We start from the raw sequence: 57671 nt of genomic DNA, 5'->3' as shown, positions 1-57671 counted from the left end.
GCGCGTGCCGTGATCGTCACCGACGAACGCGGCGTCGCCGTCGACTTTCCGCAGCCGCCGCAACGCATCGTCGCGCTGCTGCCATCGCTCACCGAATCGGTCTGCGCACTTGGCGCCTGCAGCCGGCTCGTCGGTGTTGACCGCTATTCGAATTCACCCGAGCTGGTGCGCGCGTTGCCGCAAGTGGGCGGCGGCCTCGACCCGAACGTCGAAGCCATCGTCGCGCTGAGGCCCGACGTGGTGCTGCTCGCCAAGTCGTCGCGCGTCACGCAGCGGCTGGAGCAACTCGGGCTCAAGGTGCTGGTGCTGGAGCCGAAGAACCATGCCGACGTGCAACGTGTGCTCGATGCGCTCGGTCAGATGCTCGGCGCCGACGATGCGCAGCGCGTGTGGCGTGCGATCGATGCCAGCGTGTCGGCTGCGGCGCAGTCGCTACCGCCCGAAGCCCGGCGGACGCGCGTGTACTTCGAGATCAACAGCACGCCGTACGCGGCGGGTGAGAGCTCCTTCATCGGCGAGACGCTGACGCGGCTGGGCGTGAAGAACATCGTGCCAACCGCGCTCGGACCGTTTCCCAAGCTCAACCCGGAGTACGTCGTTCGCGCCAATCCGGACCTCATCATGGTGGGCGAGCGCAGTGCGCAAGGGCTTGAACAACGGCCCGGCTGGTCACTGATTCGTGCCGTGCGCGACGGGCACATTTGCCGCTTCACTGCGGCGCAGTCCGACGTGCTGGTGCGGCCCGGCCCGCGCATGGGCGAGGCAGCCCGTTTGATGGCGCAGTGCATCGTGGACCAGTCGAAATGACGCAACAACGATGAGCCTCGCTCAAGTCGATCAGCACCGCCGCGCCCTCACGCTGGGCGTTGTTCTGCTCGCGTTGGGTCTTGTGCTCGTGGTGGTCGGCATCGGTATCGGCAGCACCGGTTTCAAAAGTGTGGTGGCCGCCTGGCGGGATCCGGTCGCATTGCAGATCGTCCGCGAGATCCGACTGCCGCGCACCCTCGGCGCCTGGCTCGCCGGCGCGCTGCTCGGCCTGGCCGGTGCGGTGGCGCAGGGGCTCTTTCGCAATCCGTTGGCCGACCCTTATCTGCTTGGCAGCGCATCGGGCGCATCGCTCGGCGTGGCGGTCGCGCTGGTCGTCTTCGGGGCCTCGCCGGCCAGCACGCAGTGGGTGGTCCGGCTCGGCCTCACGGGTGCGGCCTTCGTCGGCGCTGTGCTGGCGGTGCTGCTCACGCTGCTGCTGGCGCGCGGTGTGCAGCAAACGCTGCGGCTGTTGCTGGCCGGCGTGATCGTCGGCGTCGTGCTCGGCGCGGCCAAGGATCTCATCACCATTGCCTCGGCCGACCTGCTTCAGGCGATCCAGGCGTTCATGCTGGGCAGCACCGGCCTCATCGGCTGGAGCGCTTGCGGGGTGATGGCCGCGTTGGCGGTGGTGTGCCTCGTGTGCGCATGGGCGTTGGCGCCGGTGCTCGATGGCCTTGCGCTCGGCGAGGCCACGGCTCGCAGCCTCGGCTTGCCGCTTGGCGCGATGCGCATGGCGCTGGTCGCGGTGCTGTCGATGGCGACGGGCGCCGCTGTCGCGCAGACCGGATTGATCGCGTTCGTGGGCCTCGCTGCGCCGCACTTGGTGCGCTCTGCCGTCAAGACCACGCACGCGCGGCTGATCGTGCTGTCGGCGTTGATGGGCGGGCTGCTGTTGATGGCGGCCGACCTGCTGGCACGCTGGCTCGTGGCGCCGCAGGAGTTGCCCGTCGGCGTGCTTACGGGAGTTCTCGGCGGCTCGTATCTGCTGTGGCTCATGCACCGGCGCAGTTCGAGGGGCGGCCTTTCATGACGCGCGCCGCCGTCGAGTGCAAGTCGTTGACCGCCGTTCTCGGCACCTCGGAGGTTCTGCACGGCATTGACCTCGCGATCGAGACCGGTCGCTGGACCAGCATCGTCGGTCCGAATGGCGCTGGCAAGTCGACCTTGTTGAAGGCGCTTGCAGGCCTGCTCCCGCACGACGGCGAGGTGCATCTCTTCGGCGAACCGATGGCAAAACTTTCGGGTCGCACGCGCGCCCAGCAGCTCTCCTGGCTGGGGCAAAGCGGAGCGGGCGAGGGCAGCGCCGACGATCTGATGGTCTACGACGTGGCGATGCTCGGCCGCTTGCCGCATCAGCGCTGGCTGACCGCACCGAGCGAAACCGATCGCGCCGCCGTCGAGCGCGCGCTGCGCAGCACGCAGGCGTGGGACTGGCGCATGCGGCCGCTCGGCCAGCTCTCCGGCGGCGAGCGGCAGCGCGTCTTGCTGGCGCGCGCGCTGGCGGTCGAAGCGCAACTGCTGCTCATGGACGAGCCGCTCGCCAATCTCGATCCACCGCACCAGGCCGACTGGATGAAGACCGCGCGTACGCTCGTCGTCGAAGGGCGCACGGTGGTGAGCGTGCTGCACGAACTCTCGATGGCGCTGGCGGCCGATGCGCTCGTGGTCATGGCGGGTGGCCGCGTGCTGCATCACGGCGCATGCAGCGACCCCGCGACCCATGAAGCGCTCGAAGAAGTGTTCGATCGTCGCATTCGCATCCACCGCGTGGCGGAGCAATGGATCGCCCTGCCTCGCTGAACTCGCCGCATTCAACCGCACAAGCGCACCACCGCAGGACCGACTCTCATGGAAATTGAAACACCACCTTCGGCCAAGCCGTATGAAAAGCCCGAAGGGGAGCGCCGCGGCATCGTCATCGTCAACACCGGCGATGGCAAGGGAAAAAGCACTGCGGCTTTCGGTCTGGCCTTGCGCGCGCATGGGCGCGGCAAGTCAGTGAAGGTCTGGCAATTCATGAAAGCGCCAAGCGCGCTCTTAGGTGAACACCGGATGTTCGAGCAACTCGGCATCCCGATCGAAGGCCTCGGCGACGGCTTCGGCTGGAAAGACCAGCACCTCGAACAGTCGGGCCAGCTTGCGCGCGATGGCTGGTTGAAGGCCAAGGCGTCGATCCTCTCGGGCGACTATTTCTTGGTGGTGCTCGACGAGATCACCTACCCGCTCATCTGCGGCTGGTTGCCACTCGACGACGTGCTGGTCACGTTGCGCGAAAGGCCCAAGGAGGTGCACGTCGTGCTCACTGGTCGGCGCTGCCCGCCGGAGTTGATCGAACTCGCCGATACGGTCACGGAGATGCAGATGGTCAAGCACGCGTTCACGGCCGGCATCCCGACGCAACGCGACAGCGAGGACTGACCATGTCGCAGCCGACGCCAGACGCCTTCGCAGCAGCCGATCAGCGCGCCGTGTACCGCGCCATCCATCAGCGTCGCGACATGCGGCACTTTGCCGGCGGCGAGGTGGCACCCGCGTTGCTGCGCCGGCTGCTCGACGCTGCGCACCATGCGCCCAGCGTCGGCTTCATGCAGCCGTGGCGATTCATCCGCATCCGCGATGCAGCGCTGCGCCAGCGACTTCACGGCCTGGTCGAGCAGGAGCGCGTTCAGACGGCGCAGGCGCTCGGCGAGCGCGAAGACGCGTTCATGCGGCTCAAGGTGGAGGGCTTGCTCGAAGCAGCCGAAGTGCTGGCCGTGACGCTCACCGACGGACGCGAGCGCCATGTGTTCGGCCGCCGCACCTTGCCGCAAATGGACCTTGCCTCTGCCGCTTGCGCCATCCAGAACCTGTGGCTCGCGGCGCGGGCCGAAGGGATGGGCATGGGGTGGGTTTCGCTGTTCGATCCTGTCGCGGTCGGCGCGTTGCTCGGTCTGCCGGAAGGCGCGGAGCCGATCGCCTTGCTGTGCCTGGGTCCGGTGCATGGCTTCTACGACGAGCCGATGCTGCAGCGCGAGCGTTGGGCGCAACGCTCTCCCTTGTCGTCGATGGTGTTCGACGATCGCTGGGGTCGGCCCTCGGCCTTGTTCGACGCGCCGCAGGTCGGTACCTGCAACTCGGACTGAGTGGCCGCGTGACGACTGCCTTCGACGCGTTGCCGTGGGTCGCCAGCGCGGGCGTTTTGAGCGGCGCGCTTTGGTTGGCCCTCGCGATCGATCACTGGTTCGGCGAGCCTCCGGTGCGCTGGCATCCGGTGGTGTGGATGGGCAACTACCTCGACCGGATCGGGCGGTGCATTCCGACGCCGTCGGCGCAAGCTTTTGCGGCGGGCGCTGTGGCGTGGTGCGGCGGTGCGGGCGTCGTGTTCATCGTCGCCATCGTGCTGCAGAGGTGGCTGCTCGAACTGCCCGCGTGGGCGACCATCGCGTCGTTGGCGTTGCTGCTCAAGCCGCTGCTCTCATGGCGCATGTTGCATCGCGAAGTCGTCGCGGTGGAGGTCGCCCTGGGTGCGTCGCTCGACGCGGGCCGCGCGCAACTCGCAAGGCTGGTCAGTCGCGACGTCGCCGCACTGACCGAAAGCGAAGTGCGCGAAAGCGCCATCGAATCGCTGGCAGAGAACCTCAATGATTCGGTGATTGCGCCGATCTTCTGGTTCATGTTGCTCGGTTTGCCCGGTGCCGCCGTCTATCGCTTTGCGAACACCGCCGATGCGATGTGGGGCTACCGCGGCACACGCGGCGGGCGCGACTGGACATGGGCCGGCAAGTGGGCGGCGCGGGCGGATGACGCGCTGTCCTGGGTGCCGGCCCGCATCACGGCTTTGCTGCTGATGGTGTCGGTGCGCCCGTCGCATGCAGCGCTTAGGGCCTGGTGCGAATTGCGCCGCGAGGCAGCCCGAACGCCGTCGCCGAACAGCGGCTGGCCCATGGCCGCCATGGCTTTGGCTCTCGGGGTGCGGCTCGGTAAGCCGGGTGTGTACGCGCTCAACGCGCCGGCGCGGCCACCGGTTGCGGCCGACACGGCGCGCGCCGTAGTACTCGGCCACCGGGTCTTGCTGGCGCTGGCGGCCATCGCCGCCGTGACCGCACTGGCATGGTGAACGACCTATCGGACGAGCACGGTGGCCCCGATGCTGCCGGTGCCGTACCGCACGACTTTTCCAGCAACGGCAATGGCTGCGGTCCCTGTCCGATAGCACTGAAGGCGCTGCAGTCGGTCGATGCGAGCCGCTATCCCGACCCGCGCTCGATCAGGTTGCGCGAGCGACTCGCTGCGTTTCACGGCGTCGATTCAGCGCGCATCGTGATCGCGGCGAGTGCGAGCGAATTCATTCACCGCATCACAGCTGCCGTGGCGCAGGGTGGTGGCCGATGCGTCGCGCTGCCGGCACAAAGTTACGGCGACTACGCCCGCGTCGCGCGGGGCTGGTCTTTCGATATCGTGCGCGAGGCATCGGACTGGAGCGTCGTCGACCTGGCGTGGTCTTGCGATCCGTCGAGTCCGCTCGGGCAAACCCCGACGGGACTCCCGGCACTGCTCGATGCGATGGAGGCGCGGCGCGCCCCTGTGGTTGTCGACTTCGCCTATGCGCCCCTCCGACTGACAGGCGATCCCGCGCTGACCGAAGCACAGCGTGACCGCGTATGGCAACTGTGGACGCCCAACAAGGCGCTCGGATGCACCGGCATCCGCGCGGCCTACGGCATCGCGCCCAAGGTCGGCGCCCAGCGCCTGCGTGAGCGCGTCGATGCACTCGCGCCGTCGTGGCCGCTCGGCGCCCACGGCGCCGCGCTGCTGGATTGCTGGACGCAAGAGGACGCCCAGGTGTGGCTTGCCGAGAGCCGGCATACCCTAAGAGCGTGGAAGACCGTGCAATGCGAATTGCTTAGGGACGCGACCGACTGGCGGCTCCTGTCCAGCGATGCCAATTTCTTCTGCGTCGAACCCCGTGTTCCGCTGACACCCTTGCTTACACGATTGCGCGCCGCCGGAGTCAAGTTGCGCGACTGCACCTCGTTCGGGTTGCCCGGTTACCTGCGGATGGCGGTGTTACCACCGGCGAGTTTGCAGGCGCTGTTGTCGGCTATATAAGTTCACCCCTGGATTTCATCGAAGCCACGGATGCGACCGTCCGGCATCGAACAATTCGAAATCCCCGCAATTGATTTGCCTTCGGCAATGAATTGATATCTTCGCGCGGTGAATCTCTTCTATTGATTGCCTTGCGGCCTCGGTCGAATGGGCCGCTGCACGCCAAAGTGCCCACTCGCCGGCAGACCTGCCTTGCTCGCTATCGCAGCGTCAGCAAATAACCACTGCCAACCCTTTTGGTACGTGCGAGCTGCTCTGCAGGGCGACGTTAAGACCGCCTTGCTCATCCGATTCCTTCGAGAGTTGTTGTTTGCGCACATCCATGCGTTTTTGCGGTGGGTTGGCACGTCTCAAACGTTACATAACCAATCAAAAAACACACTTTGGTACATAAATAGGTTTCATAAATATTGAATACAAAAGTTTTTTTGTAGTTGACAAAGGTGAACTAAATGTAATTAAGAAATTAATAAAGTAAATACTGTCGTGATCGTGCTAATTCGTGATTTTGTTCACCTTCGTTTTTGACGTTTACAAATAAAGTTCGCGGCATTCGGAGCCCATGAGCAAAAAGCTTTTGCCGAATTATCAATTCACGACGACTGTTAATGAATTGTCTTTATCCCTTTTAACTGACCTTTGAACTGGAGTTTTCATGTCAATTACCAATTTGTCTGCCGCCACTCGTCGACCTGCCGGAAAGATCCTTGCGCGTCTGGCCGCTCGAATCCATGCCGGCGTCGTGCTGGTGACTTTCCTGGCTGTGCCGGCATTCGCTCAGACTGTCGTTGCCAAAGACGCTGCAGCCGTTGCTGAGAAAAAAGTCGTCGCTGTGGTCCTGACACAGTCGAAGGTGGTCAAGGCCGCCGACGGCACCGAGCAGCTGCAGGACGCAGCTTCGGTCAAGCCGGGTGACATCGTCGAATACAAGGCGACGTACACCAACAACACCGGCAAGGCCGTGACCGGACTGGTCGCAAACCTGCCGATTCCAGAAGGCCTCGAGTACCTCCCGAAAAGCGCCAAACCCGGCGCTGCATTGGTCAAGGCTGCTGCCAAGGATGGCGTCTTCGCCGCCGAGCCTCTTACCCACATCGTGGCGGGCAAGACCGAACCGGTTGCATACGGTGACTACCGGTCGTTGCGCTGGACGCTTGGGCAGTTGCCTGCCAACGGCGTGACTGCCGTGTCGGCCCGCGCCAAGGTGCAGATCGTCGTGCCGCCTGCACCAAAGACATCCGCAGCCGCGCCGCAGGCGCCTCCGGTTGCCGTGCAGCCCGCTGCCAGCGGCACGCCGCGCTGATAACGACGCCCTCGTGGTTTCTCCTTCTTTCTTTGTTTGACGTGCACCCCGGTCATTGCTTTTCACCAACGAGAGCACTTGCCGGGTTTTTTTTGTTCCTTTTTTGATCACCTCCAGGAGAAATCAAGTGCTTTCCAATTCGCCAACCCGTCGCGCAGGCTTCCAGCCGCGCAAGACATGGGCTGGCGCCGCAATCCTGACGCTGGGCTTCCTTTTTGGAAGTTCCGGAGTCATGGCCGCAGCGCCGCCCGCCAACACCATCATCGGGAACCAGGCCTCGGCCACGTACCTCGATCCGAATGGAGCCAGTCAACTGGCGACCTCTAACCTGGTGCAGACCACGGTTCAGCAAGTCGGCTCCTTCACGCTGGACACCGTTTCATCGGTGACCACGACCGTCATCAACACCAAGACCGGCGCTGCAGGCGCTACGGTGTATGCGCCTCACGTCCTGACCAACACCGGCAACGGCACCGACACTTTCAGTCTGTCGATCGCCGCACCTGCCAGCCCGAACGGCTTCACGCAGGTCCAGGTGTTCGCGGATGTCAACGGCGACGGTTTGCCGGACAGCACGACACCGTTGTGTACCGCCGTGCCCACTGCCGCCTGTAACGTCACCGCACAGACAGTCGCCGGCAACAACGGCGTGTTTCAGTTCGTAGTCGCTTACTCGATCCCGGGTACCGCGACGACCTCGTCGTTCACCTCGCCTGTCTCGGCCACGATCACTGCCACACCGACGACCACGGCGCTTTACGCCGTTGGCAACACGTCGGCAGCCGACGTCGATCACGTGAACCTCACGACCGGTGCGGCTTTCAACTCGACGAAGGGCTTGAACGTTCCGGCGGTTCCATGGTCGGCCAATGGCGGCGTGTGGCCTACCGCTTCGGCCAGCGGCCCGCGCTCAGCGGCGAGCTGTTTAGCGACTGTCGCGGGTGCTACGACACCAAGCGCTGGTTGCGTGTACACCGTGTACACGTTGAATTTCAGCAACACCGGCGCTGCAGCCGGCATGTTCGCGATCAAGGACACCTTGCCCGCAGGCTTCACGTACGTTCCTGGCTCTGCCGTCTGGAGCAATGCTCCTGGCGTCGCCCTGACCGACGCAGCCCTGGGTGATTCGACCGGCATCGACTACCAGGCATCCGGCAACGTCGTGACCGCCGTGGTGAACTCGTTGGGCGCCAACGTTTCGCAAACGATCAGCTTTGTGGTGATGGTGAACAACACGGCCGTCATCGGCACGTCGACCACCACCAACACCGCGATGTACAACCCGATCGACGCGACAGGCTCCACCTCGAGCGCCCCGACCGGTGTGACTTCGCCGACCAATCCTGCGTCGTTCACCGTCACGGGCACCTTCGGCATCGTCCTGGGTTCTGCTGCCGGTAGCTCAACGACAGCGATCGACACCAGCGCTGGCGTGCCCAATGCAACCGCCAACGACACCACCACGATTGCCAGCGCCGCCGCCGGCAGCACGGTGAAGTTCACGCAGACGGTGTTCAACACCGGCAACTCGAGCGACATCGTCAATCTGACGGCCGCCTTGGGTAGCTTCCCTGCGGGCACGACCTTCAAGTTCTTTGCCGCCGATGGCCTGACGCCGTTGATCGACAACAACAGCGATGGCGTTGTGGACACGGGCCCGATCGCGGCCGGCTTGAGTGCGACGATCGTGGTTGCAGCCACGCTGCCTTCGCCAGCAGTCATTCCCACGGGTCCGTTCAGCGCGATCGTTACGGGTACATCGACTGGCGACAGCACGAAGTCTGAAACGACGCGCGACACCATCACCGCCCTTGTTGGCGTGCTGGTCGACCTGACCAATACCGCGAGCGGCAATGGCGTGAGCGGCACCACCGGCAACGGCGACGTCGGCACGGGCCCAAGCCCTAGCCCGACCACGACGAACTCCACGGCGGCCGGTACCGGCACGGTCTTCACGTTGTTCGTGAAGAACAACGACACGGTTGCCAATACCTACAGCCTTGCGGCGAGCCAGACGACGTCCTTCCCAGGCAGCCTGCCCGCTGGATGGACGGTCAAGTTCGTGGCTTCCGGTGGCACCTGTGCATCGGCTGCCATCACCACGGTGGCCGTGACGGCCAATGGCGGCCAGACGCAAGTTGAAGCCTGCGTGACGCCACCCGCCTCGCAAGTGGCAGTGACCGCGCAGTTCATCTACTTCCAGATTCGCTCGACCCTCGCAACGTCGACGGGTGCTACCGCCATCGACACCAAGACAGACGCCGTGACGGTGACTCTTGCCGCGACGTACAGCGCCACGCTGACGCCAAACAACAATGGTCAAGTCGCACCAGGCGGCTCTGTTGTGTATGCCCACACGCTGACCAACACCGGTGCCCAGAGCTGCGCAGGACCGTACACGGTTGCTGCAGCGCTGCCGCCTGCCGACGTCAGCGCCGGTTGGACAACCGCGCTGTATATCGACAACAACGGCGACGGCATGATCGATGCTGGTGACACGCTGATCTCGGGCTCCATTGCCGGCCCGCTGTTGGCAAGTGGCACGCAAAAGCTGCTGGTCAAGGTGTTCGCACCGGGCGGCGCCACAGCAGGCGCAACCGACACGGCTACTGTGACGGTGACATTCCCCGCTGGCGCAACCTCGTGCGGCACGCCATCGGCGACCGACCTGAGCACTGTCGTGACCGGCCAGATGCGCCTTGACAAGCTGCAAGCGCTCGACACGGCTTGCACCGGTTTGGTCACGCCAGTCGCAGCCACTGCACTGGTTGCCAAGCCAGGCGAATGCATCGTCTACAAGATCGTCGCGACCAACCAGGGCGCAGCCCCGGTCACGCAGATGTCGATCAACGACGCAGTGCCGGCCTACACCAGCCTCACGGGTGCCACGCAACCGGGCACGCGGTGCAGCTCCGTCAACACGACTCCGGTGCTTGCCAATGCGAACTACGCATCGACCGCCTCCACGGTGAGCTGCGGTACGGCCGCCACCGTCCAGCCCGGCGGCAGCGCCACGCTGATGTTCAACGTCAAGGTCAACTTCTGATCTGCGTTTGACTTCCGGCGGGTCTCCAGCCCGCCGGACTTTTTTGCGACGCACCACCTCGGCGGAGGTGCTTCGCCTTTTTCCTCTGCGGCTTGAACGGGCTCAACGCCACAAGCACGCCCAGGCCCCAGCGGAAAAAGTTTCCAAATATTGAATGCCCCTGCGCAACGGGGGGCAGCGGAAGGTTCATCGCGTGTATTCCCATTTAGAAAAGGCCAGCGCTGGCTTGTTGCGATGGCGCAAGGTCGGCAAGGCACTTATTGCTGGCGCCGTACTGTTGGTCGGCAGCGCGTTGGTGCAGGCCGCACCAGCGCCGGGCGGCGCAGTGATTCGCAACGTCGCTACAGGCACCTATGTGCCAGCTGGTTTTTCGCAAACCGAAACCACCAATTCGAACGCCGTGCTGGCCACCGTGCTACCGGTGGAGGCGCTGGTGCTCACCCAGGACCAGTCGGTCACGCGGCCGCCGGCGGCGGTCGTGACGCTGAGTCACCTGCTAACCAACACCGGCAACGTGGCGTCCAGCTACACCCTCAATTTCAGCAACAACGGCGTGGGTTGCTCGCCCGACACGCTCGACCTGTCGTCGCTGCGCATCGTGCGCGACACAAACAACAACGGCGTGGTCGACAGCAGTGATCCGGTCATCGTACTGAATAGCGGCGGCGCGCTCGTCTTGCAGCCGGGTGAAACCGCTTCGCTGCTGGTTCAAGGCACGATTCCCGCGGTCGGCGCTGGCAATGCCTGTATGGCGCTTGTGGCCACCACGGCGATGCAGAATCTGAGCGCCGTCAACCACGACGTCGTGACGGTCGGCAATGTGGCGGTCATTGCCATCAGCAAGAGCGCAACGTATCCCGGCTTGGTGATTCCAGGCACGACCCGAATCGACTTCACCGTATCAGGTGCGAACATCGGTTCGCAAGATGCCCAGCCTAGCAACGTCGTAGCGCCCACCAACACGCCTGTGCTGGTCAACGGTGCGCCCGCGGCCCTCGTGCTGGTGCGCGACCTGGTCCCCGTCGGCACGCAATACATCGTCGGTTCGTTACAAAGCGCCGCAGCCAATTCAATCAAGCTTTATCGTCTTCCCTCAGACGCACCTTTCAGCTACCGCACGGTGGAGGACGCCTCTGCCATCGAAGTTGCCATCGGCATTTCGACGCCGGTGGTACGCAACGGTTCCTTCGCGATGCAGTTCGGCGTCAAGGTCAACGCCAGCCAGACGGGTGACATACGCAACACGGCCCAGAGTGACTACAACGACTCGGTCAGCCCGACCGAAGCATCTTCCAACACGGTCGTCATTACGTCGACCCAAGCCCGCATCGGCGTAGCCAAGGGCGCTTCCTCGCCCAAGGTGAACCGCGGCGCGGACGGCCAGCTCGACGGCACCGCCACCGTGCATTTCAGTGTCAACGTCCGCAACTATGGCGCGGTGTGGCTCTACGACGTGCAGGCGCCCGACGTGCTCGAAGGCGCCGGTGCGACCCAGTTCGGAACCTACACCGCAGCCCCCGTCCCAGCGGCCAATCAGTACACCATCGTGCCCGGTACGGTGTCGATCGCAAGCAATCAGGGTAACGGTGTGAGCGGCACCGTCGCCATCGCTAACCCGGCTTTTGCCGGCACCGCGGCTGCGCCTAATTTGCTCGCTCCCGGGGCTGTATTGCCGGTCGGCGCGCAGTTCACGGTGCAGTTTGATGCACGCGTCAATTTCACCGGTCGCACCGGCACCCTCTACAACAGCGTCCGGGTAGCCAGCGCGCTTGCCGCCGGTGCGGCGCCAACGATATTTGACGACTCCGTCGACGGCACCGACCCCAACCCCACGGGCGATGGCAATCCGAACAACAACACCTCGCCCACGCCGGTATCGACGCAACTCCCATCGCTGTCACTGGTCAAGAGCGCATCGATGTCGCGCCGTGTTTCCGCCGGTGTCTACGACGTCGACTACACGCTGAAGGTGACGAACACCGGCGTCGCTCCGGCACCCAATGTGCGCGTGATTGACAACCTCAATTGCACGTTCAACATGGACAACCCGAACGGCTTGATTGCTTCGTGGGCACTTCTGAGCGCGCCCAAGATGCTCAGTGGGCTGTTGAACCCGGCGGCCAGCTTCACGGGCCAAGCCATTTGCAATCGGACCACACTCAACAGCGCGGACCCGTTCAGCCTGCCCACCGAAGCGGCACTGAGCATGACCGATGGCAGCCGCGCTCTGGCGCCCGGCCAGAGCGAGCAGATCACCTTCACCGTGCGCGTCACCGAGAAGGCTACTGCCATGGGCAACCGCGTGACGGTGATCAACAAGGCCTGGGCCGCAGCGTTCGATCAAAACACCATCAACGTCACACCGGCGATGCTGGTCGCCGCGACCGCCAGTTCGGTGCAGTCGCTGCTGGTCGATCCGCAGGGCACCGTCTACAACTCGGTGACGCGCCAGCCGGTGGCCGGGGCACTCGTCACCTACACGCGGCAGTCTTGCAGCAGCGGCCCGGTCACGCCCATCATCGCCGCTGAAATCAACGGCGCCAGTTCAGGCACCTACACGTTCAACGCCAACGGCAGCATCTCCATGACGACGGGGGCCGATGGCGCCTATCAGTTCTACCTGCAGTCGCCACCGATCACCGGCTTGTGCACGTACGGCATTTCCGTGACACCGCCCGCGGGCAGTGGCTATGTGTACCCGTCGCTGCTCATCCCGCCGACACCGGGCAGTTTTGCCAGTTGCGGCGCCATCGTGCCCAACATCACGTCGCCCCAACCCTCAGACCCGACAACCTATTATTTTGCAGTCGTGTCAGGCGTGAACCCGGACGGCACCGCGTGCGATGCGGTGCATGACCACATTCCGCTGGACCCGGGCAACGTGCTGGGCCTGCTGCTGCGCAAGGACGGCAGCAAACGCCAGGCCGAGTTCGGCGACTTCATCGACTACGCGCTGACCGTCACCAACAAGACGGGCTTTCCGATCACTGGTGTGAACTTCAGCGACAGCCTGCCACCCGGCTTCGCCTTCGTGGCGAACAGCGCGCGGCTGAACGGTGCCGTCGCTGCCAACCCGGCAGGCGGCGCAGGGCCGTTGCTGGGCTTCGGATTTCCGGCGCTGACCCTGGGACCGGATCAGTCTGCTGTGGTTCGGTATCGCCTGCGTATCGGCGTGGGTGCGCCGACGAATGGCGATGCCGTCAACCGTGCGCGCGCGTCCTCGGGTCCGATTCAATCCAACCTGGCCAGTTGGCGAGTGCGGGTCACGGGTGGCGTTTTCTCGGACGACGCATTCGCCTTTGGCAAGGTGTACCTGGATTGCAAGCGCGACGGCAAGCAAGAGGGCCTGGACGAGCTCGGCGTGCCCGGTGTGCGCCTGTACTTGGAAAACGGCACCAACGTCGTGACCGACGTCGAAGGCAAGTGGAGCCTGTACGGCTTGAAGCCCATCACGCATGTGCTGCGGCTGGACCAGACCACCTTGCCTCGCGGCGCGCGCCTGGAAGTGCTGGACAACCGCAACTCGGGCACGCCCGAAAGCCGTTTCGTCGACTTGAAGAAGGGCGAGTTCCACAAAGCCAACTTCATCATCACCAACTGCGACGACAAGGCAATGATCGATGAGGTGGCCGCCCGTCGCGCCGCCATTGCGGCGTTGCCCGACACCGAAGCCGAAGCGCAGGTCCGCCTGCGTCTGGACCCCGAGGGCAAGATCATTCCGGTCGGCGACACACGCTCGCTGCCGGCCAGCGGTCAGTCGCTGTCCAGCGGCAGCACCGGTGCGGTGCAACGCACGTCTGCGCCGCTGATTGCGCTGCCGGTGCCTGACGGCAAGACCAGCACCTTCGTGAGCGCGGCTGGCGGTACGGGCGGCGGCGGCACTTTGGGCAGCATGAGCGCCGCAGCACCCACCCCGGCCGGCAGCCTCTTTTCGTCACTCAGTGGTTTGCCGACCAATGGACTGCCTTCGTCGGCTGTGAGCGGTAGCGCGACCGGTGCAGGCGCCTTTGCGAGCCGCCCGATCGGCGCCAGCGGTGCCATGCTGGAGCCGCGCAGCCAGGCCCTGCTGATGCAAGCCACCCCGAGCGCCATCGACCTCGAAGTGCTCCTGCCGCAGATCGACAGCAACGCACTCGGCTTCATCGGCCTCAAAGATGGCGACACCGTTGCCAGCCAGTCTCTCAACGTGCGCGTCAAGGGCGAGGCGGCCTTGTCTCTGCGCCTGACCGTCAACGGCATCGCGATCGATGCGAGTCGGGTGGGCAAGAAGACGCAACTCGCCTCCAGGAAGATCGGTGCTTGGGAATACATCGGCGTGCTGCTCAAGCCGGGCCGCAACACATTGCAGCTCGATGCGGTCGACGATTTCGGCAACGCGCATGGCGCGCCGGTACAGATCAGCCTGACTGCTCCCGACAAGCTTGCCGCCATCCAGATCGATTTGCCCGAAGTGGCACGCGCTGACCTGCGGACACCCGTCATCGTCAAGGTGCGCCTGGTCGATGCCGCAGGCGTTCCGGTCACTGCCCGGACTCAGCTCACGCTTGAAAGCGACCGTGGCCGCTGGCTGGACGAAGACCTGAATCCGGCCGAGCCCGGCACGCAGGTGTTCATGGAGGGCGGCACGGCGGAGTTTCGTCTGCTGCCGCCCGGCGAGCCAGGCGATGCACGCATCCGTGTGACGGCCGGCGACCTCGGCAAGGAAGTGCGGCTGGCGCTGTTGCCGGAGATGCGGCCGATGATCGGCGTCGGCATTGTCGAAGGCGTGCTCGACTTCACCAAGCGCGGCAACCTGGCGCTGGGCACCATGCCTGCCGGCGCCGCCTTCGAGGCCGAGCTGACAGGACTGAAAGACCAGAGCGGCGACCGGCGCGCCTCCGGCCGTGCGGCGTTCTTCTTCAAGGGCACCGTCAAGGGCGACTATCTGCTGACCGCGTCTTTCGACTCCGACAAGACCGAAAAAGACCGCCTGTTCCGCGACATCCGTCCTGACGAGTTCTACCCGGTCTACGGCGACTCGTCGGTGAAAGGCTTCGATGCGCAAAGCACGCAGAAGCTCTATGTGCGCATCGACAAAAATCGCAGCTATCTGCTGTACGGCGACTTCACCACCGCCAGCAGCACCGAGGTGCGCAACCTGAGCCAGAGCAATCGGTCGCTCACCGGACTCAAGCACGTCTATGAAGACGACACGGTGCGCGCCACCAGCTACGTGAGCCGCACCGCGCAGGTCCAGCAAGTCGAAGAGTTTCGCGCCGTCGGTACCTCGGGTCCTTACTACCTGAGCGCCACGGGCGGTGATTTCGTCGACAACAGCGAGCAGATCGAAGTCATGGTTCGCGACCGCAACCAGCCGAACATCGTGCTGCTGCGCACGCCGGTGGCGCGCTTCGTCGACTACACGGTCGAGCCGTTGACGCGCCGCATTCTGTTCACGCATCCGATCTCCTCGGTCGATGCCAACCTGAACCCGCAGTCGATCCGCGTCACCTATGAGGTCGACAGCGGCGGGCCCAAGTTCACCGTGGCCGGCACCGATGTCCAGGTCAAGGTGGGTGAGCGCGTGCAGCTCGGCGTGGTCGCCAGCACCGACCAGAACCCGCAAAACAAACGCAAGCTCGAGGCCGTGACCGGCATTGCCCGTATCGGCGACAACACGACCGTGGCGGCCGAACTGGTCCATACCGAATCCGACGCAAAGGGCAAGGGGAACGCTGGCCGGGTCGAAGCGCGCTATCAGGACGAAAAACTCGCCGTCGTTGCGTTGGCCAGCAAGACCAGCGAAGGTTTCGACAACCCCGGCGCCTCCATCATGGCCGGACGCACCGAAGTCTCGGCCCGCGCTGAATACAGGGTCGATCCAACCACTGCTGTGCGCGCCGAAGCGCTCTACAGCAAGGACGCACTGCTGACCGGCGGCACCAAAGGTGCGACGGTGAGCGCACAGAAGAAACTGAGCGACACGCTCGTGGCCGAAGTCGGTCTGCGACAGGGACAAAGCACGACGGGCCTCGGCTCCAGCTCGGGCTTCGACTACGGGCAGATCTCCACCTACAACGGCCAGCTCGGCGGCAGCGTCGGTGCCGGCAACGTGACCGCGCTCGGCTCGGCAGCCACTTCCGCCAGCACCCAGAACGAGAGCCTCACCACGGTGCGCGCGCGCCTCTCATCGGCGGTGCCCGGTCTGCCACAGGCACAGGTGTTCGTCGAAGGCGAGCAAGACGTCAAAGACGGCAGTCGCCATACCGTTGCGGTCGGCGGCAATTACGCGATCACCGACAAGACGCGCGCTTACGCCCGCTATGAACTGGTCTCGTCGCTGAACGGGCCCTATGACGCGACCAGCACGCAGACCCACAACGTGGGCATCGTCGGCATCGAGAGCGCCTACATGGAGGGCGGCCGTGTGTACAACGAGTACCGCCTGGCAGACAGCATCGACGGCCGTTCGGCGCAAGCTGCTTTGGGTGTGCGCAACACCTTCAAGGTGACCGACCACCTGCGACTGACTGCCGGCATGGAACACACCCGCAGTCTGAGCGGTGCCAGCAACAGCGTGAACAGCGGCAACGGCTACGCGTCCACTGGCCTGGGCGAATCGACTGCCATCACGGGCGGCGCGGAATACAGCGATGGTGCCTTCAAGGCGAGCGGTGTGCTCGAAGCCCGCAATGGTGACGACGCCAACACGCGCCTGTTCAGCGCGGGCGCCGGCTACAAGCTCAACCCTGAAGTGAGCCTGCTGGCGCGCAGCGTGATCAGCGACAGCGAAGGGCAGGGCGCCAATGCGGGCAACGAGCGTCACTTGCAGCGCCACCAGATTGGCCTGGCCTACCGGCCGGTCGACACCGATACGTGGAACGCATTGGCACGCTACGAGCATCGCTCTGAAAAGATCGTCGGTGGTGGCAACTCGGCCGGCGCCCTCAGCGGCGGAAGCGCTTTTGGCAGCGACTCCGGCAACGCCACCCTGCCGGGCACCACCAGTGCCGACATCGTTTCAGCGCACCTCAACTTCAACCCTGAACGCGGCACCGTCATCACCGCGCGCTACGCCGCCAAGGTCAGCCGCGCCGACGACGGGGTGCTGCCCAGCACTTACTGGGCTCACCTGGTGCAAGCCCGCTGGACCAAGGACCTGAACGCCGATTGGGACGTCGGCGTGCAGGCGGGCGTGCTTTACGGCAAGGGCGGCGGACTGCAAAAGACCGCCGGCGTCGAGGTGGGCTACCAGGCCTACAAAAATACGTGGGTCTCGGCCGGCTACAACGTCGTCGGCCTGAAAGACCGCGACCTGACCGCCAACGAGTACACGAGCAAAGGTGCTTATGTACGACTGCGTTTCAAGTTCGACGAGACGGGGTTGGGCTTTGCGTCGGCGGGCGGAGAGCCTGCATCCGCCAAGCCTGTGGATGCCATTACCGCTGCCAACGAAGCAGCTCGCGCCATGCCGGTGATCGCGCCGGCGCCGTTGCCGCTCGCGTTGCCGGCCAAGACCACGCTGCAGGCAGAGACGCTGTTCGACTTCGGCAAGTCATCGGTCAAGCCCGAATCGCACGCCGCACTCGACGTGCTGGCGGCGCAAATCAAGGCCACCGACTACGACGTGGTGATCACCATCGGCCACACCGACTCGGTCGGTTCCGACAGCTTCAACCAGAGGCTTTCAGAACAGCGCGCCGACGCAGTGCGCACCTACCTGATCGCACAGGGCGTGGACGCCACTCGTATCCGCAGCGAAGGCAAGGGCGAAAAAGAGCCCGTTGCCTCCAATGCCACCGCACAAGGGAGGGCACAGAACCGCCGCGTCGAAATTGAAGTGAACCCCCATGCTCGCTAAGTCCATATGCCTGCTTGCCACCACGGCGGTCCTGTCCGTGCCCGCAGCGGCCTCCGCGCAGGGCCGCGTGATGACGGTCCCTACGGCCTCTGTGACTTTCTCGGTCGCCAAAGACGATATCGACCAGGCCAAGTTCGAAGCGGCTTTCGCCCGCACTCTCGATGCGCATCCCGAATGGGTACGCGCTGCGCTCGAGAAATCAGAAGTGCTGCGCCTGCAGGCTGCAGCCACCGCCACCGCCGCCGCCACCGCCACCACCGAGCGCGCGGTCTATGCGCGCTATTCGGCGCTGCACCCCGCCGCGCCCGTCCTCGGCCAGCCCGCTGCGCCGGTCACCCTGGTCGAGATGTTCGACTACAACTGCAGCTTCTGCCGCATGGCGCAGCCCCGCATCGCCGCACTGCTGAAGTCCAGCCCCGACCTGCGCGTGGTGATGGTCATGACGCCGATCCTCGGCGCCGACAGCACCGTGCTGGCCCGGTTCGCGCTCGCTGCCGATCTGCAGGGCCGCTTCGCCCAGGTGCATGACTCGCTCTTCACCGGCCCGACGCCCCAGCCAACCGACGAAGCGTCGCTCAGCCTGCTGGCCAGGGCCAACGGGGTGAATTGGCCGCGTGCCAAGACCGACATGGCCGGCGCCGCTGTCACCGCGCGCCTTGCGACGATGACGCAGGATTGGGAAGCGCTGGGGAGGGTGGGCACGCCTTCGTTCCTGACGCCGAAAGGCCGCATCGTCGGCGCGGTATCGATCGAAGCGCTGGCGGCCAGCCTGAATGCCGGGGAGGGCGCCAAGTGATGAGTCGGACTAACGCAAACACGTCGGGCGGTTCTTTTTGCGAGGTGACTGAACATGCAGCGGCCGAATCGAAACCAATCAACATGACAGACAGACTTGGCGCGTCGTCATGGACGCGTAACTTCTTTAATTGGTTTGTCCCGCAATCTGCTGCTCCGGCTGCAATCTTTCCAGTGGTTCGGGCTGCTGGATACAACAGCACACGCCGGGTACGCCTTGGGCTTGCATTGGCTTCAATGGCCTGTGCGGGACTCGCTCATGCCGTGACCACGGGTGTACCTTTCACTGTTCCGGTTGGCGTGACCCGGATTAGCGTGACCATCGTCGGCGGCGGCGGCGGTGGCGGGGCCAACGACATCAATGCAGGCGGAGGCACCGGTGGCTCGCGAAGTTCCTTCACAGCAGTATTGTTTGTTAAATCAGGTGATATTTTTACAGGAGTGGTTGGGCAGGGCGGGCAGGGCGGGATCGGCTCGAGTTGCTTTGGTGGTGTGAGCGGCGGGTCAGGCTCCTCGTCAGGCGGAAAGGGCGGGAGTCCTGGGTGTAGTGGTGCGTCCGGCTCGGGCGGCGGCGGCGGCGGCAGCAGCTCGCTCGTTCGCTCTGGCATTACATTGATGCAGGCATCGGGCGGCGGCGGCGGCGGCGGCGGGTCTACGAGTGGAGGTGTAGTAACGGCGGGGGCAGGTGGCACCGGCAGCACAGCCATGACAGCCGCCGCAAACTGCGTACCCGCTGGCAATGGCGGAACCGGTGGGGCCGCTACCGGTGCTGATGGCGGAAGTGGCGGTGGCGGTGGCGGTGGTTATGCTCCAGGGTCCGGCGGCTTTGGCTCAGCGGATAACGTTTCCCAAAGTTCTGGAGGTACTGCGGGTAGTTCATGCAGAAGCACCCAAGCAGGGCTTTTTTTCTCGGGGCCGACGGGTACTCCAGCTGGCGGTGGAGGTGCAGGTGCGTTTTACGCTACTTCGGGAGGCTTTGGTTCCGCTGGTACGAACGGTTCTATCCAGATTACCTACACCGTCGGTGCCGATTTGAGTACAGCCAAGGTTTGGTCGAGCGGTAATTCTGGGGATTCGGTCACCATCGGTGCCACCAGCAACGGGGCTGTAAACACCGCAGCCTTCACGTCGACCTACCCCACAAACTCGAGTAGTAATGTGGTCTCGGTCAATGCCGGCAACACCATCACCTTTCCGGCAGAAACCGGCACTAACATCGGTAACTACAACACGACGTTGGTGTGCAATGCCAATGGCGCTGCCACGGCCAATTTGTTGAATGGCTCAAGTAGTCCGGCGGATGGTCAGGCCCAAAATACCTTGTTGATAGGTGCGGGCGATGTCGGCAAGGCGATTGTTTGCGCCTACACCAACACGCGGAAGACAGTTGATCTGTCGATCCTCAAAAGCCAGAGCCTGACCAACGGGTCGTTCACCACGGGCACGCTCAAGGCGCCAGCGGTCCTGAACCCGATGTACTTTAGCTTGGTAGTCTCCAATCTGTCGGGCGCCACGGCCACCAACGCCACTTATACCGATACCGTGCCGACGCAATTCATCAACCCCGCGGTGGTCAGCACGTCGGTGGGGGGCACGGCGACCTGTCCGGCGCCGTCGTTCAGCGGCTCCACGCTGAGCGGCACCGCCACTATTCCGGTCGGCAGCAGTTGCACGATTATCTATTCGGCGGTTCCGAATACCTTGACCAGCCCGACCGTGGGCGTGATCAACACCGCGACGGTCGCGGCAGCGAGTGGCGTCACAGACGCCAACACGGCCAACAACACATCGTCGGTCACCACCTTCATCAATCCCGTGATTCGGCTGAACGTTGTGACCGTGGGCACACCGCCGGCGGGCGACAGCGGCTTTTTCAATCTGTCGTTGGCCAATAACTTAAGCCCTAACGCCAACCCGACCACGGCGTTTCCTGGCGGTGGTACCAACCCCCAGACCAACCAGGGCAACGGCGGCACGACCGGGTGGGTGATGGTCGATGCGGGAAACAACGGCTCTACCTACAGCACCGTCACAGCGGCGGAAACGGCCGGTACCTCGACCAATCTGGCCAACTACACATCGAACCTGGCTTGCGTGGACGGCACGGGCGCGTCGTACCTCACCGGATTTCCGGGCTACCCCGGCGGGCCGATCGTGGCCGGCAACACTTCCAACGGCATCACGGCGCCACAGAATCCGACGTCTGGATCGGCGACCCAGGTCACCTGCACCTATACCAATACTGTTCGTCGCAGCCTGACGCTGACCAAGGCCTTCAGCCCGACAACGGTCGCAGCCAATTCGACGTCGCGTGTGACGCTGACGTTCAACGCGGCGCAGCAGTCCGACAGCGTGCGGATGACCGATAACTTGCCGGCTGGTCTGTTGATCGCGCCGACGCCCAATGTCCAGTTGGGCACTGTTTCAGGCACCTGCTATGCCGCCGGTGCTTACTATGTCGCCACTGCAGGCAGCACCCAGTTTGTCATCACCACCAACGGCGGTGCCGCCTATTTCACGCCTGCGGGCGTGTGTACGCTGAGCTTCGACGTGGTCGCCGCTAGTGCAGGGTCTTACGTAAACACGATCCCAGCCGGTGCCATTGCGGACAGCAACGGCGACACGAACCCGACTGCCGCCAACGCCACGCTGACCGTGACTGCCCAAACGACACTGCAAACTGCCAAGCTGTGGGGCGCAGGCAGCCCGTCCAGTGACGTCGCCAACGTGTTCGGCACGACGGGTGGCACCTCCGGTGGCGCCGCCAGCAACACCGCCAGCTTCAGCACGACAGGCGGCACCGCGCGCAACACCGCCGTGGTCCCAGTGACGGTCGGCGACACCCTGACCTTCCCGGCAGAGAACTTCACCCCAGCGGCCAGTGCGGCCAACTACACCACCGTGCTGGCCTGTACGGCGGGTGGCGGCGCTACCGCCAATGCCTTGAGCGGCAGCAACGGCCAGGCCAGCAACACCTTGGTGATAGGCGCAGGCGACAGCGGTAAAGCGATTGTCTGCACGTTCACCAACACCCCTAAAACCGCCACCTTGCAAACTGCCAAGCTGTGGGGCGCAGGCAGCCCGTCCAGTGACGTCGCCAACGTGTTCGGCACGACGGGTGGCACCTCCGGTGGCGCCGCCAGCAACACCGCCAGCTTCAGCACGACAGGCGGCACCGCGCGCAACACCGCCGTGGTCCCAGTGACGGTCGGTGACACGCTGGCATTTCCGGCGGAGAACTTCACCCCCGCCGCCAGTGCGGCCAACTACACCACGGGGCTTGTCTGTACTGCCAATGGCGGCCCCACTGCCAATGCGTTGAGTGGCAGCAACGGCCAGGCTAACCAGACGCTGCTGGTCGGCGCGGGCGACAGCGGCAAGGCCATCGTCTGCACCTACACCAACACGCCCAAGCTGGCCGTCCTCAACACCACCAAGGTGCTGCAGGGCATCAACGGCGCCCTGGCTGCGGCGGGCGCCACAGTCAAGGCCGGTGACATACTGGACTACCAAATCAGCGTGAGCAACACCGGCGGCTCGTCGGGCACGACCACGCTGACCGACACCGTACCGGCCAACACCACCTTCAGCAACGCCGCTCCCAGCCTGGGCTGGTCGTGTGCCAACGGCGCGCCAAGCGGCACAGCCTGCACCCAGACCGTGAGCGTAGCGGCGGGTGCCACCACCTTGCTGGGCTACCGGGTCACCGTGCTCAACCCGCTCCCGGTGGGCACGACGAGCATCGCCAACAGCGTGACCACGTCTGCCGGCACTTGCAGCAGCTGCACCGTGAGCAACCCGACCGCGTCAGTGCTGGACACCACCAAGACCTTGTCCAAGGTCAACGGCGCGGCCACGACAGGCACCGCTAACGTCGTGGGTGGCGACGTCTTCCTCTACAACATCACAGTGCGCAACAACGGCGGCACCACAGGCACGACCGTGCTCACCGAGACCGTACCAGCGCACACCACCTACACCGGATCGGGCGAAGGGTGGTCGTGCGCCAACGGCTCGGTGGCCGGCACCAGCTGTACCTTGAGCGTCACGCTGGCGCCCGGCACCGTGGTGGCACCGTTCACCGTCACGGTAGACAACCCGCTGCCACCTGGCACCACTACGGTGGTGAACACTGTGAGCACCTCAGCGGGCACCTGCAGCGGCTGCACCGTGACCACTCCCGGCACCAACCTGGTGGTGTCAGGCCACGTGTTTACCGACAACGGCGCAGGCGGTGGCACGCCCAATGACGGACTGGTCAACGGGGGAGAAGCTGGCGTCAGCAGCGTGCGCATCACGCTCACCAACTGCATCGGGACCACCTACGCCACCACCCTCACCGATGCCTCGGGCAACTACCTGCTGGGCCTCAGCGCCTCCCTGGCGATAGGCGCGCAGCTGTGTGTCGAAGAGACCAACCCGGTCAGCAGCGTCTCCACCGGCGCCTCAGCAGGCAGCACAGCGCTGCCCTCTGGCTCGGCGGTAACGGTCAGCGCCACCAGCTACACCTACACCCGCACGGGTACACCCGACCGCATCGCCTTCGGCTGGAACGGCACCGGCCACAGCGGGCTGAACTTCGGTGACGTCGGCCGGAACACCTTCGCCGCCGATGGTGCCAAGACCGGCCAGAGCGGCAACACCGTGGTGTACCCGCACACCTTCACCGCGCAAACCGGCGGCTCCGTCAGCTTTGGCATCACGTCCGCAGTGGCCGCCCCCACGCTCAGTGGCTGGAGCGAGAAGATCTTTGCCGACCCCCTGTGCACCGGCGCAATGCCGGTAGCTCCAGCGGTGCCGACTCTGCTGTTCCCGCCAGCGGTGGCGACGACGGTGACCGCAGGCCAGCAGGTGTGCGTGATCATGCAGGAGTTCATACCTGCCACAGCGCTCAACGGCTACATCAACACCGTCAAGGTCCAGGCCGACTTCACCTTTACCAACGCCGCACCGGCGCTCACCGCCAGTTACCAGGTGACTGACGTGACAAAGGTGGGCAGTAGCGCGCTGGACCTGAAAAAGCAAGTGAGGAACGTGACCCAGAGCGGCGTGTTTGGCGTCAACAACCAAGCCAAGTCAGGCGAGATGCTGGAGTACCAGATTACCTACACCAACAACGGCGCCAGTGCGATCACGAACCTCACGATCAACGACGCAACGCCGGCTTACACGACGTTCCTGAGTGCCCTGGCCGGGACCACGCCTGCGACCTTGACCGCCTGCCAGAAGCAAACACCTGCCAACGCGCTACCGGCTGCGGCGGTGGTGTGTCCGGCCGCGCAGAGTGTAGGCGGCACGGGTGCGATCAGCTTCCAGTTCTCGGGCCCGCTTAATCCCGGTGCCACCGGCACTGTGCTGTTTCGGGTGACGGTCAATTGATCCACTATGCCAGCAACAGTTCACGCCAAGGTGCCAGCAGTGGTCATGACCGCCTGCTGGTGCGCCAGCAAGTCGGCCTGGCCTACCGGCTGGTCGGGCAGGTCGCGAAAAACCTGTCGGTGTCTGCAGGCTACAACGTGCTTGGTTTGACGGACCGCGACTTGTCGTCCGACTACACCAGCAAGGGCGCGTACATTCAGCTGCGCTTCTATGCGCGCTATTCGGCGCTGCACCCCGCTGCGCCCCTCCTCGGCCAGCCCACTGCGCCGGTCACCCTGGTCGAGATGTTCGACTACAACTGCAGCTTTTGCCGCATTGCGCAGCCCCGCATCGCGGCACTGCTGAAGTCCAGCCCCGACCTGCGCGTGGTGATGGTCATGACGCCGATCCTCGGCGCCGACAGCACCGTGCTGGCCCGGTTCGCGCTCGCTGCCGATCTGCAGGGCCGCTTCGCCCAGGTGCATGATTCGCTGTTCACCGGCCCGACGCCCCAGCCGACCGATGAAGCGTCGCTCAGCCTGCTGGCCAGGGCCAACGGGGTGAATTGGCCGCGTGCCAAGACCGACATGGCCGGCGCCGCCGTCACCGCGCGCCTCGCCACGATGACGCAGGATTGGGAAGCGCTGGGGAGGGTGGGCACACCATCGTTCCTGACGCCCAAGGGCCGCATCGTCGGCGCGGTATCGATCGAAGTGCTGGCCGCCAGCCTGAATGCCGGGGAGGGCGCCAAGTGATGACCAGTGTTTCCATCATGCGTAAGACCGCAGCGTCGCTGCTGTCTTTCCTGACCCTCGTGGCGCTTCCGGGCCTGGTAGAGGCACAGACTTACAGCTCCGGAACGTACAGCGTGGCCGTGCCCGCCAACGTGTATAGCGTCACCGTAACGCTCAGGGGCGGCGGCGGCGGCGGCGGCGGCGGCGATCAAAGTCCCTATGCCGGCGGTTTTGGCGGGTCAGGCGCGAGGATAGTCGGGGTTGTAAAAGTACTCCCGGGTCAAATCCTGTCGGGAAACGTGGGCGGTGCCGGCGGCGGCGGTTCCTCCAATCCGGGCTGCCCCTACTACGGTAGCGCTGGCGCAGGCAACGGCGCGGGTGGATCTGGGTCTCCCAATAATTGTTCTGACCCTTACGTCACCGGCGGCGGCGGCGGCGGCGGCGGCGGCTCTTCGTTTGCGGTCGCGGGTGTCGTGAAGCTCAAAGCAGGCGGCGGCGGCGGCGGCGGCGGCGGCGCGTTCAACATTTCTGTCGGCGGTGCCGGCGGCAGTTCAGCGACCTTTACATCGGCCGCGAACTGCACCAGCACGGGAACAGGCGGCACTGGTGGGGGCCCAGCCGTTGAAAGTGGAGGGCGTGGCGGCGGCGGTGGCGGTTATGTCGGTGGCGCCGCCGGGGGCTTCGACTCAGGAGGTGGAGGGGCGGCCACGTCGTGTTATGTGCTTACCGACCTGACCGCTGCGCCGACGACTACTGCGAATGGCGGCGGGGGTGGCGGGGGTTCAACCAGTGGTGGCCCAGGTCAGTCCGTACCCGGGGGGAGTGGCGGCGCTGGAAATGTAGTGCTGCTGTTCGCCGCCGCACAGCCGATCACGCTGCAAACGGCCAAGGCCTGGGGCGCGAACAACTCAAGCGATACGGCGCGCATTTCCGCGACCACGGGTGGTACCCCCAACAACACGGCGGCCTTCACCAGCAACGGCGGGACTGCCGCGAACAGCGGCACCGCGGTCAACATCTCGGGCGGCAACACCGTGACCTTTCCAGCGGAGAGTTTCACGTCCGGTTCGCTGGCCAACTACAACACGACATTTACTTGCAACGCGACCAATGCGCCTAGCAGTGCCAACGGGCAGGTCAGCAACACACTGGTCGTCACCGGGGCCGATGCCGGTAAAGCCATCGTCTGTACCTATACCAACACGGGCAAGTCATCGGACCTTTCGATCGTCAAAAGTCAGAGCCTGATCAACGGATCGTTCACCACAGGCACTCTCAAGGCACCGGCGGTCCTGAATCCCATGTATTTCAGCCTGGTGGTCTCCAATCTGTCGGGTGCCACGGCCACGAATGCCACTTATAGCGATACGGTGCCTTCGCAATTCATCAACCCCGCGGTGGTCAGCACGTCGGTGGGGGGCACGGCGACCTGTCCGGCGCCGTCGTTCAGCGGCTCCACGCTGAGCGGCACCGCCACTATTCCGGTCGGCAGCAGTTGCACGATTATCTATTCGGCGGTTCCGAATACCTTGACCAGCCCGACCGTGGGCGTGATCAACACCGCGACGGTCGCGGCAGCGAGCGGCGTCACCGACACCAACACGGCCAACAACACGTCGTCGGTCACCACCTTCATCAATCCCACGATCCGCCTCAACCTTGTGGTCAACGGCGTGAACACGCTGTTCAACCTATCGATCGCGGCGAACTTGAGCCCCAACTCCAACCCGACCACGGCATTCCCGAACGGCGGCACCAATCCGCAGAATAATGTGGGTACAACCGGCACGACCGGGTGGGTCATGGTTGACGCGGGCAATAACGGTTCCACATACAGCACGGCAACAGTGGCGGAGACCGCCGCCGGCACGACCGTGCTGGCGAACTACGTCTCGAATCTGGCCTGCATCGACGGGACCGGTGCGTCCTACCTCAATGGCTTCCCGGGTTATCCGGGCGGCCCGATCGTGGCCGGCAATACCTCCAACGGCATCACCGCGCCACAGAACCCGACGGCGGGTCTCGCGACGCAGATCACCTGCACCTACACCAACACGGTCAAGACGGCGACCATACAGTCGTCCAAGACCTGGGGCACGGGCAGCCCCTCTGCCGATATCGCCAACGTCTTCGGCACCACCGGCGGCACCCTTAACGGCGCGGCCAGCAACACCAGCAGCTTCAGCACCGCCGGCGGCAACCCGCTCTCGTCCAATGTCGTCACCGTCTCGGCCGGCGACACCCTGACCTTCGCGGCAGAGAATTTCACGCCGGCCGCCAGCGCGTCGCATTACGCGACCTCACTGGTCTGTCTGGCAAACGGCGGGGCCACCGCCAATCCGGTGAGCAGCGCCAACGGCCAAGTGAACAACACGTTGCTGATCGGCGCCGGTGACAGTGGCAAGGCCATCGTCTGTACCTTCAACAACGTGCCTTTGCTGGCAGACCTGGCAATCGCCAAGACACAGCGTCTGGGCACCAGCGGCACGTTTGGCACCGGCAGCGTCCGCGCCTTCTTCGGCGACATCGTTCAGTATCAGCTCGTGATGACCAACAACGGTCCGGCCGCAGCGCCCAACACGACGTTCAGCGACCCCATTCCCGGCAACCTGACCGGCATCACGATCGTCAGCACCACCCCTGGACCCGGCGTGGCTTGCACGGCGACCGCCGGTGCGACGGTGACCGGCACGGTCTCGACCTTCCCGAGCGGCGGCACTTGCACGATCGTGATCCAGGCCACCGCCAATGCACTGACCGATCCGACCTCCGGTGCGGTGAACACCGCCACCGTCACCGTGCCAGCAGGGCTGACCGACACCAACACCGCCAACAACACGTCATCGGTGACGACCTTCATCGACGGCTCGGTGGTGGTCAACAAGGTGGTGGTCGGCACGCCGCCCGCGGGCGACAACGGCTTGTTCAACCTCACCTTCCCGGTCACCCCCGCGATGGGCCCGGCCCTGGTCGGTGCGACCAGCCAGGGCAATGGCGGCACCACCGGCGCGCCGCAGCGCATCTATGCCGGTGCAGCCTCCAACCCGATCTATTTCAACGAGACGGCAACTGCCGGTTCGAACCTCGCCAACTACACCACCACCAGCAGTTGCACGCTCGGCACCGGCGCCGGCCCGATCCCGGGAACCAACAGCTACTTCTATGTCGCCAACGGCTATTCAGGCAGCGCCAACACCAACGTGGTCTGCACGATCACCAACACCGCCAAGGCCACGCCGACGGTGACCATCCGCAAGATCTCCAACGGCGGGACCTCAACCTTCGCCTTCACGGGCACCAACGGTATTGGCACCAGCGTCACCACCACCACTGCCGGAACAGCTGCATCGGGCCCGACCCAGACACTGACCGCCACCAATTCCGGTGCGACGATCACCGAGACAACGCAAACAGGGTTTGCGCTGGCAGGTGCCATCTGCACGGGCATGGGTTCAGGCGGAACGGCCACTTTGTCGGGCACCACGCTGACGCTCGACGCGGCGGCGACGGCAGCCGGCTCGAACATCATTTGCACCTTTACCAACAGCAAGACAGCCACGGTAATTTTGCAGAAGGCCTGGCGCAACGGTACCGACAACAACGGCACCACCAGTACCACCAGCATTCCGGCGATCACGCTGGGCATGACCACGCCGACCGGTTCGGTGAATTCGACCTCGGCCAGTGGGGTGCCGAGTAATAACAGCACCAGCAGCACGTCGGGCACGGCAGCGGTAGGCGCGACGCTGACTCTGCCAGCCGAGACGCTGGGGAGCGGCGCGGCGCGCTTCGGGGTTGCCACCTATTCCTGCGTCGATGGCACCACCACCGTCAACAACATTGCCCAGGGTGGCACCGTGACCGTGCCTGCCAGCAGTGGCGGTGGCACGCTGACCTGCACACTGACCAACGCCGCACTGCCCGTGGTGGTGTTGGGCAAGGCAGCGCGCGCGGGCTCGCAGTCGCCCACCTTCAACTTCACCGTGAGCGGAGCGAGCAACGCCAGCGCGGCGTTCGCGTTCACCCCGTCCAACTCGGTGGTCACGCAATATGCGGCCCAGGAACATCTCGGCACCGTGGGTACTGCAGTGGTCATCACCGAAGGCAGTACGTCCAACTGGCCGAGCGCACCGGCGTCCGCCGTTTGTACCGACCTGAACGCGGCCAATTCGGGCAATCCGGCGACCATCCCGATTGTCTCCAACAACGCCACGGCGACGTACACCGTACCTGCCGCCAACATGGTGCTGGGCGCCAACATCCAGTGCGTCTTCTCCAACGAACAGCCCCAGGTCACGCTCAACAAGTCGTTCGTCGGCACGGCGCCTGATTCCGGTCTGTTCACGCTGCGCATCAGCGGCACCAACAGCACGCCGGGCAATGCCGACGTGACTGCGCCCGCCAATTACTCCACCAGCGGCGGTGGAACCGTCTATGCGGTGGTCAATGCAGGCCCGGCACCGGTGACCTTGAGCGAGACCGCAGGATCGGGCACCTCGTTGTCCAACTACAGTGCCAGCATTGCCTGTAAGGACGCCAACAATCTGGCTTACGCCACCACGCCGACGTCCGGCGTACCGGGCAGTTGGTCGCTGGTGCCGCCCAGCGGCTATATCTCGGGCAACAGCGAGTTCATTCGCTGCGATATCACCAACACGGCCAAGATCACGCTGCAGTTGAGCAAAGTCTGGGGCGCCAACAGCATCGCCGGCGACGTTGCCAACATCGGTGCGACCACGGGCGGGTCAGCGAACACAACGGCCTTCACGTCGAGCGTTCCGACAACCGCCAGCAGTGCCCAGGTCACCGTGTTGGTGGGCGACACCCTGACACTGCCGGGTGAGACGCTGAGTCCCGGTACGTTGGCCAACTACACCACCGTGCTGAGTTGCAAGGCCAATGGCGGTGCCATGGCCAGCGCGTTGAGCGGAAGCAACGGCCAGGTCGGCAACTCCCTTGTGCTCGCTGTCGGCGACAGCGGCAAGGCCATCGTCTGCACTTACACCAATACTCCCAAAGCGACCACGCTGCGGTTGCGGAAGATCTTTGCCGTCAACAGCATCCAGAACGACGCCATCACGGTAAGCACCACAGGTGGCTCGACCAACCCGACGCTCAACGCGAGCGCCTCGACCGCAGGAACGACCACCACCGGTACGTCCGTCGCGGTCACCGCGGGAAACAGCATCACGCTGCCAGCGGAAACCTTCACCACCGGCAGCCAGGCCAGCTATACGACGAGGGTGAGTTGCAACAACACGGTCTCGCCGGTGACCAATGCCGCGCTGCCGCAGACCTTCACGGTGGCCCCGGCCGACCCGCCGCTGACCTGCACCTACACCAACACACCCAACAGCCCCACGCTGCAGTTGAACAAGACCTTTGCCGTCAACAGCACAGCGGGTCACACGATCAGCGCGACGTCGAGCGGGGGCACCAACCCGGCAACCATTGCGGCGACTGCCACCGCCGCAGGCAACACCACCAACGGTACTGCGGTCACGGTCAGCGTGGGCAACGCCATCACGCTGCCGGTGGAGACCTTCGGCGGCGGCGCGAGCGCGAGCAACTACACCAGCACGGTCAGTTGCAACAACAGCGCCACACCGCTGACCAACGCCGCGCTGCCGGCCAGCTTCACGGTGGCCGCGGTCGACACGGCCATCGTGTGCATCTACACCAACACACCCAAGCCGACCCTCGACACCACCAAGGTGCTGCAGGGCATTAACGGCGTGGCGGCTGTGGCGGGCGCGACAGTCAAGGCCGGCGACATCCTGGACTACCAGATCAGCGTGACAAACACCGGAGGCTCGTCGGGCACGACCACGCTGACCGACAACGTTCCGGCCAACACCGTCTTCAGCAGCGCCGCCCCGAGCCTGGGCTGGTCCTGTGCCAATGGCGCGGCGAGCGGTACGGCGTGCACCCAGACCGTGAATGTGGCGGCGGGTGCCACCACGTTGCTGGGCTACCGCGTCACCGTGTTCAATCCGCTCCCGGTGGGCACGGCGAGCATCGCCAACAGCGTCACCACCTCCACCGGCACGTGCAGCAGCTGCAGCGTGAACAACCCGACCGTGGCGGTTCTTGACACGTCCAAGGCGCTCGTCAAGGTCAACGGTGCGGTCACGACCGGCACCGCCACGGTGGCAGGCGGCGACGTCTTCCTCTACAACATCGTTGTGCGCAATACGGGCGGCAGCAGCAGTACGACCGTGTTGAGCGAGACCGTACCGGACCACACCAACTACACCGGGTCGGGCGAAGGGTGGTCATGCGCCACCGGCTCGGCGGCCGGCATCGTCTGCACCTTGAGCATCACCACAGCCCCCGGCAGTGTCACGACGCCCTTCACCGTGACGGTGGTCAACCCGCTGCCGGTGGGCACCACGACGATCGTCAATACCGTGACGACCTCGGTAGGTACCTGCAGCGCCTGTACCGTGACCACGCCGGGGACTAACCTGGATGTGTCGGGGCGCGTATTCACCGACAACGGCGTGGGTGGAGGCACAGCTAACGACGGGCTCATCAACGGTGCGGAGGTTGGCGTGGCACGCGTCGGCATCAAGCTGACGAACTGCGCGGCGACCATCTACGGCACGACCATCACCGATGGAACCGGCGGCTTCAAGATAGGGGTCAACTCGTCCCTGCCAGTGGGCAGCCTGCTGTGCGTGGAGGAAACCAACCCGGCCACGCGGATCTCGACCGGCGCCTCGTACGGCAGCACGGCGCTAGCTTCCGGTACGGCCGTGACCGTGAGCGGAACCAGCTACACCTACACCCGCACCGGCACACCTGACCGCATCGCATTCGCGTGGAACGGCACCGGTCATGCCGGGTTGAACTTCGGCGATGTCGACCCCAACACTTTTGTCGCCGATGGCACCAAGGGCGGTCAGCCCGGCAGCACCGTCAGCTACTCCCACACCTTCACGGCGCAGACGGGCGGCTCGGTGAGTTTCACGATTGCATCCGCAGTCGCAGCGCCGACCCTCGCCGGCTGGAACGAGAAGGTCTTTGCCGATGTCGGTTGCACCGGCACGCTGCAAGCGGGCGCTGCGGTGTTGTACCCGCCAGCGGCGCCGATGACAGTGGTGGCAGGCCAGCAGGTCTGCATCGTGATGCAGGAGTTCATCCCCGCGACGGCGCAAAACGGCTACGTCAATACGGTCAAGTTAGAGGCTGATTTCAACTTCACCAATGCAGCACCCACGCTTTCTGGCAGCTACCAGGTAACCGACGTGACCACGGTCGGAAGCAGTGCACTGGACTTGAAAAAGGAAGTGCGCAACGTCACGCAAGGCGGTGTGTTCGGCGTCAACAACCAGGCCAAGTCGGGTGAGACGCTGGAGTACCGCATCACCTATACCAACAACGCCGCCGCACCGATCAGCACGCTGGCGATCAACGACACCACGCCGGCGTACTCGACCTTCGTGAGCTCCCTGCTGGAGAGCACGCCGGCCACGCTGACGGCCTGCGCAAAGAACACGCCGGCCAACCCGCTGCCGGCAGCGACCGTTGCATGCCCCACGGCGCAGGCCGTGGGTGGCACCGGCCCCCTCGACTGGAAGTTCACCGGATCGCTCGCGCCGGGCGGTACCGGTGCGGTGCTGTTCCAGGTGAAGGTCAACTGATATTCACCAAGGTAGAGCGCCGGATGCGAACGCACTCCAAATCCAAGGAAGCTGGTTACCGGCTTCAGGTCGTTATCCAGTCACGTGTCACGTAGCCCGCATTTCACCGCGGCAATGCGGCGCCGGCTGGTTGCGGTTGCTTGGACGGTAGCGGCTTCCGCCATGTTCGCGCTGCCGGCAGAGGCGGCGGTCACGTCCTGCACGCCGAGCGGCACGGTGCCGACAGGGCAACCCGGGGCGGGCGCCGCTTACAACAATTGCAGGGTGGTGACCAATTCCGGCGGTGACCAGACCCTCGCCGTCCCGGCGGGCAACTACGTCGAGTCCCGCGTCTGGGGCGCGGCGGGAGCAACGGGCTATTGGGTCAACGTCAGTGAGTTTGGCAACAGCGGCTACGGAGGTTACGGTGGCGCTGGCGCCTTTGCCAAAGGCGGCTTTGTTGCCAATGGCACGACCCTGTACGTGGTGGTGGGGGATGGGGGCCGGTATTTTCCCAACGGGGCGAGCTTGACCACGCCCTACGGGGGCGGTGGCACACGAAACCCCACAGCGGGCGGTGCGTTCTATCAATCGCAAGGCGGCGGTTTGTCCGGTATTTTTTACGGCGCTTCGCCTTTCGGCGGGTCGTATGGGAGCGTCAACGGCAGCGCTGATCCCATCATCGTGGCGGGCGGAGGTGGTGGTGCGGATGCGTCATCGTGGGGCGACAGTCCGGGGTCTGGCGGCGGCCTGACAGGGCTGACGGGCACCACCAGCGGCATGAATCCTGGTGCTGGTGGGACGTGCGTCGCCAGCGTCTACACCCCTGCGGGAGGTGGTTCCCAGTCTGGGGGTGGGTCCAAGGGCACCGGCTCGGCGGTTCTTGCCGGCAGCAATTCCACCAACGGCAGCAAATGGTACGGCGGGCTCGGCTCCGCGTCAGCGGCAGGCACGTCCGGCGGGGGCGACAGCTCGGGTGGCGGCGCTGGCTACTACGGCGGCGGCGGCGGCTCTGCCACCAACCGGTGCGACGACACGGCGGGCGGCGGCGGTTCGAGCTTTCTGTCGGCTTACATCCTCGGCGGTTCCGGTTCTTTTGCCACCGCCCCTTGGGTGCAAGCGCCAAGCAGCGGCGGCGCACCCAATGCCGGTGACCCCTACTACGGCGGTGCCGCGGCACAGCCAACCGTCACGGCCAATGGGTCTGGCGGTCAGGGGGGCAACGGTCGCGTGGTGGTGCAATGGAATTCACCACTGGTCAAGATGGTCAAGACAACGACGCCCGGCAGCACGGGCACCAACGTCTTCAATTTCACCCACACCGGCCTCACGACCACGGCCGGGGTCGCAGCTGGTACCACCGCCATCAGCGTCGTCGATGCCGCGACCGTAATCGGTGCGCAACGCATGGGCACCTTGAACACCAGCCAGAGCGTGGCCGAGTCGACCATTCCCGGCAGCTTTTTCGTGACCGGCATGGTTTGCAACGACGCCAATACGGCGATCACCGGCAACACCAATCCGGTTGCGCAAAGCGGGGTGGCGGACGTCACCAGCATCAGCATCCCGGCGGCCGCCATGCGCAACGGGGCGGACATCAGCTGTACTTTCGTCAACGCACAGCGCACCCTGACCAAGGCCTTCGCGACACCGTCGATCGTGCCGGGCGCCAGCACCACGCTGACGTTCACGTTGACCAATCCCGCCAACGGAGCGGCCACGACGGCAAGCTTTACCGACACCCTGCCGTCGAGCCTGCGTATTGCGGCCGCTCCGGCCATCGGGGGAACCTGCACCAACGCCAGTACGGCAACGGCCGCAGCGGCGGGCGGTACGGCCATCACGGTCACGAATGCGGCCGTTCCTGCGGGAACGAGCAGTTGCACGGTGACCGTCGCCGTGACCAATCTTGCAGGCGCCACCAACGCCAGTTGCACCACCAACCCCGCCGCATTCACCAATACCACTACCAACGTCACCGGTCTCTCGGCCAACTTCTTCAACGGCGTCACGGCCCAGTGCCTCATGGTGGCGCCTGCGCCCACTGTCAAGCTGGCCAAGACGACTACCAACGGCACGGGCAGCAACAGCTTTGGGTACACGTTGACCGGCCTGGGCAACACCAGCGACACCGTGGCGGTAACGGGCGCAGCGACGGTGGCCTCTGGTACCACGCAGGTCGGCTCCGTCGGCACGGCCGTCACGATGCAGGAGTCGAGCGTGCCCACGGGCTGGCCGACCAACCCGACCGGTGTGAGCTGCCTCGACGCCAATACCGCGGCCAGCGGCAACGTCACGACCAACCTGGCCACGCTGAGCGGCAACACCGCCAGCCTCCCTGCCACGGCCATGCGCGGCAGTGCAGTGATCACCTGCACCTTCACCAACACGGCCCGGCCCGATATGTCGGTGACGAAGTCCGACGGGGTGAGCAGCGTCATGTCGGGCGCGAGCACGGCCTATGTGGTCACCGTGACCAACAGCGGAGCGGTGGCGTCCACCGTCGCGCTGGTCGACCCGGTTGCAACGGGCTTGAACAAGACGATCGTCAGCTGCGGTGCCGTGCCAGGCGTATGCACCACACCGCCCTCGGTCGCAGCCTTGCAGGCCGGCTTCACCACGCCAAGCATTCCGGCTGGCGGCAGCTACCAGCTGACGGTCAACGCCACGGTCACGGCGGCCGTGGGCGCCTCGGTCAGCAACGTCGCCACTGCCACGGTGGCGACCAGTACCGGCACCAGCTGTGCGGCAGCCGGCGGCACATTCAACGCCGGCACCGGCGCGTGCTCGGCCACGGACACCGACGTCGTGGCGGCCGCGCCAACGGTCACGCTGGCCAAGAACTCGGTCGGCGGCACCGGCTCGTTCGCCTTCACCCTGGTCGGCGTCAGCAATACCAGCGACAGCATCACGACCGTGACGTCAGGCGCCACGGCGACCTCCGCCGCCAACCACACCGGCACGGTGGGCGCAGCGTCAAGCGCCACTGAAACAGCCGTTGCGGGCTACACCACCAGCACCAGCTGCTTGGACGGCAACAGCGCCGTTACCGGCAACACGGTAGCAATCAGTTCGACCAACACGACCGCGACGATTCCCGCAGCCAACATGCGCGCCGGTGCGTCCTATACCTGTACCTTCACCAACACCGCATCGCCCAGCCCCCGGGTGCAGATCGTCAAGACGACGGTGAGCGGCACGGGCAGCAACGTCTTCAGCTTTGCGCTCGGCGGACTGAGCCAGCCCGGCGACAGCATCACGGTGGTGGGCGCCGGCACGGCCAGCGGCGCGGCGACGATCACCGGCACGGCGGCCACGGCGGTGAGCATCGCGGAAACCCCGCCCGCCGGCTGGCCAGCCAACCCGGTCAGCGCCAGCTGCGTCGATTCGCAGACCGCCACGAGCGGCAACCCGAGCGGTCCGCTCGGTACGCTGTCCGGCAATGTGCTGAGCATTCCGGCGGCCAACATGGTCAACGGCGCGGTGTTCAGCTGCACCTTCATCAACGCCTTCGGCTTCAGCGTCACGGGCCGCGTCTTCACCGACAACGGCGTGGGCAGTGGGACGCCGAACGACGGGGTCATGAACGGCAGCGAAGCGGGCATGGCCGGCGTCAGCGTCAGGCTGACCAACTGTTCCGGCACGGTGTATGCGCAGGGTCTAACGAGCGGAAGTGGCAGCTACGCCTTGATCGTGCCCGGCAGCGTCGCAGCAGGGGCGCCACTGTGCGTGGAAGAAACCAACCCGGGCGTGCGCGTTTCCACCGGCGCTTCGGTCAGCACCACGGCCTTGCCCTCAGGCTTCGCCGTGACGGTCGGCGGCACCAGCTACACCTACGCGCGCACCGGCGCGCCGGACCGCATCGCCTTCGCATTCAACGGCGCCGGGCACAGCGGACTGAACTTCGGAGACGTCGACGCCAATACGTTTGCTGCCGATGGTGTCAAGACCGGTCTGCCCGGCAACACGGTGGTCTATGCCCACACCTTTACTGCGCGGACCGGCGGCGTGGTGAGTTTCTCGATTGCGTCGTCGGTGGCGACCCCGGCCCTCAATGGCTGGAACGAGAAGGTCCTTACCGATGTTGGTTGCACCGGTACGCTGCAAGCAGGCGCTGCGGTGTTGTACCCGCCAGCGGCGCCGATGACAGTGGTGGCAGGCCAGCAAGTCTGCATCGTGATGCAGGAGTTCATCCCGGCGACGGCGCAAAACGGCTACATCGATACCGTCACGGTGCAGGCAGGCTTCACCTTCACCAACGCCGCCCCAGCGCTGTCGGCCAGTTACCAGGTGACGGATGTAACCACGGTCAGCAGCGCCGCGCTCGATCTTAAAAAGGAAGTGCGCAACGTGACGCAGGCCGGCGTCTTCGGCATCAACAACCAGGCCAAGTCGGGCGAGACGCTGGAGTACCGCATCACCTACACCAACAACGCCGCCGCCCCGATCAGCACCCTGGCGATCAACGACACGACGCCGGCCTACTCGAGCTTCGTGAGCGCCCTGGCCGGTAGCACGCCGAGCACGCTGACGGCCTGCATGAAGACCACGCCAGCCAACCCGCTGCCCGCAGCGACCGTCACATGCCCGACAGCGCAAGCCACTGGCGGCACCGGCCCCCTCGATTGGAAGTTCACCGGCTCGCTGGCACCGGGCGGCACCGGCACCGTGCTGTTTCAGGTCAAGGTCAACTGAGGTCAGCGCGGTCGATGCCTTCCGGCCTTCAGCTGTGCCCTTGCAGCTTCGGGTTCTTCGCAAACAGATCAGCCGCCCAGTCGACGAAGGCACGTACCTTTGCGCTCAGGTGCCGGTTGGGCGGGTAGACCACATGCACCGGTAACGGCGGCACGGTCCAATCCGGCAGCACCCGCACCAGCTCGCCGCTCGCTAGATAGGGCTCGGCCACGTAAGTGATGCACTGCGAAATGCCGAAGCCGCCCAGCACCGCGCCGAGGTGCGCGTTGCCTTCGTTGACCGACACGCGGTACGGTCCGGTGAGCTCGACCAGCTCGTCGCCCTTCTGGAACTCGTGCGGGTAAAGGCGGCGCGTGCTCCCCGAAAAAAAGCCGACCAGCAAATGCCGCTTTTCGATGTCGTTCGGGTGCGTCGGCGTTCCGTAGCGCTTGATGTAGGCCGGTGATGCGACGGTGACCCAGGCCAGGTTGCCGATGCGGCGCGCGACCAGCGACTGGTCGGTCAGCTCGCCGCCTCGAATGACGCAATCGACGTTGTCGCTGATGAGGTCGACCGGGCGGTCGCTGACGCCCAGGTCCACCTGAATGTCCGGATACCGATCGAGAAACCCCTGCAGCGCCGGAAGGATGATGAGCCGCGCCACAGAGGTGCCGACGTCGATGCGCAGCCGCCCGGTCGGGTTGGCCTGGGCGTTGGTCATGCTCGCCTCGATGTCGTCGAAGTCGTTGAGCAGGCGCGCGGCGCGTTCGAAGTACGCAGCCCCGTCGGGCGTGACAGTGACGCGGCGCGTGGTGCGGTTCAGCAGCTTCACGCGCAGGTGCGCCTCCAACCCCTGGATCTGTTTGGTGACCGTGCCTTTGGGCAGGCCGAGGGAATCTGCGGCACGGGTGAACGTGCCGGCTTCTACAACGCGAACGAAAACCCGCATTGCCTGGATCTGGTCCATAGAGATGCTCCTGGCAGCGCGCGGCATGGCTTGCCGGCGAACTGAATTCTCACATGTGGATTTGCACTGATTGTTCTTCTAATGGAAACAGAGTAAGGATCAAGAGGCCCTTTTCTGACGCGCCCGGCGACTTATATTCAATCCATCGCTGGTTTCCTCCACTGACTCCGCAACTCCCACCTTCAGGTCCACCATGTCACCCCGTTCAATGTCCAAGTCTGCTGACGCCGCCGCTGCTGCCGTGACAGCGAACGCCGTCGACGTGGCCGACATCACGATCGCGTTGCCCGGCCGTGAGCCGGTGCAGGCCCGGACCTACGGCCTGAAGCAACGCGGTGTGACCTCGCCGCTGGTGCTGCACTTTCATGGCGGCACCTTCACCTGCGGCGGCCTCGACAGCGGGCGCATGGTCGCCGGGCTGCTGCAAGACGCGGGTGCGGTCGTCGTGTCGCTCGCCTATCCCTTGGCACCCAAGTTCCCGTTCCCCGAGCCGATCGAAGTCGCCTACGCGGTGCTCGAATGGCTGTACGGCCAGCGCGTCAAGCTGGCGGGCAAGGGCGCACCCGTGTTCCTGGCCGGTGAAGAAGCCGGCGGCAACCTGGCCGCCGCCGTGGCATTGATCGCACGTGACCGCGGCCATCCGCCGCTGGCAGGGCAAATCCTGCTGTCGCCGATGCTCGACCCGTGCGCCGGTACCGCATCGCTGCGTGAAACCACCGGTGACGCGACGCAGTGCAAGTGGGCCGCAGGCTGGCAGCAATTTTTGAGCAGCCCGAAAGATGCGGTGCATCCGTATGCGGTTCCCAGCGCATCGATGCGGCTCGGCCAGATCGCGCCGACGCTGGTGCTGGTCGGCGACGACGATCCGATGCGCGACGAGGCGCTGACCTTTGCGCGGCGCCTGCGCGAAGCCGGCAACCCGGTCACGAGCAGCGTGCTGCCCTCGGCGACCAACTGGCCCGATGCGTTGTCGGACCCGGCGGCTGGGGAGTGCGTTTGCAGCGTCACCGTGAAGCAGCACTTTCGCGAGTTTTTCAGTGCTTCAGCGCCGCACTTGACCGAGCCTGCCAAGCCGCAGGCCTCTAAGACCGGCTGACGCCGGTTCCCACTTCCCGCTTTTTTCGGTAACCGGCAACCCCGGTCGCCGATGCGCTTCCCGGGTCCAGAGCACCGGGTGGCTACGCCTTTTTTCAAAATTTTCCGAAGTCATTAAGAGGACGAATTCATCATGTCTAAAACCGAACTTTCTTCGCTGGCCCGAAAGGGTCTCTGGCCGACCGTCACCGGCCTGACCGCATTGCTCGCCATCGCCGCGGCGGCATTGGGTTTGCCGTATCTCAAGGCCGAGGCCGGCAACGTGCCGGTGGCCGTCGTGCCGCAGGGCATTCCGGTGTCGGTCGCTGCCGTGACCGAAAGCGACGTGGCTGGCTGGAACGAGTTCTCGGGCCGGCTTGAAGCGGTCGAACGCGTCGATGTGCGCTCGCGTGTCGCGGGTGCCGTGCAAGCCTCGCACTTCCGAGAAGGCGCGCTGGTGAAGGCGGGCGATCTGCTCATCACCATCGACCCCGCGCCGTATGCAGCCGACGTCGAGCGTGCGGCGGCGCAAGTCGCAGCGGCGCAGGCCCGCGTATCGCAGGCTGCCAGCGAGCAGGCCCGCGCCAAACGCCTGTGGGAAGAACAAGCCATCGCGCAACGTGAGTTCGAAGAGCGTGCCAACACCCGCAATGAAGCCGATGCCAACCTGCGCGCGGCGCAAGCCTCGCTGCAGACCGCCAAGCTGAGCCTGGGCTACACGCAAGTGCGCGCGCCGGTGTCGGGTCGCATCGGCAAGCTCGAAGTGACCGTCGGAAATCTGGTGGCCGCCGGCCCTGGTGCGCCGGTGCTCACCACGCTGGTGTCGGTCAGCCCGATCTATGCAAGCTTCGACGCCGATGAAGGCGTGATCGTGCGCGCGCTCAAAGACGTCGCTACCGCTGGCAGCAGCGCGCGCGGGTCGATCGAGAAAATTCCGGTGGAGATGGGCACGGCGGCCAGCGACGGCACGCCGTGGCTCGGCAAGCTGCAACTCATCGACAACCAGGTCGATGCCAAGAGCGGCACGGTGCGCGTGCGTGCTGCCTTCGACAACGCCGACGGCGCGTTGATGCCGGGCCAGTTCGCCCGCATCCGGATGGGTCAGGCGCGCACCGACAAGGCGATGCTGGTGAGCGAGCGCGCCATCGGCACCGACCAGAGCAAGAAGTTCGTGATGGTGATCGGCGCCGACAACAAGGCCGAGTACCGCGAAGTGACGCTGGGCGCGTCGAACAACGGCCTGCGCGTCGTGAGCAAGGGCCTGAAGCCCGGCGAACGCGTGGTTGTCAACGGTCTCCAGCACATTCGCCCCGGCGCGTTGGTGACGCCGCAGATCGTGACGATGGACGCCAAGAACGAAGCGCCTTCGCAGGCCAAGCCTGAGCGTGTCGCACAGGCTGAAAAGTCCTGATCCAGGACGGAGGAGAAGCATCATGAATCTATCGAAGTTCTTTATCGATCGACCGATCTTCGCCGGCGTTCTGTCGGTGTTGATGGTCATCGCCGGGCTGATCGCGCTACGCGGTCTGCCCATCTCCGAATACCCTGAAGTCGCGCCACCGTCGGTGGTGGTGCGCGCACAGTATCCAGGTGCCAATCCGAAGGTGATTGCTGAAACCGTGGCCACGCCGCTCGAGGAATCGATCAACGGCGTCGAAGGCATGCTCTACATGGGCAGCCAGGCGACAACCGATGGCGTGATGACGCTGACGGTCACCTTCAAGCTCGGCACCGACCCGGACAAGGCACAGCAACTGGTGCAGAACCGCGTCTCGCAAGCCGAACCGAGGTTGCCCGAAGAAGTGCGCCGACTCGGCATCACCACGATCAAGAGTGCGCCTGATCTGACGATGGTGGTTCACCTCGTCTCGCCCAACAACCGCTACGACATCAACTACCTGCGCAACTACGCGGTGCTGAACGTCAAAGACCGGCTGGCCCGCATCGACGGCGTCGGCCAGGTGCAGATCTTCGGTGGTGGGGAGTACTCCATGCGCGTCTGGCTCGACCCGCAGAAGGTGGCGCAGCGCAACCTGTCGGCCAGCGACGTGGTGGCCGCCATCCGCAGCCAGAACATCCAGGCCGCAGCCGGTGTGGTCGGCGCATCGCCGGGGCTTTCGGGCGTCGACATGCAGTTGTCGATCAACGCTCAAGGCCGCCTGCAAAGCGAAGAAGAGTTCGGCGACATCATCGTGAAGAGCGGTGCCGATGGCGCCGTGACCCGCCTGCGCGACATCGGTCGCCTTGAAATGGGCGCCGCCGACTACTCGCTGCGTTCTCTGCTCAACAACGACGCCGCGGTCGGCATGGGCGTGTTCCAGGCGCCGGGTTCCAACGCGCTCGACATTTCGTCCAACGTGCGCAAGACGATGGACGATATCGCCAAGGCGATGCCCGAAGGTGTCGAGTACCGCATCGCCTACGACCCGACGCAGTTTGTGCGGGCCTCGATCGAATCGGTCATCCACACGTTGCTCGAAGCCATCGCGCTGGTGGTGCTGGTGGTGATCCTGTTCCTGCAGACCTGGCGTGCATCGATCATCCCGTTGCTGGCGGTGCCGGTGTCGGTCATCGGCACCTTCGCCGTGCTGCATGTGCTGGGCTTCTCGATCAACGCGCTGAGCCTTTTCGGGCTGGTGCTGGCGATCGGCATCGTGGTCGACGACGCCATCGTGGTGGTGGAAAACGTCGAGCGAAACATCGAGGCAGGACTGAGTCCGCGCGAGGCGACGTACAAGGCGATGCGCGAAGTGTCGGGGCCCATCATCGCCATCGCGCTGGTGCTGGTCGCGGTGTTCGTGCCGCTGGCTTTCATCAGCGGCTTGACGGGCCAGTTCTATCGCCAGTTCGCGGTGACCATCGCGATCTCGACGGTGATCTCCGCCATCAACTCGCTGACGCTGTCTCCGGCGCTCGCAGCACTGCTGCTGCGCGGCCACGACCAGCCGAAGGACGCGCTGACGCGCGGCATGGACCGCTACCTCGGCTGGTTGTTCCGCGGCTTCAACAAGCTGTTCCATCGTGGCTCCGAGGCTTACAGCGGTGGCGTCAAAGGCGTGATCTCACGTAAGACGATCATGCTGGTGATCTACCTCGCGCTGATCGGCGTGACCTTCGGCCTGTTTAAGGCGGTGCCGAGCGGTTTCGTGCCGGCGCAAGACAAGCAGTACCTGATCGGTTTCGCGCAACTGCCAGACGGGGCCACGCTCGATCGCACCGAAGACGTGATCCATCGCATGGGCGACATCGTCAAGAAGAATCCGAACGTGGAAGACGCGATCGCGTTCCCGGGCCTGTCGATCAACGGTTTCACCAACAGCTCGAACTCGGGCGTGGTGTTCGTCACGCTGAAGCCTTTCGACCAACGCAAGCGCGTCGATCAGAGCGGCGGCGCGGTCGCGGGCCAGCTCAACCAGCAGTTCGCCGGCATCCAGGACGCCTTCATCGTGATGTTCCCGCCGCCGCCGGTGGCAGGTCTTGGCACCACGGGCGGCTTCAAGATGCAGATCGAAGACCGTGCCTCGCTCGGCTACGACGAGATGGACAAGGCCGTGAAGGCGTTCATGGGCAAGGCCTCGCAAGCACCTGAACTGGCCGGCATGTTCACCAGCTGGCAGGTCAATGTGCCGCAGCTCTACGCGGACATCGACCGCACCAAGGCTCGCCAGCTCGGCGTGCCGGTGACGGACATCTTCGACACCATGCAGATCTACCTCGGCAGCCTGTACGCGAACGACTTCAACAAGTTCGGCCGTACTTACAGCGTGCGGGTGCAGGCCGACGCGCCGTACCGTGCGCGTGCCGAAGACGTGGGTCTGTTGAAAGTGCGCTCCAACTCGGGCGAGATGGTGCCGTTGTCGGCGTTGATGAGGGTCAACTCGAGCTTCGGGCCCGAGCGCGCCATGCGCTACAACGGCTACCTTGCTGCAGACGTCAACGGCGGACCGGCGCCCGGCTATTCGTCGGGCCAGGCGCAAGACACCGTCGCGCGCATAGCGGCCGAGACGCTGCCCAAGGGCATCAGCTTCGAGTGGACCGAGCTGACGTACCAGGAGATCCTGGCCGGCAACTCTGCGTTCCTCGTGTTCCCGCTGTCGATCCTGCTGGTGTTCCTGGTGCTCGCCGCGCAATACGAAAGCCTGACGCTGCCGATCGCGATCATCCTGATCGTGCCGATGGGCCTGCTCGCCGCGATGACGGGCGTCTGGATATCGGGGGGTGACAACAACGTCTTCACGCAGATCGGGCTGATCGTGCTGGTCGGGTTGAGCGCCAAGAACGCCATCCTGATCGTGGAGTTCGCACGCGAGCTTGAGTTTGCAGGGCGCACTCCGATCCAGGCCGCCATAGAGGCCAGCCGGCTGCGGTTGCGCCCGATTCTGATGACGTCGCTGGCCTTCGTCATGGGTGTGCTGCCGCTGGTTCTGTCGACCGGCGCCGGCTCCGAAATGCGCAAGGCGATGGGCGTGGCGGTGTTCGCCGGAATGATCGGCGTGACGGCTTTCGGCCTGTTCCTGACGCCTGTCTTCTACGTGGTGCTGCGCCGGCTGGCGGGCAACAGGCCGTTGACGCAGCACGGCGAAGGAACGATGTCGCCGTCGCCTTCACCTTCACAGGCACCGCCCGCAGTGCTTGGTGGTGGAGGCAGCCTGCATGCGCAGCCTGCTGCGCCGCATCGGTCGCACGAATAAGGGCCGCGTTACTGCGACCAGAAGGAGATTCATCATGACAAGCAATTTCTCGTATTTCGCTCGCCCGCTGCGCACCGCGCTACTGCCACTCGTGGCTGCATTGGTGCTCGCGGGCTGCGCGTCGACCGGTGAAGTGTCGACCGGCATCACGACGCCGGTGCAGTTCAAGGAACAGACCGCCAAGGGCGCCGCTGCGGTGACAACCAACGCAGCGCCTGCGCAGGCCGCAGGCAACTGGTGGGTCGCGTTCAACGACCCGGTGCTCGACGAGCTCGTCGAGCGCGCCGCCGTCAACAACACCAGCGTGCAGCAAGCGGCTGCGCGGCTCGGTGAGGCACGCGCACTGGCACGCACCGTCGATGCAGATCGCTCGGTGCAGGTCGGCCTGGGTGCCGGTGCGAGCCGACAAGCCGGCATCGATCGCAACCTGAGCAACAAGCCTTCCACGCTGTTGAATGCCGGGGCCAGCGTGTCGTATGAAGTCGATCTGTTCGGCAAGCTGTCGGGCGCCAGCAACGCGGCGTCGCTCGATGCGCAGTCACGCGAGGCGCTGCTGCAAAGCGCACGTTTGCTGGTGCAAGCCGAGACGGCGCAGACCTATCTGTCGGTGCGTGCGCTCGATGCCGAACGTGCTCTGGTGCGCGAGCAGGTGGATGCCTATGCCGACACGCTGCGACTCACCGAGCGGCGCTTCAAGGCCGGCGACCTGGCCGAACTCGATGTCGCCCGCGTGCAGACCGAAGTGGCAGCAACCGAGTCCGATGCGCTGGCGCTCGACCGCCAACGCGCATTGCTCGAACACGCGCTGGCGGTGCTCACCGGCGACGTCGCCTCCAACTTCGCCATGCACAGTGGCGAGTGGTCGACAGCGTTGCCGGCGATCCCAGTCGGCTTGCCGTCGACCGTGCTCGAACGGCGCCCAGACATCGCGGCGGCGCAGCGCAGCATGGAAGCCGCACAGGCTCGCCTCGGCGTCGCCAAGACTGCATGGTTCCCGACCATCGCGCTGACCGGCGGTGGCGGCTATGCCTCTTCTGATTTGAGCGATCTCTTCAAGTGGTCGGCGCGCTCGTGGGGCATCGGCGCGTTGCTGTCGTTGCCGCTGCTCGACGGCGGTCGCCGCGAGGCCGGCGTGCTGGGCGCATCGGCGCAACTCGACGGTGCACTGGCGAGCTACCGCGAGCAGGTGCTCGTGGCCTTTCGCGAGGTCGAAGACCAACTCGCGTCGCTGCGCCTGTTGCAGGAGCAATCGGACGTGCAGGCGAGGGCGGTAGCTTCGTCGCGCCGCGCGACGGTGCTGTCCGACTCGCGCTACCGCAATGGCTACGTGAGCCAGCTCGACCTGCTCGACGCGCGGCGCAGCGAGTTGCGCAATCGGCGGCTCGCTCTGCAAGTGAAGGCGGCGCAGTACCAGGCGACGGTGGGGCTGATCAAGGCGTTGGGTGGGGGGTGGGATGTGCCGGCGGTGGTGGCCGCGAACGCGACCGTGAAAGGATAGGCATAGGCCTTTTCGGGTCTTGCCTTCACCGTTGCAAGGCATACAGTCTTTCCGACGGATTACACGGAGGACCGCATGGACCACGACCCTTTTGCCGAACTCAAAAAACGCCAGCGAGAGATGTGGGCGTCGTTCGGGCCAACCGCGACCAGCACCACGCCGGTGGCAGCGCACCTCGTCAAATTCGCGGCCATCGCCCCTGGCGAGGAGGTGCTGGATGTCGCCACCGGCACCGGTGTTGCAGCCATCACCGCGGCACGCGCGGGTGCGCGCGTCAAGGCGCTCGACCTGACGCCTGAACTGCTCGCACAGGCGCATGAAAACGCACGCATCGCTGGCCACGAAGAGATCGAATGGACCGAGGGGGACGCGGAGCAGTTGCCCTATGCGGACGCAAGCTTCGATGTCGTGCTGAGCCAGTTCGGCCACATGTTCGCGCCACGGCCCGAGGTCGCTATCGCCGAGATGCGTCGCGTGCTGAAGCCTGGCGGCCGCATCGCCTTCGCGACCTGGCCGCCGGAGCACATGGTGGGCCGCATGTTCGCGTTCGTCGGACGCAATTCGCCGCCGCAGCCCTCGGGTTCAGCGCCGCCGCCGCAATGGGGCAATCTGGCGGTGATCGCCGAGCGCCTCGGTGCTCGCTTCGATGCGCCTTTCTTCGAGCGAGGCGTCATGGCGTATCCGGCACTCAGCCTGTCGCACTACCGGCTTTCGATGGAGCGCACGATCGGGCCGTTGCAGAAGCTGATCGAGCGGCTTGCCGGCGAGCCGGAAAAGCTTGCTTCGGTTCGGCTTGAGTTCGATGCCATGGCAGAGCCGTACTACGACGAAAACATCGTGCATCAAGACTACGTGTTGACGCGGGCTCGCGCGATCTAGCGGAAAAGTCGGTCAGTGTCCTTCGACTGCGAACACGATGTCGGCGAACCCCGGCACGGTCGCTTCCCGGTTCCAGTCGCGCTGTAGTTCGCAGATGAGCTGGACCCAACTCGTCGGCTGGGCTCCCGCCTGTAGCAGGCGCTGAAGCCCGGCACGGTGCGCCTCCTCAGAGGTGCCTCCCACCGCGTCCACGACCGGGTAGACCTCGAATCCTGCTTTCATCGCGTCGAGCGCCGGAAACACAAGGCAGACCTCGGTCCACAGCGCCACCATGATGAGCTTCTTGCGTCCGGTCGCCTTGACCGCGGCAACGAACTCTTCGTCTTCCCACGCATTGATCGATGTGCGGTCGATCGCCCGAACATCGCCCAGCACTTCCATGATCTGATGAATCGTCGGTTGGTTACGGCCAGTCTCTACGTTGACCGTCGACAACACGATTGGCAGGCCATACAGCTTGGCGGTACGCGCCACCGCGGTGACGTTGGCGACGAGCATGCGGCGATCCATCGAGGTGATGGAGCCGACCTGCACCGGCTGGAAGTCGATGATCACGAGTGAAGCGTTTTGCGGGGTCAGCATCTGGTCTGTCAACGGGTCGCGGATTGTCTTAGGAGAGGTCATGGCTAACTCCTGGTGGTTGGGTTGCGTTTGGAAGGGGTGAGATCCGGGTTATTGAAGAAAGCCGAGGATCGCAGCAACGGTTGCCTCGGGTTGCTCCTCCATCAGCCAATGCCCGGAAGCCGGGATGACGACGCCCTGCACGTTGGTCGCGGCAAAGCGGACCACGCTCGCCATCGTCGTGCCGAATGATTTTTCGCCGCCGATGGCAAGCACCGGCATGGTCAGCGGACCTTTGGCGAGGTACACCTTGTTGTCGATCGCGTCCTGGTCGAAGGCGTGGAACTGCTCGAACCCGGAGTGCATCGCGCCCGGCCGGGCATAGAGCTTTGCGTAATGGCGTCTCGAAGCTTCATCGAACTTCTTCGGGTCGGCGGAGAAGTCGTTCCAGAACCGGTCCAGATAGATGCGCTCGCGGCCTTTGACCAACCGCTCCATGTCGGGACCGCCGAAGCGGAAATGCCAGAGCAGCGGGTTCTTCAGGATCTCGTCCCACGGCCCGATGCCCGGGACAGGTGCGTCCATCAGTACCAGCCGGGTCACACGCTCGGGATGCTCGGCCACGAAGGCATAGGCCACCATGTTGCCGATGTCATGACCGACCACGTCCACCTTGCCCACCTTGAGTACGTCGAGCACGCCCGCAATGTCCTGCCCCTGTGTCTTCTTGTCGTAGCCGCCGGGCGGATGGTCCGACAGGCCCATGCCGCGCAGGTCGGGCACGATCACCGTGTGGTCGCGCACCAGTCGCGCCGCCAGCGGCTCCCACATGTCGCCGGTTTCACCATAGCCGTGGAGCAGCACGACTGCGGGGCCGGTACCGCCTGTCCGCACATGCAGCGTGGCACCGTTGGTGGTGATGCGTTGGTTGTGGAAGCTCGCCGGAAAGGGTTTGACGTCAGCCTTTGCATGAGAGACCAGCACGGTCGCGGCGAAGGCAACGGCGAAGAGAAAGAAGACTTTGCGCATGTGGATTTCCTTCGGGGGTTGTCGGCCCCTGCAACGGGAGACCGGTGCAGGAAGTCTCTGTCGCACATGGCCTGGGCGCCAGACACGCACGAATGGATTTCAATCCCGTCCGCGGGACTGCAGCGGTCTCCATCGAAAGAACGAGAGGCGATGGACGCCAGCGCGCGACGTCGTCAGATTTCGACGATGCCCCTGCGACCGGCGGTGGCGACTGCCTCGGTACGGCTCAGCACGTTGAGCTTCGCGAAGATGCCGCGCATGTGCGACTTCACGGTCGTCTCGGAGATGGACAAGGCGGAGCCGATCTCCTTGTTGCTCTTGCCGCGCGCGAGCATGGTCAACACATCCAGCTCGCGCCGTGTAAGGGGCTCGTCGCTGAGCCCCGCGGCGAGCTTGGCGACCAGCGCGGGAGGAATGCAGGTTTCGCCCGCGTGCACACGACGGATGAAACTCAGCAAGTCCTCGCGTGGAGCATCCTTCAACAGGTAGCCCCTGGCACCGGCCTTGATGGCGCGAGAGATCTCGTTGTCGGTATCGAATGTGGTCAGCACCAGAATGCGCGCATTCGCGTCGCCACGGCGTATCTCGTCGATGGCGCCCACCCCGTCGAGGTGAGGCATGCGCAAGTCGAGCAGCGTGACATCGGGCCGGTGCTCGCGCCACAGCTGGACGGCGGTCTCGCCGTTCGCAGCTTCGGCGACGACGGTCATGTCGGCCTGTCGGCCGATGATCGCCGCCAGGCCTTCACGCACAGTCACATGGTCATCGGCGATGAGGACCCGGATCGTGTTCATCGGGAGCCCTGCGGTTTGGAATCCAGTGGCACCGAGATCGAATAGTGAGTGCCTTGTCCGAGGCGACTCTTGAGCGAAAGCCGGCCCCGCATGGTTGCCACACGCTCGTGAACGCCCAAGAGGCCGAAGCCGTCGAATTTGCCGTCAGGATCGAAGCCGCAGCCGTTATCACGCAGATCGAGTTGGACTTCGGACGACTTGAAGGCAATGCGGGCATTGAAGTCGCTCGCGTGTGAATGCCGCAGTACGTTGGTGAGCACCTCCTTGACGGCGCGCAGCAAGTTGTCTTCCCATTCGGAAGGCAGCTTGGCCGGCGTTCCTTCCAGTGCGAAAGCTGCGTTCACCGTCGTGCCGGCAGTCATCTTGCGGATCAGTGCTTCGAGCGCGTCGCACAGATTCCCGTCGTCGAGCTCGATCGGGCGCAGCGCGCGCACCGATCGGCGGGCCTCGGTGAGGCTCTCGCGAGCCATGCCGCTCGCCCGGGCGATGTGCGTGTCGGTCTCCACCATCAGACCGCGGGCCTGTGCATCGGCCGCCGCTTCCAGCTGAACGATGACGCCGGTCAGGCCCTGTGCCAGCGTGTCGTGGATGTCCCGCGCCATCCTGTTGCGCTCTGCGATCACCGCGGCCTCGCGGCTTTGTGCCGACAGCTTCGTCAGTTGCATGGACAGCATCGCCTGGTTGACCAGCGCCTGCGCCAGTTCGATCTCCTGTGCCCCGAAGCTGCGCCGGCTGGTGAACCGGATGCCCACCGCGCCGTCGACCCGACTTCCGATCGACATGGGGATCACCAGGATCGTGACCACGCCGAGCTCGATGAGCCGCGCTCGCCAGGGGAAGTCGCGCAGTTCACGGATGTCTTCCATGATCCCCGGGCTGCCGGTACGAAGCACTGCAGACCAGGGCATTGCGTCGTCGACGGGCAGCGTCAGGCTGGCGGTTGTCAGTGAAGGATCGGAAGACGTGAAGAGCCTGCCCTTTTCGTAGGAAGATTCAAAACGCACCTGCCCGTCAGGCTCGTTCTTGCGCCATACGCCGCAGCTGTGTGCGCCCAATTGCATGGTGATCGTGGACAGCACGTGTTCCAGCAGCCGCTCCGGATCAGCCTCCGTTGCCAGCGCCTCGATCGTCGTTGTCAGCGCGTCGACCTGGCCGCGTGCGAGTCGCTCCGACGCTGCGAGCGCCTCTTCCGACCGCTTGCGGTCGGTGATGTCCATCACCACGCCGAGCATCCGCGCAGCGCGCCCATTGGCCGTCGTGCGATAGATGTTGCCCTTGGCGACGAGCCAGTGGATGCTGCCGTCTGCCCAGACCACGCGGAATTCCGCACTCCAGTCGCGTAGTGCCGCCACAGCCTCGCGCATCGTGCTCTCCACGCTCTCGCGATCCTGTTCGTGGACGTGCTTGAAAAACGTGTCTGCGCCCCATTCGATATCTGGCACCGGTTGGGTATAGCCGAAACAACGATCGTGCCGCAGGGACCGTCGCGATGTGTTGCGAACAAGGTCCAGGTCCCAATCCCCTACCTGTCCCGACTCCAGCGAGAACTCGAGTGCAGCCTTGGTCTGCTCGATCAGCACGCGATGTGTGATGTCGACCAGCATCGTGCGCGTGTAGAGCCCATTCGGCGCGGGCCGGGAAGACCATTCGACCCATATCGGACGACCGTCGTCCTTGCGTCTGAGTTCCAGCACGATGCCCGAAACCTGCCCGCCTTCGCGGATGGATGCGAACGCGTTGTCCAGTTCCTGCTGGCTCTCAAGCGTGTCAGCGATCAGTGATCTTCCGTAGGTGCTCGTCACTTCCGCGGGCTCGACGCCAAGCAACGATCTGGCCGCGCGATTGGCGCGGATAAAGCGCGAGTCCATCGCCTCATGCACATACGGAATGGGAGCCTCCTCGAACAGGTCCGTGAAGTCATCGTGCCCGTCCTCAAGGCGGACGGATGTTGCTGTGCCTTTCGTCGAAATGGGTCGGAGGTTCATGGTTCGAGAGCGAGCAGCTCCAAGGGTCGATTCGTCGAATGATGTCCTCATGCGCGGTCCGTGTCACATGGAGGCCGCATTAATCGACGTGTCTAGTTCGTACGAAGGAGAGCCGATTCGTTCGGTCTGACGGTGCGCTGCGGCGACCCGATGCTGCGGTCGCACTGCACTTGCGTCGTGACCGCTGACGTCGTGACCTTGCAATCGGCTTTCAATGTTCGTCGCCTTTTGCGAAATAGATTTCTTCGCACGTCAACAGGCCATTTTCGATCGACGTTGTAAGCGCATGAGACCGCTCGGTTTCATGCAACCTTTCAGGACTTCCAATGTTCAATCGCACTACGTTCGCCTTCGCTGTGGTCGCCTTCGGCGCTGCCACCTTCACTGTCGGCGCGATGGCAGAGACACCGTGGCAGCACGCACACCCGCGCCGTACCGAAGTCAACGCGCGCCTGAATCACCAGGACCGGCGCATCCACAACGAAGTGAAAAGTGGCGAGATCAGCAAGGGCCAAGCAGCCACGCTGCACAAAGAAGATCGGCAGATTCGCCGCGAAGAACATGCCATGGCGCGGCAGGATGGCGGCCACATCACGAAGCTGGACCAACGTACCCTGAACCAGCAAGAGAACGGCGTCAGCGCCCAGATCGGCAAGTGAGTCGAGAGGTGCCCGGCAGACCGGGCACCCGACCTCAAAGGCGCGTCCTTCCATGACGTAGCCCTTTGGCTTCCAAGGCCCAACCGCTGCTTTCCGAGTGCCACGTTCTCATGAAAAAAAACATCGTCTCGCCGTCCATCTGTGTGGCTGCCATGTGCCTCGCGACCCTGGTCGCCGGCTGCGTCGCGCCGCCTGCGCCACCGCCGCGCTACGTCGTCGTTCGGCCGCCGCCGGTCTACATGAGTCCGCTTCCACCGGCTGCAGTGGCCTATTCGTCGCCTGTGGTGACGCCAGTGATCAGCGTCTACATCGACCCTCCGATGGTGCAGCCGGAACCGATCGCCGTCAGCTGGGCGCCGCCGGCAATGCTGGTCGAAGTGCCCCCGCTTTCGCCGTTTCCGATGGCGGTGTGGACCGGCGGTTACTGGGATTGGCACGACCGTTGGGTCTGGTCTGCCGGGCGCTGGATGGCACCGCCGCAATTGGGCTATGGCTGGGTCCAGCCGTACTACGAGCATCGCGACAACGCGGTCCTGTTTGTTTCCGGCTATTGGTCGGCCCCGGGATTGCGGTTCGTGCCGCCGCCGCTCGGGATTTCGATTGCCTTCGCCGCTCTCGGGGTGGGCGTCGTCGCGGGGCTACCTCCAATCGGTCCACAGGGCGTGTTCGTGCCGCCGCCGCCCGGTTCGAGGCCGGGCCTCATCGTGCCCGCGCCCATCGGTACGCCGCCGGCCGTGGTGACGAGCGCACCGCCGGTCACCAACGTCGGCATGCGGATTCAAAACACGACGATCAACAACAACAACGTCACCAATAACGTGACAAACAACGTGACGAACACGACCAACGTGACGAACGTTGCCAACACACGCAATTACATGGTGACGGCGCCGGCCGCTGCCACTGCAAGCGGAAAACCGTTTGAAGCGGCAGTGCCGGCGGCTGCGCATCTCGCGGCTGCACTGCCGCCGGTGATGCGCCTCGAAGCGCCGGTTCCGGTGAGCACGAAACCGGTTGCCGCCTTCATGTCCGGCCGGACACCCGTCGCCCTGCCCGCAGCGCAGGTGGTTCGGCCTGCACCTGCCATCGGCACACCATCGGCACCGTCGGCACCGTCGGCACCGTCGGCAGCATCCTTGCAGCGGCCGGAACCGGAGCATCGGCAAGCGGGCGCGAGTCCAGCGGCGTTGCCGGAGGCTCAACGTATGTCGCGCGTCAGCGACGGGCGGATCGAAGCCGCCAAGCAGACCAATGTCCAGCAGGCAGCCCAGCATGCGCAGCGCCCGCCCGAGCGGTTTGCCGGACACGCGCAACCGCCCCAAAGGCAAGCCGTCCGGCCATCGCCAGGAAGCCATCCAGGCGAGCGGCCGAAGCCGGAACACAAGAAAGAGTGAGCCGCAAGGGGCGCTCGGTGCGGGTACCGCAGCGCGCCACAATCGAGGGTATGAACGCCTCGTTTTACGCCTTGTCTTCCACCTCGTTTTCGAGCCCGTGACCGCACGCTGCGTCATGGTGCTCGGCACCACCAGCGGTGCCGGCAAGAGCTGGCTCGCCACCGCGTTGTGCCGCTGGTATGCGCGGCAAGGGCTCAAGGTCGCGCCGTTCAAGGCGCAGAACATGAGCAACAACGCTCGCGTCGTGGGCGCCACGGCCGGCAACCAGGGCGGCGAAATCGGCAGCGCGCAATACTTTCAGGCACTGGCCGCCCGCGCGATGCCCGAGGTTCGCATGAACCCCTTGCTGCTCAAGCCCGAGCGCGACACGCACAGCCAGGTCGTGCTGATGGGGCAGGTGAGCGAAGCGCTGTCGGCCTTGCCGTGGCGCGGCCGTAGCGAGCGCGTGTGGCCGACCATCGTGCAGGCGCTCGACGCACTGCGTGCCGAAAACGAGGTGGTCGTGATCGAAGGCGCCGGCTCGCCAGCCGAGATCAACCTGATGGCATCGGACATCGTCAACCTGCGCGTGGCGCGCCACGCGAACGCGCGCTGCCTGCTGGTGACGGACATCGATCGCGGCGGCGCTTTCGCGCATCTGTACGGCACCTGGGCTTTGATGCCGGAGGCGGACCGGGCATTGCTGAGCGGCTTCGTGCTGAACAAATTTCGCGGCGATGCGTTGTTGCTTTCGCCAGCGCCGGAGCAGCTGCAGGAACTGACGGGTGTACCGACCGTGGCGACGTTGCCGATGTGGTGGTCGCATGGCTTGCCGGAAGAAGATGGCGTGTTCGATACGGCGGAGTTCGGCGCAGGCAAGACGGTTGCGGTTGTCGCTTACCCACGCATCAGCAACCTCGACGAATTCCAGCCGCTGAAGAACGTGCCGGGCATTCGACTGCGGTGGGCACGCACGCCCAGCCAACTGGCCGACGCCGACTGGATCGTGCTGCCGGGTTCAAAGCACACGAGCGGCGACCTGGCCTGGCTGCGTTCACAGGGGCTCGACCGCGCGATCGCCGCGCATGCAGCGCGTGGTGGTGCCGTGCTCGGAATCTGCGGCGGCCTGCAGATGCTCGGTGAGGCGCTGATCGACACGCATGGCATCGACGGCAACGCAGCTGGCCTGGGCTTGCTGCCGCTGGTCACTGTGTTCGATCCCGACAAGACCGTGCGGCATCGGGATGCGTGTTTTGGTGCGGTCGGTGGGGCGTGGGCCGCGCTGTCCGGCGTGGCGATGCACGGCTACGAGATTCACCACGGCCGTACTGCCGAGCACAGCGCCATGGCGGCAGCCGGCGACCACGCATTGCCGGTGATGAACGACGGCTTGGCGTGGCAGAACGGCGCGGGCAATGTGCTGGGTATCTACCTGCACGGCATGTTCGAAGACCCGGCCGTGCTGCATGCGCTGTTCGGTGCGACGGTGCCGACGCTGGACTCGGTGTTCGACGGACTGGCCGACTACATCGACACGCATTTCGATGCGGGCGTCCTGCGCTCGCTGATCGACTGATTGAACTTGAACTTGAACTTGAATCGAACTGAACCCGAATGAACATCCCGGACATCGTCGACCTGCATGACACCGCACTCACTGCACGCCTGCAGCACCTCATCGACAACAAGACCAAGCCCGTCGGCGCGCTAGGCCAACTGGAAGCGCTGGCCATTCGCCTGGGCACCATCCTCGGCAGTGAGTCGCCGACGTTGCAGCATCCACAACTGCTGGTCTGCGCCGGTGACCACGGGCTGGCGGCACGCGGCGTGTCGGCCTATCCGAGCGACGTCACTTGGCAGATGGTGCAGAACTTTCTGGGCGGCGGCGCGGCGGTGAGCGTGCTCGCGCGCCAGCACGGACTGGCGCTGACGGTGGTCGATTGCGGCGTACGGCACGAATTCACTCCGATGCCGGGCCTGGTCGTTCGCAAGATCGCTGCGGGTACGGCCGACGCTTCGATCGGCCCGGCGATGACACCGTCGCAATGCGCAGACGCCATCGCCAACGGCCGCGACGTGGTGCGCGCGTTGCCCGGCAACGCGCTGCTGCTCGGCGAGATGGGCATCGGCAACACTTCCGCTGCGTCGATGTTGCTGTCACGGCTGGCCGGCCTGTCGCTCGACGATTGCGTCGGCATCGGAACGGGACTCGATGCTGCAGGGCTGGCGCGCAAACGCAGCGTACTCGCAGAGGTGATGGCGTTGCATCGCGATGCTGTCGCGCCACTGGATGCGCTCGCTGCGTTCGGTGGATTCGAGGTTGCCACGCTGGTCGGTGCCGTGCTGCAGGCAGCCGAAGAGCGCCGTGTGATCGTCGTCGACGGCTTCATCACCGGTGCCGCGGTGCTGATCGCATACGCATTGCAGCCGCACGTGGTTCAGCGTTGCGTTGCTGCGCACGTGTCCGCCGAACCTGGTCATGCACTGCTGCTTGCACACCTGGGACTGCAGCCGCTGCTGCGACTCGATCTGCGCCTGGGTGAAGGCTCGGGCGCCGCGTTGGCTTGGCCGTTGCTCGAATCGGCAACGCGCATCCTGCGCGAGATGGCGAGCTTCGAGGCGGCGGGTGTGTCGCGGCAAGACGGCGCATGAACGGCATACGCCACTACCTGCTGGCGCTTCAGTTCTTCACGCGCGTGCCGGTCACCGGTCGGCTGGCGCAATGGGTCGGCTTCAGCCCGCAAATGCTGCGTGCCAGCGCCGCGCATTTCCCCGGTGTCGGCTGGATCGTCGGCGTGCTGGGTGCGACGGTTTTCTTCGTGGTCGAGCGTGGCTTGCCGGGCGCTGGCGGAGCCTGGGTCGCGGCAGTGCTGAGCACCATCGCCACCGTGTTGCTGACGGGCGCGTTTCATGAGGACGGGCTGGCCGACGTAGCAGATGGACTCGGCGGTTCGGCCGATCGATCGCGTGCGCTGGAGATCATGAAGGACTCACGCATTGGCGCCTTCGGTGCCATCGCTTTGGTGCTGGCGCTGGGGCTCAAGTTTGCGTTGCTGGCGATGCTGGCCGGTGGCGGTGGCGGTGGCGGTGGCGCTGCCGCTGCCGCTGCCGGTGGTGATGAACGGGGCGCATCCGTCGCGCTGAGCGCGATCGTCGTCGCGCATGTGCTGTCACGACTGGCGCCGTTATTTCTGATTCGCTGGATGCCTTACGTCGGCGACAGCGGTGCGAGCAAGTCCAAGCCGCTGGCGGATGCGATTGCCAACGGTGCGTTGGGCATCGGCATTTTGTGGGCGGTGCCGGCGGTGGCGCTGCTTGCGTGGGTGCAGGGCGGGTCGGCAACGGTCGCGGCGCTGGCGACATGCATCGTTGCGACCGCGGTCATGGCGCGTTTGTTCTGGCGTCGCCTGCAAGGTTTTACCGGCGATGGACTCGGCGCCACGCAGCAGGTCTGCGAACTGGCAATCTATCTGGCTCTGGCGTTCGCGATGACACCGGCCGCGCTGCGCTGAAGCCCAGGAAGGCTATGAAGCTCTGGATGGTCCGACACGCGCCGGTTATTGCCGAGGCCGGCCTTTGCTATGGCGCGACCGACCTGGCTGCACATCACGACGGCACGCTTGCCGCTGCAGTTGCCGTATCTGTCGCCATCGGCACGCGGCTGCTCGATGGCATGGCGTTTGTCAGCTCGCCGTTGCAGCGTTGTGCGGCGTTGGCAAAAGAAGTCGCCGTGCTGCGCACCGATCTGCCGCTGTGCCGCTACGACCCCAACCTGGCCGAGATGGATTTCGGCGTATGGGAAGGCAGCCCGTGGCAAGACGTAGCGCGCCCCGAGTTCGATGCATGGATGGCCGACTTCGCCGATGGGCGCGCCGGTAGTACCGGGGAGAGCACGCGCGTCTTCATGCAGCGCGTGGGTATTGCATGGGACACGTGGCTTGCCTCGGGCACCGACGCACTTTGGGTGACGCATGCAGGCGTGATGCGGGCCGTGACGCTGTTGCAGCGCGGTGTGCGCGTGCCGGTCACGGCAGCCGATTGGCCAGCGCATCCGATCGCTTTCGGCGAGTGCGTGACCATTGAAGTCTGAGCGCAGCGGTGCTCATTCGCTGCCTGCGCCAACCGCTCAATTCTTGGGCGCTGGCGTCTTCGGTTTGTAGTCGCACATCGTGTGAACGGCGCACTCCCAGCACTTCGGTTTACGCGCCACGCAGATATAGCGGCCATGCAATATCAGCCAGTGATGCGCGTGCAGTCGAAACGCCATCGGCACGCGCTTCTCCAGCTTGAGCTCGACCGCGAGCGGCGTCTTGCCGGGGGCCAGGCCCGTGCGGTTGCCGATACGAAAGATGTGCGTGTCGACCGCGATCGTTGGCTCGCCGAACGCCACGTTGAGCACCACGTTGGCAGTCTTGCGCCCGACGCCGGGCAACGCTTCGAGCTCGGCGCGCGTCCTCGGCACCTCGCTGCCATGCAGTTCGATCAGCATGCGACATGTCTCGATCAGATGCTTCGCCTTACTGCGGTACAGCCCGATGGTCTTGATGTAACTCTCGAGTCCTTCGACACCCAGGTCGAAGATCGCCTGCGGTGTGTTGGCCACCGGATAGAGCTTGCGCGTGGCCTTGTTCACGCCCACATCGGTCGCTTGTGCCGAGAGCAGGACGGCCGCCAGCAGCTCGAAAGGCGTGGTGTATTCCAGCTCGGTTTCGGGATTCGGATTGGCCGCCTGCAGCGTCGCGAAGAAGGGGACGATGTCGTCTTTTTTCATGATGTAGGTCCGTTCTTCGGCTTGGCTGGCTGCGGGATCAATCGGCTTCGGTCAGTCGCTTTGCGGTGTTGCGCACACCCTCGAAGATCGTGCGCGCCACATGCTCCGGAAAGCCGGACG

General features: G+C 64.9%; 33 protein-coding genes (2 of these 33 running past the window's edge). 26 read left to right on the top strand and 7 right to left on the bottom strand.

The genetic code is table 11. From position 1 onward, the window contains the following. The 15 genes from RCH10_RS12405 to RCH10_RS12335 form a co-directional block, all read left to right on the top strand. On the top strand, positions 1 to 807 hold the 3' portion of the coding sequence (locus RCH10_RS12405) for an ABC transporter substrate-binding protein (RefSeq protein WP_409052672.1). The gene continues 30 nt to the left of window position 1, outside the view; only the last 807 of its 837 coding nucleotides appear in the window; its start codon lies off the left edge, out of view; its stop codon occupies positions 805 to 807. A gap of 10 nt (positions 808 to 817) precedes the next feature. Then, on the top strand, positions 818 to 1837 hold the full coding sequence (locus tag RCH10_RS12400; protein WP_409052586.1) for a FecCD family ABC transporter permease: 1020 nt from the start codon (positions 818 to 820) through the stop codon (positions 1835 to 1837). Beyond that, a complete protein-coding gene (locus tag RCH10_RS12395; protein WP_409052585.1) occupies positions 1834 to 2607 on the top strand; it encodes an ABC transporter ATP-binding protein in 774 nt (257 codons plus the stop codon). The genes RCH10_RS12400 and RCH10_RS12395 overlap by 4 nt, the downstream gene beginning before the upstream one ends. Before the next feature lie 48 nt (positions 2608 to 2655). Next, positions 2656 to 3225 (top strand): cob(I)yrinic acid a,c-diamide adenosyltransferase, encoded by a 570-nt coding sequence (gene cobO, locus RCH10_RS12390; protein WP_409052584.1) that lies wholly within the window; start codon positions 2656 to 2658, stop codon positions 3223 to 3225. 2 nt (positions 3226 to 3227) lie between these two features. Then, on the top strand, positions 3228 to 3929 hold the full coding sequence (gene bluB, locus RCH10_RS12385; RefSeq protein ID WP_409052583.1) for a 5,6-dimethylbenzimidazole synthase: 702 nt from the start codon (positions 3228 to 3230) through the stop codon (positions 3927 to 3929). A gap of 8 nt (positions 3930 to 3937) precedes the next feature. Next, positions 3938 to 4903 carry an adenosylcobinamide-phosphate synthase CbiB gene (gene cbiB, locus RCH10_RS12380; protein ID WP_409052582.1) on the top strand — a complete coding sequence of 322 codons (966 nt, stop codon included), beginning with the start codon at positions 3938 to 3940 and terminating at the stop codon, positions 4901 to 4903. After that, on the top strand, positions 4897 to 5895 hold the full coding sequence (locus tag RCH10_RS12375; protein WP_409052581.1) for an aminotransferase class I/II-fold pyridoxal phosphate-dependent enzyme: 999 nt from the start codon (positions 4897 to 4899) through the stop codon (positions 5893 to 5895). The genes cbiB and RCH10_RS12375 overlap by 7 nt, the downstream gene beginning before the upstream one ends. Before the next feature lie 655 nt (positions 5896 to 6550). Further along, positions 6551 to 7198 (top strand): hypothetical protein, encoded by a 648-nt coding sequence (locus RCH10_RS12370; RefSeq protein ID WP_409052580.1) that lies wholly within the window; start codon positions 6551 to 6553, stop codon positions 7196 to 7198. Between the two features lie 127 nt (positions 7199 to 7325). Further along, a complete protein-coding gene (locus RCH10_RS12365) occupies positions 7326 to 10244 on the top strand; it encodes a beta strand repeat-containing protein (protein ID WP_409052579.1) in 2919 nt (972 codons plus the stop codon). A 193-nt stretch (positions 10245 to 10437) separates the two neighbouring features. Further along, positions 10438 to 18084 (top strand): OmpA family protein, encoded by a 7647-nt coding sequence (locus RCH10_RS12360; protein WP_409052578.1) that lies wholly within the window; start codon positions 10438 to 10440, stop codon positions 18082 to 18084. After that, on the top strand, positions 18074 to 18880 hold the full coding sequence (locus tag RCH10_RS12355) for a DsbA family protein (RefSeq protein WP_409052577.1): 807 nt from the start codon (positions 18074 to 18076) through the stop codon (positions 18878 to 18880). The genes RCH10_RS12360 and RCH10_RS12355 overlap by 11 nt, the downstream gene beginning before the upstream one ends. Positions 18881 to 20037: 1157 nt before the next feature. Next, on the top strand, positions 20038 to 24258 hold the full coding sequence (locus RCH10_RS12350) for a beta strand repeat-containing protein (RefSeq protein WP_409052576.1): 4221 nt from the start codon (positions 20038 to 20040) through the stop codon (positions 24256 to 24258). Further along, positions 24255 to 24992, top strand: a complete 738-nt coding sequence (locus RCH10_RS12345) for a DsbA family protein (RefSeq protein ID WP_409052575.1) — start codon at positions 24255 to 24257, stop codon at positions 24990 to 24992. Before RCH10_RS12350 ends, RCH10_RS12345 begins: the two co-directional genes overlap by 4 nt. Then, positions 24992 to 32617 carry a hypothetical protein gene (locus RCH10_RS12340; RefSeq protein WP_409052574.1) on the top strand — a complete coding sequence of 2542 codons (7626 nt, stop codon included), beginning with the start codon at positions 24992 to 24994 and terminating at the stop codon, positions 32615 to 32617. Before RCH10_RS12345 ends, RCH10_RS12340 begins: the two co-directional genes overlap by 1 nt. 162 nt (positions 32618 to 32779) lie before the next feature. After that, positions 32780 to 37291: a beta strand repeat-containing protein gene (locus tag RCH10_RS12335; RefSeq protein ID WP_409052573.1), complete on the top strand. Its 4512-nt coding sequence runs from the start codon at positions 32780 to 32782 to the stop codon at positions 37289 to 37291. 28 nt (positions 37292 to 37319) lie between these two features. On the opposite strand, the gene RCH10_RS12330 is transcribed toward RCH10_RS12335, so the two are convergent. Then, complete coding sequence (locus RCH10_RS12330; RefSeq protein WP_323500709.1) at positions 37320 to 38237, bottom strand: LysR family transcriptional regulator; 918 nt, start codon at positions 38235 to 38237, stop codon at positions 37320 to 37322. A 208-nt stretch (positions 38238 to 38445) separates the two neighbouring features. On the opposite strand from RCH10_RS12330, the gene RCH10_RS12325 reads away from it, so the two are divergent. From RCH10_RS12325 to RCH10_RS12305, 5 genes are all read left to right on the top strand, one after another. Then, on the top strand, positions 38446 to 39333 hold the full coding sequence (locus RCH10_RS12325; protein ID WP_409052572.1) for an alpha/beta hydrolase: 888 nt from the start codon (positions 38446 to 38448) through the stop codon (positions 39331 to 39333). A 132-nt stretch (positions 39334 to 39465) separates the two neighbouring features. Further along, positions 39466 to 40722, top strand: a complete 1257-nt coding sequence (locus RCH10_RS12320; protein ID WP_409052571.1) for an efflux RND transporter periplasmic adaptor subunit — start codon at positions 39466 to 39468, stop codon at positions 40720 to 40722. 22 nt (positions 40723 to 40744) lie between these two features. Further along, on the top strand, positions 40745 to 44002 hold the full coding sequence (locus RCH10_RS12315; RefSeq protein WP_409052570.1) for an efflux RND transporter permease subunit: 3258 nt from the start codon (positions 40745 to 40747) through the stop codon (positions 44000 to 44002). Positions 44003 to 44036: 34 nt separating this feature from the next. Next, positions 44037 to 45500, top strand: coding sequence for an efflux transporter outer membrane subunit (locus tag RCH10_RS12310; protein ID WP_409052569.1), 1464 nt, complete (start codon positions 44037 to 44039; stop codon positions 45498 to 45500). Between the two features lie 75 nt (positions 45501 to 45575). Then, on the top strand, positions 45576 to 46379 hold the full coding sequence (locus RCH10_RS12305; RefSeq protein ID WP_323500705.1) for a class I SAM-dependent methyltransferase: 804 nt from the start codon (positions 45576 to 45578) through the stop codon (positions 46377 to 46379). Positions 46380 to 46391: 12 nt separating this feature from the next. On the opposite strand, the gene RCH10_RS12300 is transcribed toward RCH10_RS12305, so the two are convergent. From RCH10_RS12300 to RCH10_RS12285, 4 genes are all read right to left on the bottom strand, one after another. Next, positions 46392 to 47003 (bottom strand): hydrolase, encoded by a 612-nt coding sequence (locus tag RCH10_RS12300; RefSeq protein WP_409052568.1) that lies wholly within the window; start codon positions 47001 to 47003, stop codon positions 46392 to 46394. 48 nt (positions 47004 to 47051) lie between these two features. Next, the gene (locus tag RCH10_RS12295; protein ID WP_409052567.1) at positions 47052 to 47969 is read right to left on the bottom strand and encodes an alpha/beta fold hydrolase; all 918 of its coding nucleotides are present in this window, start codon (positions 47967 to 47969) and stop codon (positions 47052 to 47054) included. Positions 47970 to 48142: 173 nt separating this feature from the next. Then, positions 48143 to 48763, bottom strand: a complete 621-nt coding sequence (locus RCH10_RS12290) for a response regulator transcription factor (RefSeq protein WP_323495026.1) — start codon at positions 48761 to 48763, stop codon at positions 48143 to 48145. Continuing rightward, positions 48760 to 50748: a PAS domain-containing protein gene (locus tag RCH10_RS12285; protein WP_409052566.1), complete on the bottom strand. Its 1989-nt coding sequence runs from the start codon at positions 50746 to 50748 to the stop codon at positions 48760 to 48762. The genes RCH10_RS12290 and RCH10_RS12285 overlap by 4 nt, the downstream gene beginning before the upstream one ends. Before the next feature lie 395 nt (positions 50749 to 51143). On the opposite strand from RCH10_RS12285, the gene RCH10_RS12280 reads away from it, so the two are divergent. The 6 genes from RCH10_RS12280 (at position 51144) to RCH10_RS12255 (ending at position 56870) form a co-directional block, all read left to right on the top strand. Further along, positions 51144 to 51407, top strand: a complete 264-nt coding sequence (locus RCH10_RS12280) for a hypothetical protein (protein WP_409052671.1) — start codon at positions 51144 to 51146, stop codon at positions 51405 to 51407. A gap of 110 nt (positions 51408 to 51517) precedes the next feature. Next, the gene (locus RCH10_RS12275; RefSeq protein WP_409052565.1) at positions 51518 to 52801 is read left to right on the top strand and encodes a hypothetical protein; all 1284 of its coding nucleotides are present in this window, start codon (positions 51518 to 51520) and stop codon (positions 52799 to 52801) included. Positions 52802 to 52898: 97 nt separating this feature from the next. Next, positions 52899 to 54356, top strand: a complete 1458-nt coding sequence (locus RCH10_RS12270; RefSeq protein ID WP_409052564.1) for a cobyric acid synthase — start codon at positions 52899 to 52901, stop codon at positions 54354 to 54356. A gap of 38 nt (positions 54357 to 54394) precedes the next feature. Beyond that, positions 54395 to 55432 carry a nicotinate-nucleotide--dimethylbenzimidazole phosphoribosyltransferase gene (gene cobT / locus RCH10_RS12265; protein ID WP_409052563.1) on the top strand — a complete coding sequence of 346 codons (1038 nt, stop codon included), beginning with the start codon at positions 54395 to 54397 and terminating at the stop codon, positions 55430 to 55432. Next, complete coding sequence (locus RCH10_RS12260; protein ID WP_409052562.1) at positions 55429 to 56292, top strand: adenosylcobinamide-GDP ribazoletransferase; 864 nt, start codon at positions 55429 to 55431, stop codon at positions 56290 to 56292. The genes cobT and RCH10_RS12260 overlap by 4 nt, the downstream gene beginning before the upstream one ends. A gap of 14 nt (positions 56293 to 56306) precedes the next feature. Then, positions 56307 to 56870 (top strand): histidine phosphatase family protein, encoded by a 564-nt coding sequence (locus RCH10_RS12255; protein WP_409052561.1) that lies wholly within the window; start codon positions 56307 to 56309, stop codon positions 56868 to 56870. Between the two features lie 36 nt (positions 56871 to 56906). Here RCH10_RS12255 and nth read toward each other — a convergent pair whose 3' ends face one another. After that, on the bottom strand, positions 56907 to 57551 hold the full coding sequence (gene nth / locus RCH10_RS12250; protein WP_323495033.1) for an endonuclease III: 645 nt from the start codon (positions 57549 to 57551) through the stop codon (positions 56907 to 56909). A 37-nt stretch (positions 57552 to 57588) separates the two neighbouring features. Further along, a protein-coding gene (locus RCH10_RS12245; protein ID WP_409052560.1) for a type II toxin-antitoxin system HipA family toxin crosses the window boundary here: on the bottom strand, positions 57589 to 57671 show its 3' portion. It continues 1303 nt past the right edge of the window; 83 of the gene's 1386 nt are visible here — the last part of the coding sequence; the start codon falls outside the window, past its right edge — the gene reads right to left on this strand; its stop codon occupies positions 57589 to 57591.

This window comes from Variovorax sp. GrIS 2.14, assembly GCF_046115955.1.
Taxonomy (GTDB): Bacteria; Pseudomonadota; Gammaproteobacteria; order Burkholderiales; family Burkholderiaceae_C; genus Variovorax.
Note: the sequence above shows the minus strand (reverse complement) of the source record. Positions and strands in the feature narration are given on the sequence as shown.

Coding starts and splice junctions, on each gene's coding strand:
- RCH10_RS12400 (WP_409052586.1), top strand. CDS start 818: ATGAGCCTCGCTCAAGTCGATCAGCACCGCCGCGCCCTCACGCTGGGC.
- RCH10_RS12395 (WP_409052585.1), top strand. CDS start 1,834: ATGACGCGCGCCGCCGTCGAGTGCAAGTCGTTGACCGCCGTTCTCGGC.
- cobO (WP_409052584.1), top strand. CDS start 2,656: ATGGAAATTGAAACACCACCTTCGGCCAAGCCGTATGAAAAGCCCGAA.
- bluB (WP_409052583.1), top strand. CDS start 3,228: ATGTCGCAGCCGACGCCAGACGCCTTCGCAGCAGCCGATCAGCGCGCC.
- RCH10_RS12375 (WP_409052581.1), top strand. CDS start 4,897: ATGGTGAACGACCTATCGGACGAGCACGGTGGCCCCGATGCTGCCGGT.
- RCH10_RS12370 (WP_409052580.1), top strand. CDS start 6,551: ATGTCAATTACCAATTTGTCTGCCGCCACTCGTCGACCTGCCGGAAAG.
- RCH10_RS12355 (WP_409052577.1), top strand. CDS start 18,074: ATGCTCGCTAAGTCCATATGCCTGCTTGCCACCACGGCGGTCCTGTCC.
- RCH10_RS12340 (WP_409052574.1), top strand. CDS start 24,992: ATGACCAGTGTTTCCATCATGCGTAAGACCGCAGCGTCGCTGCTGTCT.
- RCH10_RS12335 (WP_409052573.1), top strand. CDS start 32,780: ATGTTCGCGCTGCCGGCAGAGGCGGCGGTCACGTCCTGCACGCCGAGC.
- RCH10_RS12330 (WP_323500709.1), bottom strand. CDS start 38,237: ATGGACCAGATCCAGGCAATGCGGGTTTTCGTTCGCGTTGTAGAAGCC.
- RCH10_RS12325 (WP_409052572.1), top strand. CDS start 38,446: ATGTCCAAGTCTGCTGACGCCGCCGCTGCTGCCGTGACAGCGAACGCC.
- RCH10_RS12320 (WP_409052571.1), top strand. CDS start 39,466: ATGTCTAAAACCGAACTTTCTTCGCTGGCCCGAAAGGGTCTCTGGCCG.
- RCH10_RS12315 (WP_409052570.1), top strand. CDS start 40,745: ATGAATCTATCGAAGTTCTTTATCGATCGACCGATCTTCGCCGGCGTT.
- RCH10_RS12310 (WP_409052569.1), top strand. CDS start 44,037: ATGACAAGCAATTTCTCGTATTTCGCTCGCCCGCTGCGCACCGCGCTA.
- RCH10_RS12305 (WP_323500705.1), top strand. CDS start 45,576: ATGGACCACGACCCTTTTGCCGAACTCAAAAAACGCCAGCGAGAGATG.
- RCH10_RS12300 (WP_409052568.1), bottom strand. CDS start 47,003: ATGACCTCTCCTAAGACAATCCGCGACCCGTTGACAGACCAGATGCTG.
- RCH10_RS12295 (WP_409052567.1), bottom strand. CDS start 47,969: ATGCGCAAAGTCTTCTTTCTCTTCGCCGTTGCCTTCGCCGCGACCGTG.
- RCH10_RS12290 (WP_323495026.1), bottom strand. CDS start 48,763: ATGAACACGATCCGGGTCCTCATCGCCGATGACCATGTGACTGTGCGT.
- RCH10_RS12285 (WP_409052566.1), bottom strand. CDS start 50,748: ATGAACCTCCGACCCATTTCGACGAAAGGCACAGCAACATCCGTCCGC.
- RCH10_RS12280 (WP_409052671.1), top strand. CDS start 51,144: ATGGCAGAGACACCGTGGCAGCACGCACACCCGCGCCGTACCGAAGTC.
- RCH10_RS12275 (WP_409052565.1), top strand. CDS start 51,518: ATGAAAAAAAACATCGTCTCGCCGTCCATCTGTGTGGCTGCCATGTGC.
- cobT (WP_409052563.1), top strand. CDS start 54,395: ATGAACATCCCGGACATCGTCGACCTGCATGACACCGCACTCACTGCA.
- RCH10_RS12260 (WP_409052562.1), top strand. CDS start 55,429: ATGAACGGCATACGCCACTACCTGCTGGCGCTTCAGTTCTTCACGCGC.
- RCH10_RS12255 (WP_409052561.1), top strand. CDS start 56,307: ATGAAGCTCTGGATGGTCCGACACGCGCCGGTTATTGCCGAGGCCGGC.
- nth (WP_323495033.1), bottom strand. CDS start 57,551: ATGAAAAAAGACGACATCGTCCCCTTCTTCGCGACGCTGCAGGCGGCC.